Annotated in this window: 37 protein-coding genes, 1 tRNA gene and 1 pseudogene (1 of these 39 cut by a window edge); 20 read left to right on the top strand and 19 right to left on the bottom strand. The window is 35.2% G+C overall.

What is annotated here, in order from left to right:
* Together FLS47_RS19130 and FLS47_RS19050 are read right to left on the bottom strand one after the other, a co-directional pair.
* Nucleotides 1–328 (bottom strand): annotated as a pseudogene (locus tag FLS47_RS19130) (IS982 family transposase); the annotation flags it as partial.
* Between the two features lie 71 nt (nt 329–399).
* Nucleotides 400–531, bottom strand: a complete 132-nt coding sequence (locus FLS47_RS19050; protein WP_149914490.1) for a DUF4372 domain-containing protein — start codon at nt 529–531, stop codon at nt 400–402.
* A 256-nt stretch (nt 532–787) separates the two neighbouring features.
* Here FLS47_RS19050 and FLS47_RS11330 point away from each other — a divergent pair, with 256 nt between their 5' ends.
* Entirely contained in the window at nt 788–1,624 is an 837-nt protein-coding gene (locus tag FLS47_RS11330) for a glycoside hydrolase family 43 protein (protein WP_149914477.1), read from the top strand.
* Between the two features lie 315 nt (nt 1,625–1,939).
* The gene (locus tag FLS47_RS11325) at nt 1,940–3,007 is read left to right on the top strand and encodes a fatty acid desaturase family protein (RefSeq protein WP_149914476.1); all 1,068 of its coding nucleotides are present in this window, start codon (nt 1,940–1,942) and stop codon (nt 3,005–3,007) included.
* A 49-nt stretch (nt 3,008–3,056) separates the two neighbouring features.
* Here the strand turns inward: FLS47_RS11325 and FLS47_RS11320 are convergent, their stop codons facing one another.
* From FLS47_RS11320 to FLS47_RS11305, 4 genes are all read right to left on the bottom strand, one after another.
* On the bottom strand, nt 3,057–4,034 hold the full coding sequence (locus FLS47_RS11320) for a cytochrome C (protein ID WP_149914475.1): 978 nt from the start codon (nt 4,032–4,034) through the stop codon (nt 3,057–3,059).
* 192 nt (nt 4,035–4,226) lie between these two features.
* Nucleotides 4,227–5,462 carry a 2-oxoglutarate dehydrogenase complex dihydrolipoyllysine-residue succinyltransferase gene (gene odhB, locus FLS47_RS11315; protein ID WP_149914474.1) on the bottom strand — a complete coding sequence of 412 codons (1,236 nt, stop codon included), beginning with the start codon at nt 5,460–5,462 and terminating at the stop codon, nt 4,227–4,229.
* A gap of 65 nt (nt 5,463–5,527) precedes the next feature.
* A complete protein-coding gene (locus FLS47_RS11310) occupies nt 5,528–8,266 on the bottom strand; it encodes a 2-oxoglutarate dehydrogenase E1 component (protein WP_149914473.1) in 2,739 nt (912 codons plus the stop codon).
* Nucleotides 8,267–8,406: 140 nt separating this feature from the next.
* Entirely contained in the window at nt 8,407–9,591 is a 1,185-nt protein-coding gene (locus FLS47_RS11305) for a deoxyribodipyrimidine photo-lyase (RefSeq protein WP_149914472.1), read from the bottom strand.
* A gap of 177 nt (nt 9,592–9,768) precedes the next feature.
* On the opposite strand from FLS47_RS11305, the gene FLS47_RS11300 reads away from it, so the two are divergent.
* The 7 genes from FLS47_RS11300 (at nt 9,769) to FLS47_RS11270 (ending at nt 17,465) form a co-directional block, all read left to right on the top strand.
* Nucleotides 9,769–10,629, top strand: a complete 861-nt coding sequence (locus FLS47_RS11300) for a hypothetical protein (protein WP_149914471.1) — start codon at nt 9,769–9,771, stop codon at nt 10,627–10,629.
* A gap of 69 nt (nt 10,630–10,698) precedes the next feature.
* Entirely contained in the window at nt 10,699–12,537 is a 1,839-nt protein-coding gene (locus FLS47_RS11295; protein ID WP_149914470.1) for a UbiD family decarboxylase, read from the top strand.
* A gap of 385 nt (nt 12,538–12,922) precedes the next feature.
* The gene (locus tag FLS47_RS11290) at nt 12,923–13,609 is read left to right on the top strand and encodes an ATP-binding cassette domain-containing protein (RefSeq protein WP_149914469.1); all 687 of its coding nucleotides are present in this window, start codon (nt 12,923–12,925) and stop codon (nt 13,607–13,609) included.
* Nucleotides 13,610–13,661: 52 nt separating this feature from the next.
* Nucleotides 13,662–14,144, top strand: coding sequence for a hypothetical protein (locus FLS47_RS11285; protein WP_149914468.1), 483 nt, complete (start codon nt 13,662–13,664; stop codon nt 14,142–14,144).
* 101 nt (nt 14,145–14,245) lie between these two features.
* Nucleotides 14,246–14,623, top strand: coding sequence for a fluoride efflux transporter CrcB (gene crcB, locus FLS47_RS11280; RefSeq protein ID WP_149914467.1), 378 nt, complete (start codon nt 14,246–14,248; stop codon nt 14,621–14,623).
* A 59-nt stretch (nt 14,624–14,682) separates the two neighbouring features.
* The gene (locus tag FLS47_RS11275) at nt 14,683–15,696 is read left to right on the top strand and encodes a hypothetical protein (protein WP_149914466.1); all 1,014 of its coding nucleotides are present in this window, start codon (nt 14,683–14,685) and stop codon (nt 15,694–15,696) included.
* A gap of 116 nt (nt 15,697–15,812) precedes the next feature.
* Nucleotides 15,813–17,465 carry an ABC1 kinase family protein gene (locus FLS47_RS11270; RefSeq protein ID WP_149914465.1) on the top strand — a complete coding sequence of 551 codons (1,653 nt, stop codon included), beginning with the start codon at nt 15,813–15,815 and terminating at the stop codon, nt 17,463–17,465.
* 20 nt (nt 17,466–17,485) lie between these two features.
* Here the strand turns inward: FLS47_RS11270 and FLS47_RS11265 are convergent, their stop codons facing one another.
* Nucleotides 17,486–18,532 (bottom strand): alpha/beta hydrolase, encoded by a 1,047-nt coding sequence (locus tag FLS47_RS11265; protein ID WP_149914464.1) that lies wholly within the window; start codon nt 18,530–18,532, stop codon nt 17,486–17,488.
* A 162-nt stretch (nt 18,533–18,694) separates the two neighbouring features.
* On the opposite strand from FLS47_RS11265, the gene FLS47_RS11260 reads away from it, so the two are divergent.
* The 4 genes from FLS47_RS11260 (at nt 18,695) to FLS47_RS11245 (ending at nt 23,028) form a co-directional block, all read left to right on the top strand.
* Nucleotides 18,695–20,992, top strand: coding sequence for a TonB-dependent receptor (locus tag FLS47_RS11260; RefSeq protein ID WP_188347418.1), 2,298 nt, complete (start codon nt 18,695–18,697; stop codon nt 20,990–20,992).
* Nucleotides 20,993–21,004: 12 nt separating this feature from the next.
* Nucleotides 21,005–21,607, top strand: coding sequence for a hypothetical protein (locus FLS47_RS11255; protein WP_149914462.1), 603 nt, complete (start codon nt 21,005–21,007; stop codon nt 21,605–21,607).
* A gap of 49 nt (nt 21,608–21,656) precedes the next feature.
* Nucleotides 21,657–21,728, top strand: a tRNA-Arg gene (locus tag FLS47_RS11250).
* A 709-nt stretch (nt 21,729–22,437) separates the two neighbouring features.
* Nucleotides 22,438–23,028, top strand: coding sequence for a riboflavin synthase (locus FLS47_RS11245; protein WP_149914461.1), 591 nt, complete (start codon nt 22,438–22,440; stop codon nt 23,026–23,028).
* 12 nt (nt 23,029–23,040) lie between these two features.
* On the opposite strand, the gene FLS47_RS11240 is transcribed toward FLS47_RS11245, so the two are convergent.
* Together FLS47_RS11240 and FLS47_RS11235 are read right to left on the bottom strand one after the other, a co-directional pair.
* The gene (locus FLS47_RS11240; RefSeq protein WP_149914460.1) at nt 23,041–24,828 is read right to left on the bottom strand and encodes a chloride channel protein; all 1,788 of its coding nucleotides are present in this window, start codon (nt 24,826–24,828) and stop codon (nt 23,041–23,043) included.
* Nucleotides 24,829–24,831: 3 nt separating this feature from the next.
* Entirely contained in the window at nt 24,832–25,773 is a 942-nt protein-coding gene (locus tag FLS47_RS11235) for a hydrogen peroxide-inducible genes activator (protein WP_149914459.1), read from the bottom strand.
* Between the two features lie 129 nt (nt 25,774–25,902).
* Here FLS47_RS11235 and FLS47_RS11230 point away from each other — a divergent pair, with 129 nt between their 5' ends.
* The 6 genes from FLS47_RS11230 (at nt 25,903) to FLS47_RS11205 (ending at nt 31,245) form a co-directional block, all read left to right on the top strand.
* Complete coding sequence (locus FLS47_RS11230) at nt 25,903–28,065, top strand: S46 family peptidase (protein WP_149914458.1); 2,163 nt, start codon at nt 25,903–25,905, stop codon at nt 28,063–28,065.
* Nucleotides 28,066–28,112: 47 nt separating this feature from the next.
* Nucleotides 28,113–28,793: a thioredoxin domain-containing protein gene (locus FLS47_RS11225; protein ID WP_149914457.1), complete on the top strand. Its 681-nt coding sequence runs from the start codon at nt 28,113–28,115 to the stop codon at nt 28,791–28,793.
* On the top strand, nt 28,793–29,173 hold the full coding sequence (locus tag FLS47_RS11220; protein WP_223225245.1) for a DUF423 domain-containing protein: 381 nt from the start codon (nt 28,793–28,795) through the stop codon (nt 29,171–29,173). Before FLS47_RS11225 ends, FLS47_RS11220 begins: the two co-directional genes overlap by 1 nt.
* Nucleotides 29,174–29,330: 157 nt before the next feature.
* Nucleotides 29,331–29,885: a DUF4256 domain-containing protein gene (locus FLS47_RS11215; protein ID WP_223225244.1), complete on the top strand. Its 555-nt coding sequence runs from the start codon at nt 29,331–29,333 to the stop codon at nt 29,883–29,885.
* A 142-nt stretch (nt 29,886–30,027) separates the two neighbouring features.
* Nucleotides 30,028–30,654, top strand: a complete 627-nt coding sequence (locus FLS47_RS11210) for an MCP four helix bundle domain-containing protein (protein ID WP_149914455.1) — start codon at nt 30,028–30,030, stop codon at nt 30,652–30,654.
* A 132-nt stretch (nt 30,655–30,786) separates the two neighbouring features.
* A complete protein-coding gene (locus FLS47_RS11205) occupies nt 30,787–31,245 on the top strand; it encodes a response regulator (protein WP_149914454.1) in 459 nt (152 codons plus the stop codon).
* Nucleotides 31,246–31,251: 6 nt separating this feature from the next.
* Here the strand turns inward: FLS47_RS11205 and FLS47_RS11200 are convergent, their stop codons facing one another.
* The 8 genes from FLS47_RS11200 to argS all read right to left on the bottom strand — a co-directional run bounded on the left by FLS47_RS11200 (nt 31,252) and on the right by argS (nt 41,479).
* Nucleotides 31,252–32,334: a hybrid sensor histidine kinase/response regulator gene (locus FLS47_RS11200; RefSeq protein WP_223225243.1), complete on the bottom strand. Its 1,083-nt coding sequence runs from the start codon at nt 32,332–32,334 to the stop codon at nt 31,252–31,254.
* Between the two features lie 11 nt (nt 32,335–32,345).
* Nucleotides 32,346–34,508: a sensor histidine kinase gene (locus FLS47_RS18795; protein ID WP_149914452.1), complete on the bottom strand. Its 2,163-nt coding sequence runs from the start codon at nt 34,506–34,508 to the stop codon at nt 32,346–32,348.
* A 15-nt stretch (nt 34,509–34,523) separates the two neighbouring features.
* Nucleotides 34,524–35,618: a ThiF family adenylyltransferase gene (locus tag FLS47_RS11190; protein WP_149914451.1), complete on the bottom strand. Its 1,095-nt coding sequence runs from the start codon at nt 35,616–35,618 to the stop codon at nt 34,524–34,526.
* 22 nt (nt 35,619–35,640) lie between these two features.
* Nucleotides 35,641–36,453 (bottom strand): hypothetical protein, encoded by an 813-nt coding sequence (locus FLS47_RS11185; RefSeq protein ID WP_149914450.1) that lies wholly within the window; start codon nt 36,451–36,453, stop codon nt 35,641–35,643.
* A 65-nt stretch (nt 36,454–36,518) separates the two neighbouring features.
* Nucleotides 36,519–36,923 (bottom strand): response regulator, encoded by a 405-nt coding sequence (locus FLS47_RS11180; RefSeq protein ID WP_188347417.1) that lies wholly within the window; start codon nt 36,921–36,923, stop codon nt 36,519–36,521.
* Between the two features lie 278 nt (nt 36,924–37,201).
* Complete coding sequence (locus tag FLS47_RS11175) at nt 37,202–38,350, bottom strand: BaiN/RdsA family NAD(P)/FAD-dependent oxidoreductase (protein WP_394349526.1); 1,149 nt, start codon at nt 38,348–38,350, stop codon at nt 37,202–37,204.
* A gap of 151 nt (nt 38,351–38,501) precedes the next feature.
* The gene (locus FLS47_RS11170; RefSeq protein ID WP_149914447.1) at nt 38,502–39,584 is read right to left on the bottom strand and encodes a Gfo/Idh/MocA family oxidoreductase; all 1,083 of its coding nucleotides are present in this window, start codon (nt 39,582–39,584) and stop codon (nt 38,502–38,504) included.
* Nucleotides 39,585–39,694: 110 nt separating this feature from the next.
* Complete coding sequence (gene argS / locus FLS47_RS11165) at nt 39,695–41,479, bottom strand: arginine--tRNA ligase (RefSeq protein WP_149914446.1); 1,785 nt, start codon at nt 41,477–41,479, stop codon at nt 39,695–39,697.
* 108 nt (nt 41,480–41,587) lie between these two features.
* On the opposite strand from argS, the gene FLS47_RS11160 reads away from it, so the two are divergent.
* A complete protein-coding gene (locus FLS47_RS11160; RefSeq protein WP_149914445.1) occupies nt 41,588–42,979 on the top strand; it encodes a type III PLP-dependent enzyme domain-containing protein in 1,392 nt (463 codons plus the stop codon).
* A gap of 67 nt (nt 42,980–43,046) precedes the next feature.
* Here FLS47_RS11160 and FLS47_RS11155 read toward each other — a convergent pair whose 3' ends face one another.
* Together FLS47_RS11155 and FLS47_RS11150 are read right to left on the bottom strand one after the other, a co-directional pair.
* Entirely contained in the window at nt 43,047–44,207 is a 1,161-nt protein-coding gene (locus FLS47_RS11155; protein WP_149914444.1) for a sialidase family protein, read from the bottom strand.
* A gap of 21 nt (nt 44,208–44,228) precedes the next feature.
* On the bottom strand, nt 44,229–45,512 hold the 3' portion of the coding sequence (locus FLS47_RS11150) for a family 20 glycosylhydrolase (RefSeq protein ID WP_223225242.1). The gene runs 672 nt beyond the window's last position; 1,284 of the gene's 1,956 nt are visible here — the last part of the coding sequence; its start codon lies beyond the right edge, outside the window — the gene reads right to left on this strand; the stop codon is at nt 44,229–44,231.

Genomic DNA, 45,512 nt, shown 5'->3' with positions numbered 1-45,512 from the left:
CTGTACAAGAACCCGAACAACAGGTTTTCAGAAACATAGTTAAGGGCATAATCACAGTCTGGCTAAGTTCTACAAAACGATTGTAAGAAACTGTCTTAGGGAAATCTTTGTTCATGTGGCGCTGTACGTAAAATATGTAATAATGCTTGAAACATTTAAAGCCACTAATCTGAAATAATAGTAGGATACTAATGATCTCACTATTTGACATGGTTGCTGGTCGTCTTGAAGCCTTCCCAATGATGAAGTTTTTAGTGTTTTTTTCAAAGTTCTTGCAAAACTCATCAACTATGCAGAAAATATCGGTAACTTTATCGTATGTAATCATGGTCTGGTATATTGTTAAATATTTGAATTTCAGATACTTAAATATAAACATTTACCACCATGATTGCAATTTTAAATAGAATTAATAATCGAATTCAGGTTACTCACAAAGTGTGTCCAACTATTGATCCCTTTGTGATGTTTGTCGGACTGATATTGTTGAACCAATTTGTTAAAAATATTGCGATCTACAAGCCCTAAAATCTAAGAAAATACGTTTATATTTACCATTGCGGTAAAATGATTTTAGCGAATTAAAGATAGCAATCCCTGCTATATAAATCCACCGCCATTTTTCCAATTATTTAGGACGGTATTGCATTTAAGTAACATTACAAATACATAAAGAAATAAAATAACCTCCAAAAGATATATTTTATAGTTTTGATAAATTTTAAAAAACAAAACTTAATAAAATAACTAATAAAACAAAAACTTAATAAAATATCAAGCAAAAAAAATGAGATCTGTAATTTTTTTAATCATCACATTGTGTATACTGACTAATGTATATTCTCAAGAAAAGTACACATTCATGGATACAGATGGCAAACACATAAATGCACATGGAGGTGGTATATTATTTCACAATGGAACATATTATTGGTATGGTAAAATAAAAGAAGGTGAATCTTACAGTATGCCTTCAGGCTCACGTCGGGTTGATGCTGGAGGGGTATCTTACTATTCATCCAAAGATTTAAAAAATTGGAAAAATGAAGGTGTCGTATTGGCTGCAAACACAACTGACCCTAACCACGATTTACACATATTTAAAGTCCTTGAAAGGCCAAAAGTAGTCTACAATAAGAAAACTAAGAAATATGTATTGTGGATGCACGTCGACTCTGAAGACTACAGTTATGCTCGATCAGGTGTTGCCGTTAGCGATAAAGTAACAGGACCATTTACGTATATCGAAAACTTACGACCGAATGGCTATATTGCACGAGATATGACGGTATTTGTGGATGATGATGGTAAAGCGTATCATTTTTTCTCCTCAGAAGACAACAAAACAATGCATATTGCTTTATTATCCGACGATTACCTTAAACATACAGCTACTTATAAAAGAATTTTTATCGAGAAAAGTCGTGAAGCCCCTGCTGTATTTAAATACAAGAAAAGGTATTATATTGTGACATCTGGCCTTACAGGCTGGCCCCAAAATGAAGCTAATTATGGCAGTGCGGATGAAATATCAGGCGACTGGACAAACTATGGTAATCCATGTAAAGGCAAAGACACTTATATCACCTTCTCAAGGTACTTTTGTAATTCCTGTGAATACTAAAAAAATAAATTCATTTTCATGGCCGACAAATGGAATGAAAGTGACTTAAAATCCTCGACTTACCTTTGTAAAACATTATATGTCAATAACAAGAATGAAGTTGTTATAGGTGAGGATGAAGAATAATTTGACTGTTTAATTATATGTAAATCGCAGAGCTGGACGTTACTTTTACGCTCTGCTTTTCTTTATAATCAGCTACAGTAAAACACTAAATTTTTGTTAAATAAATTTAAATATGATTTCTGTTTTGTATATTTAAATAATTAACGTGCGGAAGTTATGTTCCGTTATTCAACACAGTCAAAAATTAGAATGACTCAAACAATTAAATTCAACCAGAAAAATTCATTATTCTCCAAAAGTCTTAAACAGAAAACGAATAATTATTTCAGTAGTAACTTTACTAAAAAAACAGGCAACAGAAGAATTTTCATTAAAGCATCTGTCCTCTTAATCTCATTTGCTGTATTATATAGCATTTTAGTCTTTGTCCAACCGCAATGGTTGATCAGCATTCTACTCTGTATGATCTTCGGTGTCAACCTAGCCGCTATTGGATTTAATATCATGCATGATGCGGGACACAATTCATTCTCAGAGAATAAAAGACTGAATACAGGCTTATCTTATAGCCTAAATTTGCTGGGTGGTAATATATTTTTTTGGAAATTAAAACATAATATTGCGCACCATACTTATACCAACATTGATGGCGAGGATCATGATATTGAAGTAAAATTCATGCGTATACACCACGACCAAAAGTTAAAGAAACATCATAAATACCAACATTTATATTTTCTAGGATTGTACAGTATTTCGTATTTGGCATGGATATTCTATCAAGACTATGAGAAATATTTTAGACAGCGTATGTCTCCAAATGCGGATAAATTTAATTTTCCATTGAAGGAAAAAATTATTTTTTGGTCTTCGAAAGTATTTCATTTTATCTTATTCCTTGTTATCCCTATCATGGTATTGGGATGGGCAAAAGCGTTATTGGGATTACTAATTTCAGCTATTGTATGTGGATTATGTTTGGCTATTGTATTCCAGTTAGCCCATGTGGTTGATGGCACTCACTTCAAATCAAACGAAGTGGTAGAAGAAGAATGGATGATTCATCAATTGCAAACGACGGCTAATTTTTCAACGAAGAGCAAAGTTTTGACTTGGCTTTTGGGTGGATTGAATTTTCAGGTTGAACATCACTTATTCCCTAAGATAAGTCATGTACATTATCCCGAACTAAACAAGATCGTTAGAGAAACTTGCCAAGAACACAACATTCCTTATATAGAATACAAAACATTTTGGCAGGCATTCATGTCGCACATACGCGTGATTAAATTCATGGCAAAACCGACTGCCGCCTAAAACTCTAAGGTACTAAAGAAATCAAGCTTTAATACCTTTTTTTATCCTATCACATTTTATACGGTTCAAACTTAACCACTATGTTATCTTTCGGCTCTAAACTATTTAAATAGTCGTATATAGCTTCCAAATTCGACACTTTCATACCAACATACATCGTCCAAGGCATAGGTGTATTCCAATCTGTCGCGTTTAATTTTTCAGCTGCATACGTGCTATCTACATAATGTTTAAAGCGATTTACAAAAGTTTCCTTTGTCGAAGACCCAATTCCATTTGTCTTGTGCATAGTAATATTTGGACCACGGATTATACCTGCAGGCTGTTGAAATTCCATACCTCCACCGTATTTTGTACCCTTTATCAAAGCTCCTTTATCAGTTTGGCTATGACAATGCACACATCCGGACGCATTAATTACATAAGCTCCATTTGCTACACTATCTGAAGGGCTAGGAATCTCTGTTAATGAAGCAATTTTAGGAGAAAGATTGACCAAGATATTCACTGGAAAGTCTAATTCTCGCTCTGGAACTTCTGATTCTATATGTTCGAGAGTACGCAAATACACAATTATGCTATAAATGTCTTTTTTATCCATAGTGCCATAATTGTGATAAGGCATCACCGAGAACATAGCCTTTCCGTCTTTATTGACACCAGAAGTAATTGCTCTAAAAATTTCTCCATCAGTCCATTCGTTTAAACTGTGTGGCGTGATATTGGGTGAATAAGTTGTCCCTGGAAAACCCATATCAGTACTAAAGAGCTCACCGCCTGCCTCTAAATCAACTGCTAAGGGCGCAGAAAATCTTGTCCAATCTCGAGTGCTGTGACAATCCATGCAGACAGTGACGTGGTTTGCCAAATATTTACCACGTTCGATTCGTTCCGCTGACGAATCAACTGTTAATGTAGGTGCAGGTCCGACATTTGGTAAAAAATAAATGAGATACGTACTCGCAAGGAGGAGGATAAGGAGTACAAAGCCAATTACGGCTAATAGTACTTTTAAAATTTTGTTCATAATTTAAGGTTAGATGGTCAGTCTATTAATTATAGCTAACAAAGTAAATTTACTAAAATTATTATATTATTAATATTGTTTTTAATATATAATTAATTTAATAAATTATTTACATTTACTATCTCCTTAAATAAAGAAGCCCTATTCGATGAAAATAGGGCTTCAGATTATATTATATAAGTTTTTTATAACTTACACTTCTAATAATAAACGAGCAGGGTCCTCTAATAGTTGTTTAACACGAACTAAGAAACTTACTGACTCACGACCATCGATGATACGGTGATCGTATGATAACGCGATGTACATCATCGGACGGATAACCACTTGACCGTTTTCAGCGATAGGACGTTGCACGATATTGTGCATACCCAAAATTGCTGATTGAGGAGCGTTGATAATTGGAGTTGACATCATTGATCCAAATACACCACCATTAGTGATAGTAAATGTACCGCCAGTCATCTCATCAATAGTCAATTTATTGTCTCTTGCTTTAGTCGCTAGAGCGATAATTTCTTTTTCAATTCCTTGCAAAGAAAGTTTGTCCGCATTACGAATAACAGGAACTACTAATCCTTTTGGCGCAGAAACAGCAATAGATACATCAGCGAAATCAGAATATACAATTTCGTTTTCTTCGATACGTGCATTAACTGCAGGCCATTCTCTCAATGCTGTAGTCACAGCTTTAGTAAAGAATGACATGAAACCAAGACCTACACCGTGTTTCTCTTTGAAAATATCTTTGTATTTAGCTCTCAAGTCCATGATAGGCTGCATGTTTACTTCATTGAACGTAGTCAACATTGCAGTTTCGTTTTTCACAGAAACTAAACGCTTAGCGATAGTTTTACGTAAAGAACTCATCTTCTCACGACGCTCATTGCGCTCACCAGTTACTGTAGGCGCTGGAGCCGGAGCTGATGTTGCAGGTTTTGATTCTGCTTTAGGAGCTGCTGGTTTAGCTTGTGCTTTCTCTGCATCTTCTTTAGTAATACGTCCGTCTTTACCTGTACCTTTTATAGTGGAAGCATCAATACCTTTTTCTCGTAAAATTTTTGCCGCAGCAGGAGAAGCTGTGCCAGCCGCGTACGAGTCTGGATCTTCTGATGCTTCTTGCGCTTTAGCTGCTGGAGCAGCAGATTCTGTAGCTACAGGAGCCTCCGGTTTTGCGTCACCAGCAGGAGCATCACCATCTTCGATGGTACATACTACAGCACCGATCTCTAACGTATCGCCTTCTTGTGCGATGATACGTAGAACACCAGCTTTCTCTGCAGGTAATTCAAATGTAGCTTTGTCTGATTCCAATTCAGCGATGTTTTCGTCCATTTCGACGTAATCGCCATCTTGTTTTAGCCATTGGGCTAATGTTACTTCGGTGATCGATTCACCAACGGTAGGGACTTTGATTTCTAAGCTCATGTGTTTATTCTTTAAAACCAACGTTGTAATAGTACTCTATTACAACGCAGGTCTTTTATTTTTGTTTATGCAAATGCTTTATTAATAATTGCTTCTTGTTGCGCAACATGTTGTTTCATATAACCAGTCGCAGGGCTTCCACTTTCGTTTCTCGCAATAACATCCGTGAATTCGATATCCGTTCTTCTAAATTTGCGGCAGAAATGAGGCCATGCACCCATATTCTCATTTTCTTCTTGTACCCAAATGAACTCCGTAGCTTTATTGTATTTTTTATGAATAGCTTGCAATTGTTCTACAGGCGACGGATATAATTGTTCGATACGAACGATAGCAATATCAGTGCGTTTTTCAGCTTGCTGACGATCCAATAATTCGTAATAAATTTTACCTGAACAAAATAATACACGCTTAACTGACGCCGCTTTTACTGAAGTATCATCAATTACTTCCTGGAAATTAGTTGTTGTAAAGTCAGCTAATGGAGAAACTACTTTAGGGTGACGCAATAAACTTTTTGGTGTAAAAACTACCAAAGGCTTACGGAAGTCACGTACTAATTGACGACGCAACAAGTGGAAATAGTTAGCTGGTGTAGTACAATTTGCAATGATTAAATTATCATTTGCACACAATTCTAAGAATCTTTCGATACGACCCGAAGAGTGCTCTGGACCTTGACCTTCCATACCATGAGGAAGCATCATCACCAAACCATTCGAACGTTTCCATTTCGTTTCGCCAGAACTTAAATATTGGTCAACTACGATCTGTGCACCGTTATAGAAATCACCAAATTGTGCTTCCCAAACTGTCAAAGCTTGTGGATTTGCCGAAGCATAACCATATTCAAAACCTAAAACACCATACTCTGATAGTAATGAATTGTAGATATTAAATTTATCACCGCCTTTGATTTGAGCCAAAGGTGCATATTTCTCTTCTGAATCTTCTAAAGTCAATACCGCATGACGGTGTGAGAATGTACCGCGTTGAACGTCCTGTCCAGAGATACGTACGCGTTTACCTTCATTCAACAACGTCGCGTATGCCATCAATTCACCCATTGCCCAATCGTATGAGTCTTTTCCGATCATCGCAGCACGGTCTTCGTACAATTTTGAAATCTTACGGAAAATCTTCTTGTCTTTTGGCAATGATGTAATTTCTTTGGCTAGCGACAAGAAAGTCTTGTCGTCTACTTTTGTGTCAACTGGAACGAAAATATCCGCTTTTTTAGCTGGACGTAATCCTTTCCATGCACCGCCAAACATTGGAACCTCTTCCACTAAAACTTCTACAGCTTTCGCTTCTTCCAATTGTGTTTGCAAATAGTCTTTGAATTCTTTCTCAACTTGCTTAGCATATTTGGCATCAATAGAACCTTCTGCTTCTAATTTTTTCGCATACACATCTTTTGGATTTGGATGCTTTTCAATTAGTTTGTACAATAATGGTTGAGTGAACTTTGGTTCATCCGCTTCATTGTGACCGAAACGACGGTAACACAATAAATCAATAAACACATCAGTTTTATATTTTTGACGGTATTCTACCGCTAAATTGATTGCATATACTACCGCTTCTGCATCGTCACCATTCACATGGAATACAGGTGAAGACGTGATTTTCGCTACGTCAGTACAGTAAGTTCCCGAACGCGCATCTTTGTAGTTCGTCGTGAAACCTACTTGGTTGTTGATCACAATGTGAACAGTACCACCAGTTTTGTAACCGTCCAATTTCGACATTTGAGTAACCTCATATACAACACCTTGACCTGCAATAGCTGCATCACCGTGAATTAAGATAGGTGCAATTTTTGACGAATCACCATCGTATTTCATGTCAATCTTAGAACGAACCATACCTTCTACGATAGGATCAACTGTCTCTAAGTGTGAAGGATTTGGAGCTAATGACAAGTGAATTGTCTTACCACTGTCCGTTGTGATATCAGAAGAATAACCTAAGTGATATTTAACGTCACCGCCAAATTGTAATTCAGGATCTTCTTGTTTATACATTTTACCTTCAAATTCAGATAAAATGGTTTTGTAAGGCTTACCCATGATGTTTGCTAATACATTCAAACGACCACGGTGCGCCATACCGATCATAAATTCTTGAATACCTAATTCAGCACCTTTTTCCATTACAGAGTCTAATGCTGGCACTAAGCTTTCTGCACCTTCTAAAGAGAAACGCTTTTGTCCTAAGAATTTTGTTCCTAAGAAGCTTTCAAAAACAACAGCTTTATTGATTTTTTGTAAAATACGTTTCTTTTGCTCTACAGAATATTTAGGTTGGTTGCGATCCGCTTCCATGCGCTCTTGCAACCATTTAATTTTTTCTGGATTACGGATATATTTGAATTCAGCACCAATCGAACGACAGTATGTATCTTCGATTAATTGGCGAATATCACGTAATTTTGCTGGACCAATACCGATCTCAATACCTGCATTGAAAACTGTATCCATGTCTGCTTCTGACAAACCAAAAGTTTCTAATTCTTTGCCCGGATAATATTTACGACGCTCACGAACAGGGTTTGTTTGGGTGAATAAGTGACCACGATCTCTGTAACCATGAATCATATTCAATACATTGATTTCTTTTAAAGCGTGCTCTGAAACATTCTCATCCTCAATAACTACGCCCTCAGAACTCTGACCAAATTCAAAGCCTTCGAAAAATTTTTGCCATCCAAAATCTATCGAGTTTGGATCTTGTTTGTACGCTTGATATAAGCCATCAATATAACTTGAATCGGCATTACTCAAATATGTAAGTTTGTCCATTATAATATTACAGTCTATATAATTCGCCAAATTTATGAATTAATATGCAGTTATTTGTATTGAAATTGAAGATTTTGGAGCAGAAAAAGCAAAGTTTTAACTGTTAAAATATTTTTGACTTTTATGAATAATTTTTAGCTTCAAACTTCCTGTTCTTTGGTCTTTTTTATCCTTAACCAGTCCGCATCTGACTTATTGTTTTTCAAACTTGTCCCCTCACCTGCAATATGCGACCAAAAACCATAAATAGTAGCAGGCGCATAATCCACCAATTGTTTTTCGAAAAATGCTGCTCCTGTCAACCAAGGCTGCTTAAGTTCATGGATAAAATATAAAGCTAGATACTCACGTTCTGCACGAGTAATCATACCTTCATTATTTAGACGCTCAATCAAAGAATTAATCTCCAAGTCTTCGGTTTTTCCATCTACAAATGACTGAATCGCTTGCGCATCTTCTTCATGTTGTTCAGCAGATTTGAAATAACAGTTGGTAAATTTCTTGAGCATGAAACGGTAGTAATCGCGCCAAAGCAAGCCTTCCATGACCAAACTAAGTTTTTTCTTATTTTGTGTGTTTTGATGTGCTGTAAAGAAATGAAAAGCTTGTGCAGGCGACAATACGCCATGCGCTAAATACGGCGACAACACCGTATACAAATCTTTATGTTTATCTGGTTCTACCAACACCGCATGCATTGCTTTTTGAGCTGCCAATTCTCCATATGATGCCAAATCATCATTCACCTGAAATGGAAAATCAGTTTTCTCCAAATGTGGTGGTATGGCTATTTGTTTTACATCAGGAAGACAAGCACGAACAAAACTTTCTTTAGCTACTTTTTTCTTAAAAGTATTGAAATCATTAGGAATATCCTTTATTGGGAAAGGTAAGTCTTCTTTATGGTACATGGTGTGACCGATAAAATGCTTTAAATTGCGCTTCACCTGCCATAGTGACTCCTCGACAAGCTCAGAAACACGTGTCTCACGACGTGCTACTTCACGGTGATGATAGACTTCATCCACTTCATACTTTTGCACCAATTTCGGAATGATTTCTTCGGGATAACCTTCATAGGTCAAGAGGTCACCACCTAGAGATTGTAATTTTTCTTTTAATGCCGCGACAGAATGCACAATATAATCGTGTCTTAAATCGCCTGTATTAGAAAAGCCCTGTTTTCCTACGGCATAATATCGCGGATCGAAAATATAAACAGGAATTACAAAAGTTGATTTTTCAACGGCTGAAAATAACACCTCATTATCAGATGTCCGCAAATCGTTTCGAAACCATACCAATATAACCTTTCTGCTCATCATAAAATCGTGCGAAGTCCCTCTTAATTTAGAATGTTAATGCGTAAAGATATTGTATTTATATGTATAATCGAACTTACGTAGACCAATATTACACTATTCTAACAATAAAAAAATTAAAACAATACGTTATTTAAATCGGTTATCTAAGATAAATAAACAATTTCCTAACTTCGAAAAATGAATGTTATTACCTGTGGACTTAATTCATATCTTGGCAAAGCTTCATTGCATTATCTATATGATGTCAACTTCCAAACGCACGGAATTGTTCGCGATCAAAACTTATTAATAAGTAAACTAAAAATACCTACGCAAACACAACTTTATAATTTTGATATAGTACGCTACACTCCACACAGTATTAATCTTAGTCTCTCTGCCTGTAAATTGGCTATTTATTTCACACAAACCCCAGAGCTTAATGACATTTTTGGAGCTAATTATGAATTGTTGTCCATTCGGAATTTCATTCAGTTTTCTAAAAGAAATAATTGTAACCGCATCATCTATGTAGGCACGATCTATGACAGAAAATTCTTATCAGAAATAGAAAAGCTCTTTATAGAATTTGAGGTGAATTTTACTATTATCCTTAAAGATGTTGCCATTGGAGAAGGAACTTCTTTTAATGATTTTATGGACAAAATGCTTAAGAATAAAATTATCTTTCTTTACAAACCACAAAAAAACGTGAGTTTTAGTCCTATCCATTTAGAAGATTTTATGAATTGGATCAAAAGTGTAGACTGGAATTCTAATTACAGCAATGAATATGTAGAATATACAGGCGCTAATAGAATGGAGATTGAACAAGTCATGAATCTTTACCAAGATAATCTGTCTGCCCACAAGAAACATAAGATTATTCCTATCGCAAATAAAAGAATTGCTAAGATTTTCAATAAATATTTTTCGGGGGTATCGTATGATCAATATGCCGAATACATCTCTGAGATAATTGATCGTTCGGATATTGCGAATATCAAATCAGTCAAAAGTGACATAATAGTATCATCTTCCACCGTTACGCGCTTTTAACAGAGTCTATAAGTACATATAAAGTTAAATAATCTCTTATTTTTGCAATTCACAAACACTTCGAAAATTATGGGATACCCAAGTTTAGCAGCATGTGTAGCTGACTTAGAGAAACACGGACATTTGGTACGAATCAAAGAAGAAGTAGATCCTTATTTGGAAATGGCAGCCATACACATGCGCGTTTATGATGCGCAAGGACCAGCTCTATTGTTTGAAAATATAAAAGGCTCTGAATTTCCTGCTGTTTCTAACTTGTTTGGAACACTTGATCGTTCGAAGTTTATGTTTAGAGATACGTTGGATCACATCAAAAAATTAGTTGATGTGAAAATGGATCCCACCGCAGTATTAAAAAATCCTTTTCAATATATTGGTTCTTCTGCTGTTGCTTTAGGTGCCTTACCATGGAAAAAGAAATCCGGAGCTCCTATTCTTTACGGTAAAACGCAAATCAGCAAGCTACCTCAAATAGTAAACTGGCCGATGGACGGTGGCGCATTTGTGACGATGCCGCAAGTATATACCGAAGATGTGACCAAGCCAGGTATTATGAAAGCGAATTTGGGTATGTATCGCATTCAACTTTCGGGTAATGAATATATCCAAGACCAAGAAATAGGTTTACATTACCAATTGCACCGTGGAATTGGTGTTCACCAACAAAAAGCGAATGAATTAGGCAAGCCTTTGAAAGTAAGTATTTTCGTAGGTGGCCCTCCTTCTCACCCACTTTCAGCAGTGATGCCTTTGCCCGAAGGTCTATCTGAAATGATTTTCGCGGGTGCTCTGGGCAACAGAAGATTTCGCTATTTCTACGATGAAAAAGGTTTTTGTATTTCGGCGGATGCTGATTTCGTAATCACAGGTACGGTCTATCCCGGTGAGAACAAACCTGAAGGTCCTTTTGGTGATCACATCGGCTATTACAGTTTGATTCACGATTTTCCGCTGATGAAAGTTCATAACGTGTACCACAAAAAAGATCCAATTTGGTCATTTACGGTTGTCGGACGTCCACCGCAGGAAGACACGAGTTTTGGCGCATTAATTCATGAGATAACAGGATCAGCCATTCCGCAAGAAATAAACGGTTTGAAAGCTGTTCATGCTGTAGATGCCGCAGGTGTGCATCCTCTTCTATTTGCTATTGGACGTGAATCATATACACCCTATCAAACTGTTGAGCGCCCTCAAGAGATATTAACTATCGCGAATCAAGTGTTAGGTAAAAATCAACTGAGTTTAGCGAAATACTTAATCATAGCAGCAGCGGAAGATAATCCTAATTTGGATATTCACGATGTGAAAGGATTTTTCACTCATATTCTAGAGCGCATCGATTTAACACGCGATTTACATTTTCAAACGAACACAACCATAGATACATTGGATTACACGGGTGATGGCTTGAATGCTGGATCGAAAGTCGTATTTGCGGCTGCTGGTTCTAAAAAAAGAGAATTAGCAAAAGAGCTCCCTACAGGATTTGAGCTTCCACAACCTTTTAATAAGACAAAATTAGTGTTACCAGGAATTATTGCCGTTGAAGGGGCTGATTTTACTTCTTATGACAATGAAGAGAGCGTATTAGAAGCATGGACAAACGCGGCTAAAGACATAAACTTTGAAGGAATCCAGTTGATTGTCTTAGTCGACAATGCTGATTTCACAGCTGCTAATGAAAATAACTTTGTGTGGGAAACATTTACTAAGTCAAATCCTGCATATGATATTTATGGTATTAAATCGTTTACCAAATTCAAACACTGGGGATGCGAAGGACCTGTAATTATTGACGCACGACGCAAACCGCATCATGCACCAGACTTGATAAAAGACGAAACTGTGGAGCGAAATATCGATAGATTATTTGCAAAAGGTGGTTCATTGCACGGAATTGGATAATAAAAAACAAATAACAACAACGCCAGCAAAATTTTGCTGGCGTTGTTGTTATTATGCAGATTGTTAAATACTGTGAAAATAAAAAATCATATTTTCCTATTTCATAATTTTAGGTAAATAACCTAAGTATGAAAGTCTACTGGTTTGCATACCGACAACTCCTATTTATTAATATTGCCATTTCTGCTGTATTAAGTTTTGGTTCGAGTATATACTTCCCTTTTGTGTTCGCCTCATTTGGTTACATCTGTACAATTTTGTTACACCAATTCTTCTATAAAAATTCCTGGTTAATGTATTTCAATATTGGGTATACAAAAACTAGTATATTAATGGGAACATTTTTCATCAATCTTTTTATAGCTATCGCATTATCTCCTATATTATGGATTCTCTAGAAAGACAACTTTATGTAGATTCTGTAGAGTTTTCCTACAACGCTCATATCCCCGTATTGACGGGAGTACATATTCAATGTGAAATTGGCGAAATTGTAGGTTTGTTGGGTAGAAATGGTTGTGGTAAATCCACTTTGCTAAAAATTATTTTTGGTCTGGTAAACCCTAAAAATGCTTTTATCCGGATAAATAATAAAAGATATAAAAAAGGGTATTTGTCCAAAAATATCTGTTATCTCCCACAACATAATTTCCTGCCAAACTATTTAACTATTTCAGCGGTGATAAGATTAATGGTAAAGGATCTTACTAAGCAGAATGCCTTACTTGAACAGGATGAAATTATTAGCAAAATTCGACATCAAAAAGTAGCTGATTTGTCAGGTGGTGAAAAACGTTACGTAGAATTAATGCTACTATTGCAGCAGGACGCAGATTTCTATTTATTAGACGAACCATTTTCAGGTGTTTCACCCTACGTACAGGCTCAAATCCAACAAGTAATTTTAGCAAACAGCAACGATAAAGGATTTATTATTTCAGATCACCATTACCACACGGTTTTAGGTATTGCCACGCGATTAGTACTCTTACAAAACGGTGGATGTCGAAAAATTGAATCCAAAAAAGATTTGGAAATGTTTTATGTACCTGAAGGAACATTTGATGAATAACATATCGAATAGATTTATTTAAATTTAATCAACAGTTATAAATAAAAAACAAATGAAAATTGTCTTATATATTTTAATTAGTACATCTCTATTACTAAGCTGTACAACAGAAAAACATGTATTAATTGAAGGAGACCTTTATTTCAAAATCATTAATTATCCGACTTTTTATGGTGCGCCAGATAGTCTAATATTCAAATTTGTACGTGAATTAGAGACTGTAAACAAAGACTCACTAAAAGAACAAGATAAGGAACAATGGAACTTGCTTAAGTTTATGTATGAAAAAAAGTTAATGGAAAAACCCTATATCAACCTTAAACAAGATAATGGAGAGATTGCAATGCTTTATCTCGACTCTATCGATTTTGACAAATTAAAAAACTATAACCATCACGATTTACTTAGGGAAAATAAAAAGATTAGAATAATCACAAAAGCTTTACCTGTAAAATACGAGTCTTGGAATGCCTATGAAAATTTGAATATAATTTCCATAAAAAAAATTGATGGAGAGACGGAATGGATGAAATAAAATATAAACAAATCATTTTCAAAATATAAGCTTCAGTCTCTTGCCTTGTTTTTCTTATATTCGAATCATTATTAGTAATATCGTAGTACATAAAGAAAGTCATGATAAAAGCAATAATTATGGTTGGACTTGGAGGTGCACTTGGCAGTATTTTACGTTACTTGACAGCTGTACTTGTAAATAAGCATTTCCAATCCGCTTTTCCATTAGCCACATTTGCTGTAAATATTTTAGGATGTTTAATCATAGGTGTGTTATTAGGACTTTTCGAAAGACAGTATTTAACAAATCCTGATTTTAAGTTATTATTGATTACAGGTTTTTGTGGTGGATACACCACATTTTCGGCATTTTCAGCTGAGAACATACAATTATTAGAGTCGGGACAAACTTTGACAGCCTTTCTTTATATTGGAGCAAGTATTTTCATCGGTTTGTTTGCACTCTGGCTTGGACTTAGTATAGTTAAATTGTCCTAAAAATAACTATCCATTTTAATAAGGGAACTTTTTCTATTTTTGTCTTAAAGACAAATAAAATGACGCTATCCAAATCCGCTGTTACTACATTATTTCTATTTACCGTTGCATTTGTTCATAATTTACTTGGGCAAGAAGTGGGGACAAAAATTGATTTTTTTGGGTATGCGGACAATAGAGAATACAAAGCACCATATACAACAGACAAAACGTTTTTCGGAGCCATTATTTCACCTCAAATCTACTTAAAGCTAGATCAGAATCACAAAATCATCGGTGGTATCCATTACAATCAAGACTTTGGCATCAACTCTGAGAATAAAAATAAAGTAAACCCTATTGCTTACTACAATTTTAATTCAGAACGAATAGATTTTGGAATTGGTTTTATACCGAGACAAGAAAAACTTAAGAATATTCCATTACTTATTTTATCAGACACATTAAACTATGATCGACCTAATCTAGAAGGTATGTTTTTCAATTACCGAAACGACAACGTTTCGCAATCCATATTTATAGATTGGTTGAGCAAACAAGGTGCTGAAAACAGAGAAAGATTTATTGCAGGCATCAGTGGAAATTACAAATTTGGCAAAGCTTATTTTGCAAACGATGGTACACTTTACCACAATGCACTTACCAACACCAATAATCCTGATGAGCACATCCAAGATAATGCTGTATTAGTACTAAGATTAGGATTGGATTTTAGTGAAAATACGCTTCTGGATTCACTAACAATTGATGCCGGAACAGTTTTGGGCTTTGACCGTGTACGCACAGAATATTCCAGCAACAGCAAAGCTTTTATCAGCAATATTCATTTGACCTACAAGAAGTTCTTTATACACAATACCCTGTATTTAGGTGAAGCCATTAATCTACCTTATGGAGATTCTTTTTATCACCGCGACAGATACAACCGTCTTGACTTAGGTTGGGTTCCTTTCAAAGGCAAAAATATAGATGGTAAATTCACGGCATCATTTCATTTCCGAGAAGGCGGAATGGACAATCAACAAGCGTTCACTCTACGTTACCGATTTGATCAATCCCTTTGGAAGAAATAAAAAATTAAGCTTTCTAAAACCAAATCCAACATCTCGTTATTAATTAAATAACAATAATTAATGACAAATCACTTACTTGAAAAATTGTATTTTAGTAAGAATCAATACTAGTAGATATGGATGGAATTCTCGATAGACAAAAAGCAAAATTGAAAAGGGCAGCCAAGCTCATGCAAATATTGACGAAATATGGTTTCGAAGATTTCAAATCCAAATTAGACAGCTCGAATAGTACGACCAGCAATGGTGATAAAATGGCTCAAGATGCAGCTTTTTACGAACGTGTTCGACGTGCTATCGAAGAATTGGGACCTACGTACGTAAAGTTTGGGCAAACACTTTCTACTCGGGAAGATTTATTCCCTACGGCTTTAATTAAGGAATTTAAGAAACTACAGGATAATGTCCTTCCTGAGGAAATTGATTTGATCAATCATTTGGAAGAGGAATTGGAAATTTCCGCAGCTGATTATTTTACGGAAATTGAAAATGTACCTATCGCATCTGCATCTATCGCACAAACCTACAAAGCAACTTTGCAAACTGGCGAAGACGTTATTCTAAAAGTAAAACGTTCTGGAATAAAAGAAATCGTGCGCGCTGATTTGCTATTGATGAAGGACATCATTGAATTACTTACGAATTACTATTCTGTCGTTCGTGAAATCAACTTAATGCATGTTTTCGATGCTTTTGCCAAAAGTTTACAAGAGGAACTTTCATTTAATAATGAACAGAAGAATATTCAACTGTTTGCACGCAATTTTAGAGGGAATGCAGACATCGAGACGATGAAAGTTTATCCGGAATTGAGCAATGATAATATTTTATGTATATCATTTATTGACGGAGTCAAAATCAACAATAAAGAGGCTATTACAGCTTTACACCTTGATCCAGAGGCGATATTAGACAAATGCTTTAATCTGTATTTGACACAAATGCTGGAACATGGATTTTTTCATGCAGACCCTCATCCAGGCAATATTTTAGTAACTAGATCTGGTAAAGTTTCTTTTATAGACCTGGGCGCTGTCGCCAAAATGTCTCCACACGACAAGGAACTTTTGGAAGATTTTGTGGTATATTTTATTTACAAAGACGCTACTCGCCTAGTCAATACATTAAAAAAAATGGCATTGCATGTAGACATCAAAGATGAAAAACTACTTGTTCGCGCTTTTCAAGAATTGTTGGACATCATCAATACGCATTCGCTTGAAGAATTGGACATTAAAGCACTGTTTAGTAAATTTTCACACTTGCTGAATGACAACAATATTATAATGCCCGAGCACATTTACTTGCTCGTAAAGGGTATTGTACTGATGGAAGGAATAGGACGAGAATTGTCGCCAAGCCTCAATATTGTCGACAAAGTAAAACCCTATATCACAAAAATTGCTACCCATCGCATTTCACCAGAGAAACTGTTGGAAGACAATATCGGTACGCTATGGGAGATGCGTCGATTGCTGCACACTGCTCCACAATCACTCTCTACCATGGTCGATAAACTCAATCAAGGCGAATTTAAGGTTGCTGTAAATCATCGTGAATTTGAAAAATATAGAACACAGGAACAACGTAATAATTCGTTAAATAGATTGCTATGCGTGTCTACTGCGCTTTTTATTGGTGGTTGCTTATTGGTAAATACCGCACAAACTTCATATTACGGAATCGCAATCATATCTTGGATTTTATGGATTATATCACTATTCATATTTGGGTTAATGCTCTTAAAAAAATACAAGTTGAACAGTTAAGTAAATGCACATAAGTTGTATTACTTCTTATTTATTTTATATTTTTTGAGGATGGTATTAAAATTTCGGTCATTGATGTAATGTATAAAATGGTGCGATCTCAATCCTGAAAAATCTGTCCTATTCAAAAATTTATAAGACTTGGACAACTCTTCGTAAGAATCACTTTTATACCCCAAATCAGTAGGATTTAATTTATTTGACAACCATCCCACCACTTTTTTCAACATCAAATCTGTTTTATTTGTAGAAATATGAAATGACTTCAACTGAGGAGTGAATAGAACACTAAATGTACTGTCTTCATGTTTTATTTCAAAATCAGCCTTGCCTATCGCGGGTGCCAAGGCAATAGCGTAAATTTTATTTTTCTGATTACGGATAAGGTCATTTTGAAGACTAGCGGTATCTACATAATGGTTTTCGACGATATCAGACATTTTAGTACTATCGATAGGTGCTGAGCTCAGTGCAGACATTATCACCGAAGCTCCCCGACTATGTGATATCAAATAGACTTCTTTATTTGACATCGTATTCAGTATTTTGCGCAAAGCAAATTTACCAACGTACTGGGAATAATCTGAAGCTGTAAACCATGTTTTCAAACTTGAAAATGGATTTTTTGTATACAATCCGTCCCAATAAAACTGAATGACTTCATCAGAATTTGTTAAATTTATTTTTTTCTGAATACGTTCATAATTTCGTGTTACCTCTTTTGCTTTCGCATTGAAGCCATGAATTAATATAAACACGCGCTTTTTGGATTGTAAATGATTCCTCAAAAGACGTAAATATTCTTTCTCAAATTTTTCCAAATCTTTCGACAAGGATTTTTCTTCAGCTAATTTACTCAATGAATACGCATTCTTTCTTCCATTTCGTGGTGGCACACCATAGACATTAGTCCAATCGTTTGGATAAAAAGAACCATATTGATCTACAAATGCAATAGTCGTTCTTGGTGGAATCTGACGATTCGGATTTGCAGTAATAGGCGCATTATGCTGAATACCACATGAAGTACAAACTAAAAAAAGCAGGCAATAATAGAAAAATCTCATACAATGTAGGTCATAAATAGTCAGATTTGTTCAAAATCCAACTATTATACAAATAACAATAAAATATGTTTTGGAAAACTTTATGCAACAATGATGTATTTAATTTGCAACATTGATGCATTTGTTTTAATTTTGCAGCATAGTTGCAACATAAACAAACAGATGATTCGAGTTTTACTTCTTTCCTTATATACGTTTTTACTATCGCTTGGCGCATTAGCGCAAGATAAAATCAATATTTCTGGAAAGGTATTGAATGAAAACACACAAGAAATCGTTGTTCACGCTTATATAAAAATCGGGAATCAAATCACGGTTTTATCCAATCATCAAGGTGAATTCCATCTGCATAACTTGCCAAAAGGTACTTTAAACTTAGATATTTCACACATTGCCTATTTACCACAAAAACTAAGTATTGAGCTCAATAAAGACAGTATTTTTAATATTTACCTGACACCCAAATCAATTGGACTGGATGCTGTTGATATTCAAAAAACAGGCTTAACAAATTCTACACATAGCCTCCAAGCCGAGCAACTAATAGAGAGTCAAGGTAAGAACTTAGCAGAAGCTTTATCGGATATTTCGGGCGTGAGCATTTTACGCACAGGAGCAACTATCGCAAAACCAATGATTAACGGTTTATATGGCAATCGTATCATCCTACTAAATAACGGCACACGACACGAAAGCCAACAATGGGGATTGGACCACGCGCCAGAAATTGATCCATTTGCACATCAAAAGATTTCTATACTCAAGAATGCTGAAGCACTTCGCTATGGTGCAGATGCGTTAGGTGGATTGGTTAAATTGGAACAAAACGATATTGTTAAAGATAAGCTAGTAGCCGGTGCTGTTAATATTGGAGCAAATAGTAACGGAAGAGGTGTGTATTTAAATACACAATTAGAGGGAACTAAACAGAATTTCTCTTACCGTGCGGGTATTACAGGAATAAAAGCTGGAAATTTAAAAACACCTGATTACTATATCGGTAACACAGGAAAAAAAGAATTAAATGGCAACTTATTGTTAGGATATAAAAAAGAAAAGCATGATTTTTCAGCTTTTTTCAGTTATTTCGGAACGGAATTAGGTATTTTTCAAGGTGCACATGTCGGCACTAAGGAAGATATCTTTGCACGCATTGCTCACGGAAAACCTTTTGATACGTATGACTTTTCTTATGAAATTTCTGCGCCAAAACAGCGCGTATCACATCAACTTGCTAAACTTGGTTACACTTACAATCTTGATGATAACCAAAAAATTGAAACATATTATAGTATTCAACAAAATCATCGTCGTGAATATGACCTCCGTCGTGTCCAGTCTGACGACACGCCGATGGCGGATATTGTGTTAACAACACAACAAGCGGAAGCAATTTATAAAAATAACTATAGCCAAATCGGTATTTTTGGATCTTTGCAAATAAACAATAATATAGCAGGCACAGGTACTACCCCTATCATTCCTAATTTTGACAACCATAATATTGCATTGTTTGCAAGTCATAAGATTAATTACGGACGAAACCACGTAGAGATAGGCGCACGATACGATTATAAATACTTCGATGCGGCTGGTTATCGTTTTGCATACGATCAAATGAATGCTGATGGATCTATCCCACAGTATTTGCTAAAAGATCAAAGACATTTTAATAATTTCTCGGGAGTTGTTGGAAACTCATTAGCAATCAATCAGCATTTGACGTGGAAAAGTAACTTGTCTTTGGCGTGGCGCGCACCTTCAGCAAGTGAATTGTATAGCGATGGAATCCATCACGGTACTGGAACTTATGAGATTGGAAACATTAATCTGGAGTCTGAAAAAGGCTTGAAATGGTTGAATACTGTACAATATAAGAATAAATGGCTTGTAGTGAATGCTGATTTATTTGGTCAATTTATTGACAATTATATTTACAGCCAACCTAATCCTGACTCGGTCAGACAAACTATTCGTGGTACCTTCCCTATTTTTCAATATCAACAAGACAATGGAATTTTTTACGGATTAGATTTGCAAGCGAATCTTAATATGCACAAGAATTGGAATTATGAGCTGGCATTCTCTTCTGTTCGCGCAAAGAATACTTCGAAAGATACCTACTTACCTTATATCCCTGCGGACAGAATCCAACAAGCTATTGCTTATAGAATTTTGTTGAAAGACAATGACGCTTACTTAAAAATCAAACATCAATACCAAGCGAAGCAAGATCGCTACGAACCCAATTCTGACTTTGCAGCACCTCCTGCAAGCTATCATACATTTGATGTATTGGCAAATATGAGTTTCAGAACACCGAATGCAAACAAAATCGGCTTGCTTTTTTCTGTAGAAAACATTTTCAACACAGCATATAAAGACTATTTAGATAGATTTAGATATTACACACATAGTCTCGGCAGAAATACATCTCTAAAAATTAATTATACATTCTAATACGTACATATTATGAAAAATTACATTTTACTAGCCCTAATTAGTATTTTTACTTTTTCATCTTGTAAAAAAGATGATCCAGTTCAAGAAGTAGATCAAGAGCAATTGAGTACAGCTACACTTATCTTTACACCTGTGGATAAAGAAATTAAAGATGGTAAAACAGTCTACACTCCTAAACTAGATGAAGAGGTGCATACGATGAAATTTGAAGGACCGTCTTACTTACCTGAAGTTGGCGCACATCTGCACTTACATGTTGGTGAAACCTATAAGTTAGAATTAAAAACCACAGATTTTGCAGGAAGAGCTTCTGAACAAACATTCTTAAACCGTCATGAAAATCACCAGGCTTTCTTGATTGGTGCAAATAACACAGAATTAGAGTTGGAATATGGAGATGAAACCAATGTAGGTATTACCGCTTACATCACGGTGAAAAAAGAAAAAGATTCATTTGTACTGAACTACATTATGCGTCATTTAAGACCGAATGTAAAACAAAATATCAAAGCAACAGATTGGAACAATGCGAACTACACGCAATTCACAGGAGACAATGATTTAGACTTGAAATTTGAAGCACACTTTGTAGAAGAGGGACACGGAGATTAATATCAAAAACTAATTTGAGTTTCGCATAAAATTGATACTTTTGCGAAACGCCTGCGTAGTTCAATGGATAGAATATCAGATTCCGGTTCTGACGATGTGGGTTCGAATCTCGCCGTGGGCACAAAAAGAAGCTCATTTACATTTCGTAAATGAGCTTCTTTTGTTTTAAAATAAAGTGAGATTGATTATTTGGTTAGGTTATACCCAGCCTAATAATATATAAGTATTAAGTAAAAAAGAAAAAGCCTAAGAAATTCGAGCGAATTCTTAGGCTTAAAAAACCTCTTTATGAGGTAAATCAACCTAAACCTCAACAAAGGTAATAAAATAATTTATTAAGTTCCAAATACTTACTGCAAAAAATATTATTTATTTAACTATAGGTTCATTAATATTCTGGTTATCAAGCAAATAAATTAATAAAAAAAAAGGTTTTCAAACGGGGAGAATGAAAACCTTCGATAACCAATTATAAACCTAAATTATGATACACCAAAGATAGTGTACTTTTTACACATACGCAAGTCATTTATAGAAATATTTTTGAATCGAAGATTTTTTGTCACAAAATATACGCTAACAAAGTACTCGCATGAAGAATACACAGACTGAAAATTTCCAAGTTCATCCTAAAATAATGGGTGTAAAAGCTAAAATCGACGATTTATGGTTCATGCAATATTGCTTTATTGCAAAATTAAAATGAATAATGTAACCAAATTCAGAATGTAACTATTTTGATACAATTTAAAATTCATTGCGAATCACTAAAATTTTTCGACTGTTTATTCTCCTAATGATTCCGTATTTTTGTAAAAAGGAAAACAATCATGTTCACAGGGATAATAGAAACTTTAGGCATAGTAAAAAATATACAACAAGATCAATCTAATATTCACTTTACAATTGAATCATCGCTATCAAATGAGCTAAAAATAGATCAAAGTGTGTCACATAACGGGGTTTGCTTAACTGTTGTAGAAATCAATACAAATACACATGTTGTAACTGCTATAGATGAGACTTTACAAAAGACTAATCTTGGTTATTTGCAAGTCGGTGATGTAGTGAATTTAGAGCGTTGTACACAAGCTAATGGACGTTTTGACGGACATATCGTACAAGGCCACGTGGATCAGACTGCTGTATGTATCGAACGCATCGATCAAAATGGAAGTTGGTTGTTCACTTTTCAATATGATCCAGCATTGAATAATATTACAGTGGAAAAAGGATCGATTACGGTAAATGGTATCAGTCTTACTGTCGTAAATTCTCAAAGAGATAGATTTTCGGTAGCTATTATTCCTTATACCATTGAAAACACGAATCTGCAACATGTAGATGTCGGTACAACTGTTAATTTAGAATTTGATATTGTAGGAAAATACGTTTCAAAAATAATGGCTCTTAGAGGATAAGAGCCATATTATTTATTCTAAGTACGACCCTTGTCGCATTAAGAGTGCGCGATATTTGTTGAAAACTGCTGATTTGGAAATGAAGCCCAAATAATTTCCATTTTTATCAATCACAGGTAAAATCCACACATCTTCACGATTCATTTTCTTCATCACAATATCCATGTTTTCATCTTCACGAACAATATCATTCGGTTTTTGTGCGAGTGCAGCGAAGTTCCGATTAACACCTTCCTCCTCACCTAGTAAGATTGAAAACAATCGTTCACTGTAGATTATACCTAAGAATTTCCCGTTAGGCTCTACAATAGGAAAAATATTTCTTTTGGAATGAATAATATCTGATTTTCGAACTTCAGGTGTTTCATCGGGAAAAAGTTTAACAAAGTTTGTTTCGATGACATAGCGAAGCTTCATCATGCTTAATACTGTTCTGTCTTTGTCTTCATACGAGATTAAGTCGCCCGAATCGGCTAAAACTTTTGTATAGATCGAATGTTTCATACCATTTCTATTGATGAGGTAAGAAATTGAAGCTACAATCATCAGTGGAACCATCAATGAATAACTTCCCGTCACTTCAGCAATCAGAAATATTCCCGTCAAGGGAGCGTGCATAATGCCACTTAATGCACCTGCCATACCTGCCATTACAAAATTAGGAACATTCAGTTCAATAATTCCGGTAAGGTTAATACCATATGCAAAAGCAAACCCCAGAAGTCCACCCATTACTAGACTTGGACCAAAAACTCCACCATTACCCCCACTATTTACTGTAATCAAAGCAGCTAGTGATTTTGCAAACAGTGTCAGTGTTGTATAACAAACTATTACCCAACCAATATTTCGAAAATCCGAAAACAAACTATTCTTAACGATAGCATCAAAATGCCCATTCAAAATCTGTTGTATTGTCAAATATCCTTCTCCATATAATGCAGGAAATATAAATATCAGTACACCCAGCGACACCCCACTCATCCATACTTTCATGTAAGGATTGGCAATAGAGCCTGCCCATTTTTTGACGGCTTGACTGAATTTTGAAAAGTATATCGTGTAAATACCTACAATTACAGCCAGTAATAAATAAAATAATAAAGCATTAACATCCCAATCCGTTACAGTGGTGTAAAACAAAGGCTCATCGTAGAGTATTTTGGAAACAACAGCCGCCAAAGCAGAAGCGATCAACAAGGGTATCAATACTGGTATGGAAAATTCTGTCAAGAGAATCTCAATTGAAAAGATCATTCCTGCCAGCGGACTATTAAATGCGCCTGAAATACCTGCCGAAGCACCACAAGCCAACAGCATTGTCAATTCCTTATAACTTAATCCAAAGAAACGACCTATATTCGAACCAATTGCGGCACCACTATGCGCTATCGGAGCCTCCAATCCTGATGAACCACCAAAGCCTACAGTCAATGCTGAGGTGATGATTTGAGAATACACATTGTGTGTTTCTATACGGCTTGATTTCCGCGAAATAGCGTATATAATTGGTGTGATACCATGTTCAAACTTTTTGCCGCGTAAAAACTTACGGAGGTATATAACCGAAAGCAAAATACCGATAAGCGGAAAAATCAGGTAAAGCGAATATTTGTATTGCCAATCTATATCGTCTTGTAAAAATGAAGCGATAGAATGCGTCATCGCTTTCAATAATGATGCAGCAATACCTCCCACTATCCCCACTAGAAAGGCGAGTATAATAATAAAATTTCGGTTAGAAACACGCTGCATTCGCCACTTATTCAGCTGTTCTAATTTTTTGGATAACCTAATCATAGTTTACAGGTTAAAACCCATTATTTCTTTTTTCCTTTTCGATTTGAAACGTTCGGGCACAATTTCTAAGATTTCATTAATCAGTGTATTAACAGCTTGCTTCTTTACAAAGTTCTGCGTCGTGACAACTGAAATTTCTCGCACGGGCTCTGGAGCTTTAAAATAACGTACATGCGCTAATTCATCTTCATTATAGTTCATGATACTCATTTCAGGCAAAATGGTTATTCCTGAATTAATATCTACCATACGTTTTAACGTCTCAACTGATCCCGTATTGTATTCAAAAGTACCTTCAGAACCGTAATTGTGTTTGTAATTACAAATATTCAATACCTGTCCACGCATACAATGTCCTTCGTTCAACAACCACAATTTTTCCTCGCCTATATCATCTGTACTTAACACTTTCTTTTGATACAAATTGCTTTTTTCAGAAACATAGGCCACAAATGTCTCGTAAAAAATAGGTGTCTCAAGAATATTACTTTCCGTCAATGGTGTCGAAAGAATGCCGCAATCTAGCAAACCTTGTTTTAACTCATGTACAATACGTTCTGTGGTGTATTCCCAGATTTGAAGTTTTACTTTTGGGTATTTTTTCAAAAAAGCTGTAATGACATCAGGTAGCAAATACGGTGCTACAGTAGGAATTACACCGACACGTAATTCACCCTCTAGCTCTCCTTTCTTTTCTTGCAAAATTTCATTTATTTTTTTGCTTTCCATAAGCACAATACGTGCCTGCTCAATGATTTTGAGCCCAACTTCTGTAGGTACAACAGGTTGTCTACTTCGGTCGAATATTTTGACCCCGAACGATTCTTCTAGCTTTTGGATTTGCATACTCAATGTTGGTTGCGTCACAAAACATTTTTCCGCTGCAGCTACAAAACTTCTATAGGTATCTACCGCAACAATATATTCCAGTTGAACTAATGTCATTCTATAAATTTTTCTTATACAAAGGTAAGAAAGTTATAAGCAAAACACATTGAAAGGAGTATTTTCTCTTCTAAATGCATTCATAGCCTTTGTAAAAGAATTTGTATTTTTGAGCAAATACATTTTAATATGAAATTAAATCTTAAGTCAGTAGTATTAACTGCACTTCTTTTGGGTTCAGCTTCCATGTTTAGCGCTTCCATTCCAGATGAAGGAATGTTTCCATTAAGCGAACTGAGCCGTGCAGGACTAAAAAAAGCAGGACTAAAAATCAGTGAGAAAGATATTTACAATCCTGGACAAATAGGTTTGGTAGATGCGCTTGTACAGGTTTCAGGCTGCTCTGGCTCGTTTGTGTCTCCTAATGGACTTATAATAACCAATCATCATTGCGCTTTTAGCGCGGTACAATTGGCTTCTACACCAACCGCAAATTATCTAGAAAACGGTTTTGTGGCATCATCTCAAGAGCAAGAAATCGAAGCCAAAGGATTGACTATTCGTATCACAGATTCATACGAAGATGTATCTGCTCGTATTTTGAATGCTGTTGCCAACATTTCAGATCCAGTAGAACGCATCAATACTATTATCAAAATGCGTGAGCAAATAGCGAAAGAGGCAGAAGCAAAAGACCCAAGCATCAAAGCAGAAGTGTCCGAAATGTTTATCGGCAAATCGTATGTTTTATTCCGTTACAAGACTATCGAAGATGTGCGCTTGGTATATATTCCTAGACAAGATATTGGTGAGTTTGGCGGTGAGACGGACAATTGGGTATGGCCGAGACATACAGGTGATTTTTCATTCTTAAGAGCGTATGTTTCTCCAGATGGAAAACCTGCTAAATATTCTAAAGACAATGTCCCCTATCAACCTAAGAAGCATTTAAAAGTAAACCCAAAAGGTGTTGAAGAAAATGATTTCGTATTTATTTTGGGTTATCCTGGTCGCACCTTCCGACATAGACCCGCACGATTCATTGAATATCAGCAAAAATTTTTATTGCCATTTACGTCAGAATTGAATGATTTTCAAAATCAACAAATGATGTTGGCTGGAAAAAATGATAAAGCTACTGAATTAGCATTAGCAACACGCATCAAGCGTAATGCCAATGTGATGAAAAATTACCGCGGAAAACTAAAAGGTCTACGTAATATTGATTTAGTAAGCACAAAGAAAAAAGAAGATCAAGAGTTGTCTAATTTTATTAATTCAAAACCTGAGCTAAAATCGAACTATGGCACATTAATGCAAGATATTGATCAGCATTATCAGTTGGTATTTTCTGATGCATTGCGCGAACTCTGGTTTAACAACTTGTATTCAGGAATCCGCACTATGCATGTTGCAAACATGATTAATTCCTTCAAAATTGCTGTTGCAAATCAAAAAAGTGAAATAGATCGCAAACGAATTTTTGATTTGAATATTGAAAATGTAAAAAAACAATTGGACGCTGTATATGAAAGTTATAACATCATTGCAGACAAAAATATTGCAGCGCGCATGTTTTCTGATGCATTAAACCTAACTGACAAACATCGCATACAAACGATCCAAAAAAGAAATTTTGCAACGAATGATCAAGCTTCATCATTCATCCAAAACGCAATTGATAAGTCCCAATTAAATTCGAAACAGAACTTATACACTACGGTTCTAAAAGATGCTAATTCATTAATTAATTATTCTGATGATATTTTAAATCTTCAAGTAGAGCTTGGCGAAGAGTTAGGCGTTTTCAGAGAAGAATTAAAACGTCGTGAAGGTGTATTGAACCAATTGATGGGGGATTATGTCGCTGTAAAAGAAGTTTTTCAATCGAAAAATTTCATTCCTGACGCAAACTCTACCTTGCGATTGACATTTGGTAATATCAAAGGCTATAGTCCTGCTGATGCGACTTATATGTCTCCATTCACAACAGTAAAAGGTTTGTTGGAAAAAGGAAGCTCTGGTGATCCTGAATTTGCATATCCACAGCCCATCAAAGATGCATGGTTAGCAAAGAATTTCGGGCCATATACGCGTAAAGGCACAAACGATGTTCCGGTGAATATCCTATACAATATGGATACAACGGGTGGTAACTCAGGATCTCCTATCATGAATGCTTATGGCGAATTAATTGGTGTGAACTTTGACCGCTCTTACGACGCAACGATTAACGATTTTGCGTGGAATGAGAGCTATAGCCGTTCGATTGGTGTAGACATACGCTATGTATTGTGGATTGCCGACAAGATTGACAATGCACAGTTTATTCTAAAAGAAATGGGAATCTAATACTTAGAGGTGCTTTAAGCACCTCTAATACTATAAAAGACGTAAGCATGAAATATATCATTACAATAGCTGGTTTGTTTTGTAGTCTAATGACGTTTGGGCAAACCAAAATTGCAAATACGGAAGCTTTACAAAAAATAAATAACGAAGATGTTCAGCTCGTTGATGTACGAACTGATGAAGAATACAGCAAGAAGCATCTTAAAAATTCTATCCATATTAATTGGAATGATAAAGAAAACTTTGATGCTTTAGCGAGTAAATTAAATAAGAAAAAGCCAGTTTATGTGTATTGTTTGTCTGGTGGACGTTCCAATAAAGCTGCACAATATTTGGCAGAAAAAGGTTTCGAAGTATTTGATATTGAAGGGGGAATAATGAAATGGGAAGCATCAAATCTACCTTTAGTTTCTGCTAACGAAAAAACAACAGGAATCACCTATGACGCATACGAATCTCTAACTAAAGGTCATCCAAAAGTACTTGTTAACTTCTATGCGGAGTGGTGTGCTCCTTGCAAAGAATTGGCTCCAATAATTGATAAAATAGCTCAAAAGCATGCAGATAATTTGAAGGTAATCAAGATTGACGCCGATGAAAACAAAGATTTACTTAAGCAACTGGGAATTTCAGGAATTCCCCAATTGTATATATTTAAAGATGGCCAAAAAACTTGGTCAAAATCTGGTTTAACTACTCTTAAAACTTTAGAGAAAAAATTAAAATAATGATGAATACTGCTACACTTATTATCGCTACATTATTTGGAAGTAGTGCCATCATCTTAGGCGCTTTTGGTGCTCATGCATTCAAGAAACTGATTTCAGCCGAAAAGTTAGCATCTTTTGAAGTAGGTGTTCGTTATCAAATGTATTCGGCATTGATTTTACTGATTCTTGGATTTCAATTGAATTTTGATATTTATAGTGAACGCCTAGCTGTATATGGTATTACCGCAGGAACGATTCTTTTCTCTTTTAGCATTTACTTTCTGTCATTCGCCGAATATTGGAAAAAGAATTTGAAATTCTTGGGTCCCATTACTCCTATTGGTGGTTTGCTTATGCTAATTGGATGGATATCTTTAATGATTTCATTTTTGAGATAAGTGTAACATTGATTGAATAACGTATTTAGAGTACAATAACAATATCTCTCAGAAGTTTTAGATTGTATTCAAATTTACAAAGCCATTTCTGAACTTATAAATTCAGAGATGGCTTTTTTTTATAAATAATTATTAAATTAACCATAAATAAATGATTATGAAAAGTATAACCAGCGAACAACACCAAGAATTACTTACCATTTTAGAGAAAAGATTTTTAAAAAACATGCATCGTCATCCTTCTCTAAACTGGGAAGACATATACAATAAATTAAAAAACGATTCACAAAAGCTAAATTCATTATATAGAATGGAAGAAACTGGTGGAGAACCAGATGTAGTTCAATTAACAGAAGATAACGAGGGTATTAATTTCGTTGACTGCTCTACAGAGACGCCAAAAGGGAGAAGAAGTATATGCTATGATCACGAGGCATTGGAATCAAGAAAGCAATATAAACCTGAGGATTCAGCAATAAATATGGCTCAAGAAATGGGAATTCAATTGTTGAATGAAGATCTATATTTCCAACTTCAAAAAGTAGGTGAATTTGATTTGAAAACATCGAGTTGGCTCTTAACACCTAAAGACGTTCGCTCAAAAGGAGGTGCCCTATTTGGTGATAAAAGATTTGGAAGAGTTTTTATATATCACAATGGAGCAGATTCATATTATGGTGTAAGAGGATTTAGAGGAATATTGAAATTGTAAACAATCTTACCAATTAACCTGTTCAATATGGAGATGCTTAGTGGTTATGAAATTGATTAATGCGAAAGATTATTCTTAAATTCATAGAATACAACTCTACAAATATGCATCTACAACACAGAGTTATATAGAACTAAATTATATGATATTGAAAAAACTTGGGTTTACAAACAGAAATAAAATCAAGACAACAACACTAATTTTTTCGGTTCTTTGTTTGATATTGCTTACCAATCTTCAGGAAAGAATGATGATAAAACGTCTCAATGAGACTGTTACATCAATTTATGAGGACAGGGTGGTGGTTGGAAATTATATATTGCAACTGTCTAATTATATAGAGGAAATTGTGCAATCTTTAAAATCAAATCCTTCGAATAACAGCTATTTAATAAATTTACTGTCAAAGATTGATTCCATTAATATAGCTTATGACAAAACTTTCTTGACCGAAAAAGAAAAGATTAATTTCATACAATTCACACAGATTTCCGAAAAAATGAAGAAATCGATTGAAAATGGAAATATCACAGATGCGCTTAATAATGGATCACAGGCGGAAAATATTCTTAGGGTTTTATCATCGATACAAGTTGAAGAAGGTAAAGATAAATTAGACGAGGTATTAGCAATGACTAATACACGAAGTATTCTATCCTATCTTGAGATTGTTATTATTATTGTAATTTCTATTTTAATTCAGAAAATAATATTATCAACAAAACCCTTAATTATCAAAAAAACAGAAAATGATCATAATTTGAATTGAACATTCCTAATATTATTTAGTAAATGGCCCAAATATTTTTAACAAATTTTACTAAAATATTTAATTTATGTATCTTGCCACTCTGTAACTGAATCCCAATGGTTACCAAATTCTATCTATTGATTAAAAGACATGAGTAAAATATCAGTATTATATGTAGATGATGAAGAGAATAACTTGTTCTCATTCAAAGCGAATTTCAGATTAAAATATAAGGTTCACACTGCTATTAGTGGTAAAGATGCCTTAGAAATTCTAAAAAAAGAAGCTATTGACATTATTATTACAGACCAAAGGATGCCTGAGATGACTGGTGTTGAGTTTTTGGAGAAAGTAATTGATATTAATGCAGAACCTATGCGCATATTGTTAACAGGATATACGGATATGGGCGCAGTAATTGATGCGGTGAATAAAGGGAAAATTTTCCATTACCTAACTAAACCTTGGAATGAATCAGAATTGGATGAGACTATCCAAAGAGCTTATCAAATATATTCAGACAGAAAATCAACATTAGAACAATTCTCAAAATTAGAAGTCTCTAATGAACAGCTAGAATTTCTATTAAGACAAAAGCTTTTGTCTTAATAGAAGCTATTTGCTAGGAATATTTACAATAAATTCTGTTCCTTTTAATAATTCAGACTCAATTTCTATTGTTCCCTGAATCTTGAGTATTGCTGCACTTACATTGTAAAGACCAAATCCCATACCTTGGGATTGGTTACTCGCTCGATAGAATAATTTAAAGATCTCTTCTTTAGCATCTTCAGGAATACCAATACCATTATCTTTCACTCTAATAGTCAAATTACCTTTTGAAACTGTGATTGAAACATGTATAAACTGATTCTCTTGCAAATCATTTTGGTATTTAAATGCATTGCTCAGCAAATTATGTATTATTAATTCGATTAATGATAAATCATTTTTGAAATTTGTATTTTGATCAACATCAACTTTAAAGTCAATTTGTGTCTTCTGAACTGATACTTGATAAAATTCCCTAAGCGTGTTTGCTAATTCATGAAAATCAATATCCACAAGTAGCAATTCACCTCTCCTTAGTAAATAGTAGTCCCGCAAGCTATCAATATATTGATCAAGCTTCAGAATAGAGCCTTGCATTAATAATAAGAGGTTGTGTATATCCTTTACTTTATCGTAACCTAAAGCATAAGTTATCGCTGAAAGCACGCCAGTAAGTGGATCACGAAGATCGTGACTTACACTATATGCAAATTTATCTAATTCATCATAAGCTTTTTGTAACTCCTGATTCCTTATATCTAATAGAGATGTTGTTATATAGAATTTGTTTGCCTCTTGAATGGATGAAATAATCTCTTCGTTCATCCACGGTTTACGAACAAACTTAAAGATATTTCCTTTATTAATCGCATCAATGACCACAATCATATCCGCATATGCAGTCAACAATATACGAATTGGACGAGGAAATTTTACTTTGATTCTCTCCAAAAAGTCAACCCCCAACTCATCAGGCATGCGTTGATCACAGAATATTATTCTTATATCTGGATTTTCTGTTAAAATCATCTCTGCCTCCTTGGTATTAGAAGCAATATGAATTTTATAATCAATTCTGAAGTTCGCTTTAAACCCCAAAAGATTGTTTAATTCATCGTCAACATATAGAATTTCAATTTTTTCCATAATATGAATATTTACTTCGGTGATTGCTTAATAGGTAAGATGACATTAAAGATCGTACCACCGCCGATATTGTTTTCAATCAAAATTTTGCCATTATGATTTTCTATGGTTTTATAAGCAATTGACATGCCTAATCCCGTGCCTTCTCCCACATCTTTTGTTGTAAAGAATGGTTCGAAAATTTTATGCTTAATATCATCTGGAATACCTATTCCATTATCCGTTATCTTAATAAACACAGAAGAACCATTATCGATTAGTCCAGTTTCAATTTTTAATACCCCCTCAGATGTAGATTGGAATTTTTTATCTAATGCGTAAATAGCATTTGTTATAATATTTAAGAAAACTTGATTCAATTTTCCTGCATGACACTCAATTATTGGAATGTCTCCGTATTCTTTTATAACTGTAATTTTATCTTTGACTAAAGTATTCAATATTACCATAGTCGATTCTATGCCTTCATTTATATCCGAAAATTTCCAAGTATCTTCGTCGACTCTTGAAAATACACGCAGACTTTTCACTATTTCTGCAGTTCTACTTGCCCCCTCAAACATTCCTTTCAATAAATATTCAACCTCAACTTTAAGGTAATCCAGATCCAATTCGTCTTTATATTCGGCTATTAACTTAGCTTTATCTTCTGGTAAAATTTCATAATTTAAAGCCAATTTTTCAAACTTATCAACAGCATCCCACAGCATATCCATATCTCTACGCAATGGCGCAACATTAGACGTAACAAAGTTAATCGGGTTATTAATTTCGTGTGCAACTCCTGCTGTCAATTGACCTAATGAAGCCATCTTTTCTGCTTCTACAAGTTGTGATTGTGTTTCTTTTAGATGATCAAGAGTGGTCTGTAAAGAATCATTACTTTCGGTCAACTCGCGAGTGCGCTCATCAACTTTTTGTTCCAATAATACATTTTGCTCTTTAACTAAGCGTTCGTTCTCCAGCGAAACTGCCAACTCACGTGCCTGTGATTCCTCATTTTCTTTGCGGTATATATTTATTTTGTCTCCAAGAGCGAATGAAAGTAAAATAGCCTCAATGACCGATCCGATCTGTACTGATCTTAATGTAAAAAAATTATGAGGTAGAATGTTATAATCTTTTAATACGTACACTAATACACTTATTAAAAATATACACCATGCAAATAGAAAATACTTCGTTTGCCTATACTTTTCTCGAGACAATCTAAATGCTAAAATTAGTACAATAGTAGATCCACCTCCTGCTACAAAATTGACCATCTTATATGCAGGAGTTATTATTCCAGCAATAAGTAAAATTATAGCCACTACATATCCAACAATGAATACATTTAATAAAACATTAAATTTTGGTGATTCTTGAGCAGTTTGTAAAAATGATTTGACGAAGAAAATCGCAGCTATACCCGATATTGCACCAGAAAATGTTAGCAATCGACTTGTTACCCATTTATTATCCAAGTCGAGTAATGGCTCAAGCAATCCTAAAATTGCCATTTGGGCTACAACTACCCAAAATATATAATTTACATAAGTATAATAGTGTGCCTCTCTTGTAGAGAAATAAAGGAAAATATTATACAGGATCATGGAGAGCATTAGTCCTATATAAATGGCAGAAAATATATCCGATTGTAAGAGTGAATTAAACAAACTCTTGGGCGTATGAATAGAAATCGGTGCAGAAAGCTGTGTATGACTAAAGAGCTTAAAATAGCATTCAACTTCTTCACCCTTTTTTAAAGGCAATTCAAATAAATAATATTGGTGATTGAACCCCAAATTATCTCCCTTTCCACCAACACGAGAGTCTATACTATCTACAATACCGTCTTTAATCCAATAAAAAACAACATTATCAATATTAGTTTGTGATAAATTAATAACCAATTCATTAACATCAGAATAATTTTTGAGAGAAAATTTAATCCAATTATTTGCTCCGTCCACACCCAAATTAGGTACTTCTTCATCACTTGCAATGAATTTTTCGTTTAGCAGTCTAACTTCATCAAATGTCAACGACCTTGTTTGGTCTTTTAAAATAGAAATATTCTTCCCTATATATTCTCCACAATTTTCAATTGAAAACGTTACGTAATCATTTGCATTTGCAAAAGACGAATAAGCAAAGACGAATAATAAAAAAAGAATAGCTTTAAAATTCATAGGACAACAATTGTTTTATAGATTATTATTATCTCTGATAATTTTCTCAACGTCTATATAATATCTTCCTGAAGGAACATCTTGATCAAGCAGTAATCCACGACATACAGTCGTAGTAATGCTGCCACCTAACACTACCTCCGACGCCAACTGGGGCCATGAAGCTAATGTTTTATTAATTTCAGGAACTGACAATTTCATTCTTTCTGATAGATTTGGAGCATCAACTATTTTCATTAGATAACCCATCTTCTCTTCTTTTGATAAAGTGTTGATGTTATCGCTAGTCAATCCCTCAGCTAAACCATGGATTAGCGGCCTGTCCGGATCTAAATCAAAACGTTCAATATCCAACATCCCTTTATCATTGGTATCCATTACTACAGGAATCTGTGCTGCACGCGCTTTCAAACGACTATTAATCTTTACTTCAAAACTATCACAAACTTCAACTAGCACATCAATACCTCCACTCCCGGTCAAAAAATCATCAAAATTAGATTCCACAACACCCTCTGGAAAGATTTCCACATCTATATAAGGATCTATTTCTGCTATTTCTCGGGCTGCAATCACAACCTTTGGTACAGCCAAATTAAAAACGCCAGTGCGTAATCTATTCATATTACTAAGATCCAAAGAATCAAAATCAGCTAATCTTAATTTACCACAAATACGCTCCATAGCGATAGTCAATGCAATAGATTGTCCGACAGATAGTCCAATGATCCCTATAGTTTTAGTTGTTAATTTACGCTGTTCCTCCTTCGATATTTTAAGCTGATTGCGATTGGTTCTCACTTCAATGAAATCATCTTCCTCAAGAATATGGACCAATGTTTTTCGCCATGGATAATATACCCAAACTCCAAAATCAGCTACATTTTTATTTTTTAAAATAGTACTTCTTAATTTTTCAGATTCTTCCACCCCAACTCCCGTCGGATACCGGCATCGAATAAGTTCTGTTATTTGTCTTTCTATTTCATCAAATACGAAAGCAACATTTTCACTATTTTTGAGTTCATCTAATAGTTTCTTTTCTTCAATATTTGAAGTTCTAAAGAAGATTGGTTTATAAGGAAATTGATTTTCCAAAAGATCTTTCATATATTATGTATTCAAAACTCCTTTACATTATTTGTATATCACTATCATCTAGATCCTTGTCCAACCTAGTTCTTTTAGGTAGATTTGCAATAATTTCATTTAAGTTCCATTGACCTTTAAAATCTAACTCTAATTGGTATTGGATTTCTATCTCTTTAGAACGCAATACTTCAATCCTAGTACAGTTCAAATTATTACGCAAATCCAAAATTGCATTCTTATCCTCATCAGAAGCTAAACCCAATGTGGTAATGTCCTCTAATACCATAGTAGTAGCCAAAAGATCTAATTTGGGATAGTAAAATGTACCATTATTTCCGATACTCGTCTCTTGTCTATATCCTACACTTTTCGTTAAGTTAATCGTATAGGGAGCACATAGCGCAAATAAAGATTTGATTCCAATTTGCTCAGATATAGCAATTGCAGCTCTTGTAAGGAAAATACTTCCGATACCATATCCTGCAATTTCCCTTGAATTCCAAAGACCACAACCTTCACCTGTTCCTTCTTGCGCATATTCCCACACCAAATCAAAAATCTTTGGGTCTAATTTCCCAGTTGCCTCTTCAATAGGAAGAGGTTGTGAGCCACCGGCTACATGAATACGAGCGCCACCATACACATTCTCTCCATCCAAAGATTCTACTATCAAGACAAATGCTGCAGGATTATACATCCAATCATTTTTGGAGGAGGTAACTTTTTTTACACCTATTGCAGTAAGTACATGTTCATGCCCTGCAATAAAACGTTCACAAGTTTTTGGATCGTCTATGGCTCTAAAAGCCCTTAATCGAACGACTGGTCTTCCCTCTTTAAAAACTAATGCCACTGTAAATATTTAATATGGTGTATATATTGATTTGTAATTAAACTAAAGCAACTAATATTCATGGATTAAGTTATATTCTGATTATACTCATCCAATAATTTATAAATGCCTTCTCTGTCTATTGGTTTTATAATGTATTCTTTGATAAACTGATATTCCTGTAATTTCCCTAAGTCTAATGAACTCTTGGAAGAACTAACAATGTATATTGTAGTGGTATGAATAAAATCAAAATTATTAACAACCAGATTTTCGATCAATTCCCATCCATTCATAAATGGCATATTGATATCAACAAAAAGCATATCTGGAAACAAATTGGGATTATCCTTAATAGATGAAAAATGATTCCAAGCGGTTTTACCATTCGAAAAAATTTCGACGTCTATTTCTGTAGAAGGATAATCTTCCAGAAATTTTTTGAATAAGAAACAGAAGATAGCATTATCTTCTACTAGCGTTACGCGCATAGGATTCATAGGTAATAAACACCAAATGTGTTCTAAAATATGTGAGTATCATACCATAATTAGCAATGATAACGTTGTCATCATTAAATAATAATCAGCACGTCAACACTAATAAAACTCTAGAATACAAAAGGTTAGATTGAAAAGACTATATTAAAATAATCTTAAAATTGTTTTCATATCAAATATAACTAATCTTCGAATATCAAAATTAGTTTCACGCAAAATACAAAAACTTTTTATATCCGCATAACTTAACAAAAACATTAAAAAGTAATCTATATATCTTGCGCAATAGCATATCCAGCAGCCCAAGCCCATTGAAAATTGTAGCCCCCCAGCCAACCTGTGATGTCTACAGCTTCGCCACCAAAATACAAACCAGGATTTTTCTTTGATTCTAAAGTTTTAGGATTTAGTTCTGTGGTAGAAATCCCTCCACGCATAACTTCCGCTTTATCGTAACCTTTATCCCCAGCAGGTTTGACTATGAACTTGTGAATAGTATCAATTATTAATTTGGCATCAACCTTACTTAAAGATGCAATTTTTACATCTAATGGCAAGAATTTACCCAAAGCATCAACCATTTTTCTTGTAAAAAAATCGTTTAACATCTGTCCGACAAGACGCTTTCCTCCATTATTACGTTCTTGCTTGATGACATCCTCCAATTTGAATTTTGGCAACAAGTCGATGGTAAAGGTATCTCCAGCTTTCCAATAGGATGAAATCTGCAAAATAGCTGGTCCACTCAACCCCCAATGTGTAAAAAGGATATTCTCTTCGAAAGATATTTTGTCATTATAAACCCGCGCAAAGACCGAATTCCCAGAAAGTGAAGCATACCAGTCTGCATCTTTCCCTGTGATGGTCAATGGTACCAAAGCGGGTGCAGTTTGTACAATTTTAAGATTAAATTGACGCGCTACGCGTAATGCAAAATCCGAAGCACCTAACTTGTGCACAGGCAAACCTCCAGAGGCAAAAACTATTTTTTGAGCTGTTAATTTTTCTTCTTTACCATTACGAATAATGGTAAGCTCATATTCTTGAGCAACTTTATCGACAGCTTTGACCAAGGTATTGAGCCACAAATCTTGACTTGTTTCGTATAACAACTTGGTAAACGTTGCTACAATATCTTTTGCTTTATTTGTCGTAGGAAATAGTTGACCTAGTGTCTTTTCCTGTGGTTTTATTCCACCAAAATTTTCAAAAAACTGAATGGTGTCTTCTACTGTCCATTGCGAAAAAACAGCATTCAAAAATTTGGGATTTTCGGAAACGAAATTTTCTATAGAAGTTCCAAGGTTGGTAAAATTACAACGTCCTCCTCCGGAGATGAGAATTTTAGCGCCAGGCTTATCATTTCCTTCAAGAACCAATGTCTTCTTCCCTAACAAACCTGCCTGCGCAGCACACATCAATCCACACGCTCCAGCTCCAATAATTATTGCATCGTAATTTGCCACTATGTTTTCTACTTAGAATGCCAAAGATAGGTCGTCTTGCCAAATATGACAAGTTTATAGAAATGAAAAATCCCGAAGCATCTTTAACTTCGGGATTTCATCTTTAATATTTTGAAGAAATAAGCTCTCCTTCTACAGTTACTGTTCGTCTTTCTCGAGAGGAGATATCTCCCAATTCAAGAATACGTATCACGTCGCGGGCTTCTTCTGGCTTGATGAATAATGCGTCCTCACCACGCAATGTCGCAACAATATTTTTATAAAAATCCTGTCCCGTACCGATCTCACTTAAAACATACTCGTGCACATCTTCACCGTTCTCTAATAGAGAAAGTGAACCTTGTATTTCTGCTGATTCTACACCCCAATCAGCTTTAGACTCCGGGCGAACACCTGCACGTAACAAATTTTCCTGTGGATCAACTCCTTTTTTCACAAAAGAACCATTCATCCCATAAATAGCAAATCTTGGAGTTGGCTCTTTCGCTAGCATTTGGCCTCTTAAAATAACTTTAAGACGAGGATAAGATAAAATATATTCAAAGTCATCAATTGCTTCAGCGCCGTCACGTTGTACGCGTAAATCCGCAAAAACATATTCCGGATGACCAAATATTTGTAAAGCTTGATCGATCAAATGTGCACCTAAGTCGTAATGAATTCCAGAACCAGGACCAGCCTGTTCACGCCACGCTCCTTCTCTCAAAAAATTACGAAAACGGTCAAATCGCGCTTCATAACTTACTACTCTGCCTAATCTTCCCTCAGCTAATACACGTTTCACAGTTTTGAAATCTGAATGGAATCGTGCATTGTGATGCACTGACAGTAATAATCCTTTTTTCTTCGCTAAAGCGATTAATTCATCCGCTTCCGATGTGGTATTGGTAAAAGGCTTTTCGACGATGACATGTTTACCGGTTTCCAAAGCTTGCTTGGTCAGACTGTAATGCACATCATTGGACGTTGCTACCACTACAATATCCACTTCAGAATCATTGATTATTTCATCTGCCGAAAGGACGCCAATAGCTTCTGGATAGCGTTCAGCTAACATTTTTTGTTGCTCTTCTTTACGAGCAGTAACCTTATATAATTCTAAATCTGGATTACTTGCAATAAAAGGAGCATGAAATACATGTCCACCAATTGAAAACCCTATTAAACCTACTTTGTATCTCTTCATAGTTTTATTCTGGTGCATATAAGATGCCAAATATACTTAGGTATTATCGCAAAAAAAATAATCTAACCAAAATGGTTAGATTATTTCTCAATTATATATTGAATGCTCTGTTACATTCTCTCTGGAACCTGGATTCCTAACAGACGTGTTGCCTTAGCTATTACTTTGGCTGCTGCAGCTGATAAATGTAAACGGAAAGTCTTTACATCAACATCTTCTGCTTTCAAAATCGTCTCTTCATGATAGAATTTGTTGTACAATTTAGCAATCTCATAAGCATAATTTGCTAATTGTGCAGGACTAAACTCTTTTGCAGCGATTTCAATTACACTTGGGAATTGTCCCAAAGCCTGAATCAAATCACGTTCATACGTTGATATATTAGTTGGAATAGCTATTGCTGCATCAGAATTAAATTCAGCTTTGCGCAATACGGACTTGATACGAGCGTGCGTATATTGAATAAATGGTCCTGTATGACCTTGAAAATCCACCGATTCGTTCGGATCAAATAACAATCGTTTTTTAGGGTCAACTTTCAACAAGAAATATTTCAAAGCTCCCATGCCGATTGTATCGTAAAGTGCTGCCTTTTGTTCTTCAGAAAAATCTTCAGTTTTTCCTAATTCTTCAGTACGTGATTTAGCCGTCTCCACCATTTCAGCCATCAAATCATCAGCATCTACGACAGTTCCTTCACGAGATTTCATCTTTCCAGAAGGTAAATCCACCATACCATATGATAAATGGAATAAACCATCTGCCCAAGATTTGCCTAGTTTTTTTAGAATAGTAAACAACACTTTGAAGTGGTAGTCTTGCTCATTACCTACTACATAAATAGACTCACTCATTCCGAATTCGTCGTATTTTAATTGTGCTGTACCCAAATCTTGTGTGATGTAAACGGATGTTCCATCACCGCGCAACACCAATTTTTGGTCTAAACCTTCATCCTTCAAATCAATCCACACCGAGTTGTCTTCTTTTTTGAAGAAAACACCGCTTTCCAGACCTTCTTGGATAATATCTTTACCTAATAAATAGGTATTTGATTCGTAATAAAATTTATCGAAATCAACACCAAGTTGTTTATACGTCTTCTCAAAACCAGCATACACCCAACCGTTCATTTTAGACCAAAGCGCGATTACTTCCTCATTCCCTGCTTCCCATTGACGCAACATTTCTTGCGTCTCCAACATCAAAGGCGCATTCTTCTTCGCTTCGTCTTCCGTTTGACCTTCCGCTTTTAAAGCTTCGATTTCTTTTTTGTATTCTTTATCGAAGACCACATAATATTTACCTACTAAGTGGTCACCTTTCAAGCCTGAAGATTCTGGTGTTTCACCATTTCCGAACTTCTGCCAAGCCAACATCGATTTACAAATATGCACACCACGGTCATTTACCAAATTTGTTTTGATAATATCATAACCGTAAGCTTTCAAAATTTCCGCTACCGAATACCCTAACAAATTGTTGCGAATGTGGCCCAAGTGTAAAGGTTTATTGGTATTAGGTGAAGAATATTCCACCATCAATTTTTTACCATTTTCAGGGAATTGACCGAAATTTTCAGCAGTAATAGTCTTATTCAACAAAGCAATCCAATACGAATCCGATAATGAAATATTCAAAAATCCCTTTATCACATTGAAAGCCGAAATAACTTCAATATTTTGTTGTAAATACTCCCCTATTTCTGTACCTGTTTGTTCTGGAGACTTTTTGGAGAAGCGAGTTACGGGAAAAGTAACGATAGTGATTTGACCTTCAAATTCTTTTCTTGTCTCTTGCAGAGAAATTTGCGATTCTGGAATATCAGCACCATAAAGCGCTTTGACAGCGGCAACAGTTTGTTGAACTAGTGTATCTTGTATCGAATTCGTCATGTAATTATTGCGTAATAATTCTATCTTTCTGATAATGAACGGGAAAAATAACACCCAATGTATTTAGGTATTCATTATGAAAGTATATCTTTGCAAAAATAATAAAAAATGCAGAGCTATCAGGAATTTCTTGACTTAAGTGTTGGTTTTCCCCAAGACGGATTCGAAATCATCGACGACGAATTGTATTTCCACGATTTGAATTTGATGGAAATGATTGAAACGTATGGCACGCCATTGCGTTTTACGTACCTACCTATTGTCAGCAAAAAAATACAACAAGCGAAAATCTTGTTTCAAACCGCGATTTTGAAACACAACTACCGTGGTTCGTATAAGTATTGTTATTGTACCAAGTCGTCGCACTTCAAACACATCGTAGAAGAAGCGTTAAAAAATGATATCCACTTGGAGACTTCATCTGCATTTGATATGCCGATGATTGATTCATTGGAGCGTCAGGGAACGGTAACGAAAGACATTACGGTGATTTGTAATGGTTTCAAAACGTATCAATACAAACAGTACATCATCGATATGATCCATGATGGCTACACGAATATCATTCCTGTATTGGACAACAAGGAAGAATTCAATTTGTATGATGATGAGATTGAATTGGATGAGCCATGTGCTTTGGGTATTCGTATTGCTTCAGAAGAGCAACCTGATTCTCAATTTTATACGTCTCGATTAGGTATTCGTCAAGAAGACGTTATTGAATTTTACAATAACAAAATTGCAGACAACCCTAATTTCAAAGTGAAGTTATTACACTTCTTTATCAATTCTGGTATTTCGGATACGCCGTATTATTGGAATGAGTTAGAGAAATATGTAACGCTTTACTGTAAATTCAAGAAGATAAATCCAGATTTAGATACATTAGATATCGGTGGTGGTATGCCTTTCAAAGATTCATTGGTTCATGATTTTGATTATGAATACATGGTCAATGAAATTGTAAACCGTATCAAACAAATCTGTGCGCACCATGAAGTAATGGAACCAGATATCATTACGGAATTTGGCAAATATACAGTTGCTGAGGCTTCAGGTATCTTGTACAAAGTACTGGGTCGTAAACAACAAAATGACCGTGAAAGATGGTTTATGATTGATGGTTCATTCATCACGAACTTACCGGACGTATGGGCATTGAACCAAAAATATATTTTGCTACCAATCAACAATTGGGATTCAGAATACGAACGCGTAAACTTAGGTGGTATTACTTGCGATGGTCAAGATTATTACAATCAAGAAGCACACATGAACTCTGTATTTATGCCTAAAACACGTAAAGTACAGTACTTGGGATTTTTCCATACAGGGGCTTACCAAGATGTATTGTCAGGTTATGGTGGTATTCACCACTGTTTGTTGCCTTCTCCTAAGCACGTATTGATACGTCGCAACAGAGACGAGACTTTCAACTATGAAGTTTTCGGTGAAGAGCAAAACTCGAAACAAGTAATGAAACTATTGGGCTACCAATAGAAAATATAAAAGAAACGCTGTTCCTATCGAACAGCGTTTTTGGTTTATGACTAATGGAAAACTTAGACTATTTAATTGCGACAGGTACAAATACGATTTCTTTGTAACCATCTTTTTCATACATTACACCGATTGAGTTTTGCTTTACTAATACGATATCACTATAGGCAGCGTATGCCCCACCTTTATAACCTTCTGGACTTTTAGCCACAACTTTGTTGAAGTACCAAGTTTTACCTTGATCCTTCGATAAACGCAAAGTCAGGTTATCACGCTTATTTTCATCCGCTGCATTGATGTGTGCTAGGACGAACTTTTTACCTTTTTTCCAAGATAAAACAGCGCCTTGATTGATTGGATCAGGAAGATTAGCATCAGGTGCTGATGAAACCCAAGTGTGGCCACCATCGTGTGAAATCGAAATCACTCTTTGTTTTGGCGTCAACTGCTGATTACGTGAAGTCATGTAGACCGAATTCTCGCCAATTTGAGCTGCTAAAGATTCATTGGTTCCTGGATAAGGTACTTTCTCACTCAATTTGAATGTCTTGCCATGATCGTCCGAATAATAAGCGTGCGCATTCCAATCTTTATTTTGCGGCTGTGGATCTCCTGCATTGTGGTTTCCTGCTATATAAATTCTACCTTTATTCGGTCCAGATACGAACTGAAAACCATGACCAGGTGTATTCGCATACGTTCTCCAATCTTCTTTAAAATTATATGCTGGATTGATTTGCGGCTGCTTAGGTCGGTGAGCTTGCGTTGTGATATTCACCGCTTCTGACCACGTTTTTCCAGCATCTGAAGATACTTTGTACCACACTTCACGAAGACCTTTGCCCTTACGAACGTCCCCTTCGTGATCGTTTCCTGTATTGTAAAATAAGAAAAGTCTACCTTGTGGATAAGCCGGATCCAATAAATCTACTACTGGAGCTGGATTTCCAGCTTGCAATTTGTCATAATCTACCGCCACTTGTAAAGCTCCCCAAGTTTTACCGCCATCTTTACTGATTTTGTATACAATATCCACATTACCAAAATCACCAGAGTGATCTACACGTCCTTCAGAAAAAGCAATTAACTCACCAGATTTTCCCTTCACGATAGCTGGAATACGGTAACTTGCATAGCCGTCTTCACCAGATTTAAAAACGGTTACTTCTTGTGCCATTAGCACAAAAGAAGCCGTGATTGCACAAAAACTTAAAAATAGTTTTTTCATAGTATTTATAATGTTTGTTTTTTATTTCGTTTCTATTGGAACAAACGTAAACATCCATTTGGAGGGATTGTCCCATGTTCTACCTCTAAATTCTGCTACTGGAAGTTTTAATAACACCTCATTCCAACCTTTTTTTAACATAATCATTGTCGGAGCTCGATAAGTATAACCTTCATCAATTAGAGGAACTTCTGATTGCCCTTGCTGACCTGCATTTTGCCATTTCGGCGGCGCAATACGAACACCATTCACATAGGCTTGGCTTCCTTTATTATCCCACTTATCCAGTTCTGGTGTATCGGTCAAATAAGACCTCGAGAAATTATTAAAATCAATCCAGAAAGGCTTTAACTCCTCTGTATCAGACCAAATTTTTGTACGAGCGTAATAGGTAGTATTCTTTATTGGATTGGAAATTGCTCCTTCAATTATATCACCAAACCAGTGCTTCAAAATAACAGTCCCTCCTTCTACGACTTTCGTAACCTCATGTTGTGCAAACGGATTTTTTTCTATTGCAAAACTTTTATATACATCACCTAAATTATCAAAAGGACCAATTAATTCCCATTTTATTCCCAATTGAGACACATATGAAAAAGGCTTCTCCGCAAAATATAATTTCTTATGAAGAAGCAGTCTCTTTTCAAAAGCAACAAAATCGTTATAGTTTATATCATCTGCAGAAACAATATTAGCGATCCATCCTGCTCGACCTCCACCTTGCCAAATGCGCTCGGCGAAAGTTAAAATAGCCGGATAAATAGCACTGTGGTGAAACATATCAATTGGTTTTGCTACAGCACGATCAGGCCATGAGCATAATGTGGCTCCAATGAAATTCTTATGTTCCTTATCCACTTCTCCAATTTTACGGTGAAATAATGTAGTCACCGTTTCCAAAGGATCCATATGATTTATGTACAAATGCTTGGATTCGATGTATATTTTATCGCCTTTTTCCTCGATCAATTTTGGTCCGCCCATCCACATTTGGCGAATAGTCTGCGGCTCCAAATTACTTCCAGGATCCCATCCAATTGTCTTCTTATACCCTAAATTCTCTACATACTTTGTGATTTCAGGCATGAAATTTTTATTCGTGATCTTCACTTCATCCCCGCCGATATGGATGACATCTAATTCAGGAAAGTTCTGACGAAATTCGGTTAACAATTCCTTGATGAATACCATTCCAGAATCCGATTGCATATCCACGCCAAAGAATCTTTTGAAGGCAGCACTATGTCCAGGCATATCTATCTCTGGTAGAAATGTAATATGACGTTCTTTACAATATTGCAT

The sequence above is a fragment of the Sphingobacterium cavernae genome, assembly GCF_008520265.1.
Classification (GTDB): domain Bacteria; phylum Bacteroidota; class Bacteroidia; order Sphingobacteriales; family Sphingobacteriaceae; genus Sphingobacterium; species Sphingobacterium cavernae.
The sequence above is the reverse complement of the archived record's forward strand: the minus strand, read 5'-3'. Positions and strand labels throughout refer to the sequence as shown.

Bases quoted from the DNA above. Each gene is read 5' to 3' on its own strand.
- FLS47_RS11330 (WP_149914477.1), top strand. From the start codon at position 788: ATGAGATCTGTAATTTTTTTAATCATCACATTGTGTATACTGACTAAT.
- FLS47_RS11325 (WP_149914476.1), top strand. From the start codon at position 1,940: ATGACTCAAACAATTAAATTCAACCAGAAAAATTCATTATTCTCCAAA.
- FLS47_RS11320 (WP_149914475.1), bottom strand. From the start codon at position 4,034: ATGAACAAAATTTTAAAAGTACTATTAGCCGTAATTGGCTTTGTACTC.
- odhB (WP_149914474.1), bottom strand. From the start codon at position 5,462: ATGAGCTTAGAAATCAAAGTCCCTACCGTTGGTGAATCGATCACCGAA.
- FLS47_RS11310 (WP_149914473.1), bottom strand. From the start codon at position 8,266: ATGGACAAACTTACATATTTGAGTAATGCCGATTCAAGTTATATTGAT.
- FLS47_RS11305 (WP_149914472.1), bottom strand. From the start codon at position 9,591: ATGATGAGCAGAAAGGTTATATTGGTATGGTTTCGAAACGATTTGCGG.
- FLS47_RS11300 (WP_149914471.1), top strand. From the start codon at position 9,769: ATGAATGTTATTACCTGTGGACTTAATTCATATCTTGGCAAAGCTTCA.
- FLS47_RS11295 (WP_149914470.1), top strand. From the start codon at position 10,699: ATGGGATACCCAAGTTTAGCAGCATGTGTAGCTGACTTAGAGAAACAC.
- FLS47_RS11290 (WP_149914469.1), top strand. From the start codon at position 12,923: ATGGATTCTCTAGAAAGACAACTTTATGTAGATTCTGTAGAGTTTTCC.
- FLS47_RS11285 (WP_149914468.1), top strand. From the start codon at position 13,662: ATGAAAATTGTCTTATATATTTTAATTAGTACATCTCTATTACTAAGC.
- crcB (WP_149914467.1), top strand. From the start codon at position 14,246: ATGATAAAAGCAATAATTATGGTTGGACTTGGAGGTGCACTTGGCAGT.
- FLS47_RS11275 (WP_149914466.1), top strand. From the start codon at position 14,683: ATGACGCTATCCAAATCCGCTGTTACTACATTATTTCTATTTACCGTT.
- FLS47_RS11270 (WP_149914465.1), top strand. From the start codon at position 15,813: ATGGATGGAATTCTCGATAGACAAAAAGCAAAATTGAAAAGGGCAGCC.
- FLS47_RS11265 (WP_149914464.1), bottom strand. From the start codon at position 18,532: ATGAGATTTTTCTATTATTGCCTGCTTTTTTTAGTTTGTACTTCATGT.
- FLS47_RS11260 (WP_188347418.1), top strand. From the start codon at position 18,695: ATGATTCGAGTTTTACTTCTTTCCTTATATACGTTTTTACTATCGCTT.
- FLS47_RS11255 (WP_149914462.1), top strand. From the start codon at position 21,005: ATGAAAAATTACATTTTACTAGCCCTAATTAGTATTTTTACTTTTTCA.
- FLS47_RS11245 (WP_149914461.1), top strand. From the start codon at position 22,438: ATGTTCACAGGGATAATAGAAACTTTAGGCATAGTAAAAAATATACAA.
- FLS47_RS11240 (WP_149914460.1), bottom strand. From the start codon at position 24,828: ATGATTAGGTTATCCAAAAAATTAGAACAGCTGAATAAGTGGCGAATG.
- FLS47_RS11235 (WP_149914459.1), bottom strand. From the start codon at position 25,773: ATGACATTAGTTCAACTGGAATATATTGTTGCGGTAGATACCTATAGA.
- FLS47_RS11230 (WP_149914458.1), top strand. From the start codon at position 25,903: ATGAAATTAAATCTTAAGTCAGTAGTATTAACTGCACTTCTTTTGGGT.
- FLS47_RS11225 (WP_149914457.1), top strand. From the start codon at position 28,113: ATGAAATATATCATTACAATAGCTGGTTTGTTTTGTAGTCTAATGACG.
- FLS47_RS11220 (WP_223225245.1), top strand. From the start codon at position 28,793: ATGATGAATACTGCTACACTTATTATCGCTACATTATTTGGAAGTAGT.
- FLS47_RS11215 (WP_223225244.1), top strand. From the start codon at position 29,331: ATGAAAAGTATAACCAGCGAACAACACCAAGAATTACTTACCATTTTA.
- FLS47_RS11210 (WP_149914455.1), top strand. From the start codon at position 30,028: ATGATATTGAAAAAACTTGGGTTTACAAACAGAAATAAAATCAAGACA.
- FLS47_RS11205 (WP_149914454.1), top strand. From the start codon at position 30,787: ATGAGTAAAATATCAGTATTATATGTAGATGATGAAGAGAATAACTTG.
- FLS47_RS11200 (WP_223225243.1), bottom strand. From the start codon at position 32,334: ATGGAAAAAATTGAAATTCTATATGTTGACGATGAATTAAACAATCTT.
- FLS47_RS18795 (WP_149914452.1), bottom strand. From the start codon at position 34,508: ATGAATTTTAAAGCTATTCTTTTTTTATTATTCGTCTTTGCTTATTCG.
- FLS47_RS11190 (WP_149914451.1), bottom strand. From the start codon at position 35,618: ATGAAAGATCTTTTGGAAAATCAATTTCCTTATAAACCAATCTTCTTT.
- FLS47_RS11180 (WP_188347417.1), bottom strand. From the start codon at position 36,923: ATGCGCGTAACGCTAGTAGAAGATAATGCTATCTTCTGTTTCTTATTC.
- FLS47_RS11175 (WP_394349526.1), bottom strand. From the start codon at position 38,350: ATGTGTGCTGCGCAGGCAGGTTTGTTAGGGAAGAAGACATTGGTTCTT.
- FLS47_RS11170 (WP_149914447.1), bottom strand. From the start codon at position 39,584: ATGAAGAGATACAAAGTAGGTTTAATAGGGTTTTCAATTGGTGGACAT.
- argS (WP_149914446.1), bottom strand. From the start codon at position 41,479: ATGACGAATTCGATACAAGATACACTAGTTCAACAAACTGTTGCCGCT.
- FLS47_RS11160 (WP_149914445.1), top strand. From the start codon at position 41,588: ATGCAGAGCTATCAGGAATTTCTTGACTTAAGTGTTGGTTTTCCCCAA.
- FLS47_RS11155 (WP_149914444.1), bottom strand. From the start codon at position 44,207: ATGAAAAAACTATTTTTAAGTTTTTGTGCAATCACGGCTTCTTTTGTG.